This window comes from Bradyrhizobium mercantei (genome assembly GCF_001982635.1).
GTDB lineage: Bacteria > Pseudomonadota > Alphaproteobacteria > Rhizobiales > Xanthobacteraceae > Bradyrhizobium > Bradyrhizobium mercantei.
This window is the reverse complement of the sequence record NZ_MKFI01000006.1, coordinates 171207-228160: the sequence shown is the minus strand read 5'-3', so window position 1 is coordinate 228160 and position 56954 is coordinate 171207. Positions and strand designations below refer to the sequence as shown.

Annotated in this window: 53 protein-coding genes (2 of these 53 cut by a window edge); 28 read left to right on the top strand and 25 right to left on the bottom strand. The window is 65.9% G+C overall.

Annotated features, from left to right (window positions below):
* The 6 genes in view from BI327_RS27820 to BI327_RS27795 are tightly spaced (at most 26 nt apart) and all read left to right on the top strand, a layout consistent with a single transcriptional unit that may run on beyond the window.
* On the top strand, positions 1-61 hold the end of the coding sequence (locus tag BI327_RS27820) for an ABC transporter permease (RefSeq protein WP_076864484.1). 746 nt of this gene lie to the left of the window's left edge; only the last 61 of its 807 coding nucleotides appear in the window; the start codon falls outside the window, past its left edge; its stop codon occupies positions 59-61.
* An 8-nt stretch (positions 62-69) separates the two neighbouring features.
* A complete protein-coding gene (locus BI327_RS27815; RefSeq protein ID WP_076864483.1) occupies positions 70-1206 on the top strand; it encodes an NAD(P)/FAD-dependent oxidoreductase in 1137 nt (378 codons plus the stop codon).
* 26 nt (positions 1207-1232) lie between these two features.
* Positions 1233-1529, top strand: a complete 297-nt coding sequence (locus BI327_RS27810; protein WP_076864482.1) for a (2Fe-2S)-binding protein — start codon at positions 1233-1235, stop codon at positions 1527-1529.
* Complete coding sequence (locus BI327_RS27805) at positions 1526-2959, top strand: FAD-dependent oxidoreductase (protein WP_394329887.1); 1434 nt, start codon at positions 1526-1528, stop codon at positions 2957-2959. Before BI327_RS27810 ends, BI327_RS27805 begins: the two co-directional genes overlap by 4 nt.
* Complete coding sequence (locus BI327_RS27800) at positions 2956-4083, top strand: NAD(P)/FAD-dependent oxidoreductase (RefSeq protein WP_076864481.1); 1128 nt, start codon at positions 2956-2958, stop codon at positions 4081-4083. Before BI327_RS27805 ends, BI327_RS27800 begins: the two co-directional genes overlap by 4 nt.
* A 7-nt stretch (positions 4084-4090) precedes the next feature.
* Entirely contained in the window at positions 4091-4438 is a 348-nt protein-coding gene (locus BI327_RS27795) for a RidA family protein (protein ID WP_076864480.1), read from the top strand.
* Between the two features lie 20 nt (positions 4439-4458).
* Here the strand turns inward: BI327_RS27795 and BI327_RS43295 are convergent, their stop codons facing one another.
* A complete protein-coding gene (locus tag BI327_RS43295; protein WP_245334954.1) occupies positions 4459-4725 on the bottom strand; it encodes a hypothetical protein in 267 nt (88 codons plus the stop codon).
* Between the two features lie 290 nt (positions 4726-5015).
* On the opposite strand from BI327_RS43295, the gene BI327_RS27785 reads away from it, so the two are divergent.
* The 9 genes from BI327_RS27785 to BI327_RS27745 all read left to right on the top strand — a co-directional run bounded on the left by BI327_RS27785 (position 5016) and on the right by BI327_RS27745 (position 11398).
* Complete coding sequence (locus BI327_RS27785; protein ID WP_076864478.1) at positions 5016-6086, top strand: sensor histidine kinase; 1071 nt, start codon at positions 5016-5018, stop codon at positions 6084-6086.
* A gap of 108 nt (positions 6087-6194) precedes the next feature.
* Positions 6195-6851 (top strand): response regulator transcription factor, encoded by a 657-nt coding sequence (locus BI327_RS27780; protein WP_083742240.1) that lies wholly within the window; start codon positions 6195-6197, stop codon positions 6849-6851.
* A 139-nt stretch (positions 6852-6990) separates the two neighbouring features.
* Positions 6991-7365 (top strand): hypothetical protein, encoded by a 375-nt coding sequence (locus BI327_RS27775; protein ID WP_076864477.1) that lies wholly within the window; start codon positions 6991-6993, stop codon positions 7363-7365.
* A 1-nt stretch (position 7366) separates the two neighbouring features.
* The gene (locus BI327_RS27770) at positions 7367-9118 is read left to right on the top strand and encodes an OmpA family protein (RefSeq protein WP_076864476.1); all 1752 of its coding nucleotides are present in this window, start codon (positions 7367-7369) and stop codon (positions 9116-9118) included.
* Positions 9118-9618, top strand: a complete 501-nt coding sequence (locus BI327_RS27765; protein WP_076864475.1) for a Rab family GTPase — start codon at positions 9118-9120, stop codon at positions 9616-9618. The genes BI327_RS27770 and BI327_RS27765 overlap by 1 nt, the downstream gene beginning before the upstream one ends.
* Before the next feature lie 286 nt (positions 9619-9904).
* Positions 9905-10315, top strand: a complete 411-nt coding sequence (locus tag BI327_RS27760) for a DUF3597 domain-containing protein (protein WP_076864474.1) — start codon at positions 9905-9907, stop codon at positions 10313-10315.
* 83 nt (positions 10316-10398) lie between these two features.
* Positions 10399-10677, top strand: coding sequence for a hypothetical protein (locus tag BI327_RS27755; protein ID WP_076864473.1), 279 nt, complete (start codon positions 10399-10401; stop codon positions 10675-10677).
* Positions 10678-10748: 71 nt separating this feature from the next.
* Positions 10749-11168 carry a large conductance mechanosensitive channel protein MscL gene (gene mscL, locus BI327_RS27750; RefSeq protein WP_076864472.1) on the top strand — a complete coding sequence of 140 codons (420 nt, stop codon included), beginning with the start codon at positions 10749-10751 and terminating at the stop codon, positions 11166-11168.
* 47 nt (positions 11169-11215) lie between these two features.
* Positions 11216-11398 carry a hypothetical protein gene (locus BI327_RS27745; protein ID WP_076864819.1) on the top strand — a complete coding sequence of 61 codons (183 nt, stop codon included), beginning with the start codon at positions 11216-11218 and terminating at the stop codon, positions 11396-11398.
* A gap of 6 nt (positions 11399-11404) precedes the next feature.
* Here the strand turns inward: BI327_RS27745 and BI327_RS27740 are convergent, their stop codons facing one another.
* From BI327_RS27740 to BI327_RS27725, 3 genes are all read right to left on the bottom strand, one after another.
* Positions 11405-13771: an autotransporter outer membrane beta-barrel domain-containing protein gene (locus tag BI327_RS27740; protein ID WP_245334953.1), complete on the bottom strand. Its 2367-nt coding sequence runs from the start codon at positions 13769-13771 to the stop codon at positions 11405-11407.
* Between the two features lie 249 nt (positions 13772-14020).
* A complete protein-coding gene (locus BI327_RS27730; RefSeq protein WP_076864469.1) occupies positions 14021-14839 on the bottom strand; it encodes a class I SAM-dependent methyltransferase in 819 nt (272 codons plus the stop codon).
* A complete protein-coding gene (locus BI327_RS27725; protein WP_076864468.1) occupies positions 14826-15290 on the bottom strand; it encodes an Rrf2 family transcriptional regulator in 465 nt (154 codons plus the stop codon). Before BI327_RS27725 ends, BI327_RS27730 begins: the two co-directional genes overlap by 14 nt.
* A gap of 159 nt (positions 15291-15449) precedes the next feature.
* Between BI327_RS27725 and BI327_RS27720 the strand changes: the two genes are divergently transcribed.
* Positions 15450-17540, top strand: a complete 2091-nt coding sequence (locus BI327_RS27720; RefSeq protein WP_076864818.1) for a tetratricopeptide repeat protein — start codon at positions 15450-15452, stop codon at positions 17538-17540.
* A gap of 7 nt (positions 17541-17547) precedes the next feature.
* Here BI327_RS27720 and BI327_RS27715 read toward each other — a convergent pair whose 3' ends face one another.
* Positions 17548-19278, bottom strand: coding sequence for an ATP-dependent Clp protease adaptor ClpS (locus tag BI327_RS27715; RefSeq protein WP_076864467.1), 1731 nt, complete (start codon positions 19276-19278; stop codon positions 17548-17550).
* Between the two features lie 318 nt (positions 19279-19596).
* Here BI327_RS27715 and BI327_RS27710 point away from each other — a divergent pair, with 318 nt between their 5' ends.
* The 4 genes from BI327_RS27710 (at position 19597) to BI327_RS27695 (ending at position 25023) form a co-directional block, all read left to right on the top strand.
* On the top strand, positions 19597-21939 hold the full coding sequence (locus BI327_RS27710; protein WP_076864466.1) for a mechanosensitive ion channel domain-containing protein: 2343 nt from the start codon (positions 19597-19599) through the stop codon (positions 21937-21939).
* Between the two features lie 413 nt (positions 21940-22352).
* Positions 22353-23453: an LLM class flavin-dependent oxidoreductase gene (locus BI327_RS27705; RefSeq protein WP_076864465.1), complete on the top strand. Its 1101-nt coding sequence runs from the start codon at positions 22353-22355 to the stop codon at positions 23451-23453.
* Positions 23454-23531: 78 nt separating this feature from the next.
* On the top strand, positions 23532-24086 hold the full coding sequence (locus tag BI327_RS27700; protein ID WP_076864464.1) for a flavin reductase family protein: 555 nt from the start codon (positions 23532-23534) through the stop codon (positions 24084-24086).
* A gap of 181 nt (positions 24087-24267) precedes the next feature.
* Positions 24268-25023 carry an SDR family oxidoreductase gene (locus BI327_RS27695; RefSeq protein ID WP_076864463.1) on the top strand — a complete coding sequence of 252 codons (756 nt, stop codon included), beginning with the start codon at positions 24268-24270 and terminating at the stop codon, positions 25021-25023.
* Between the two features lie 22 nt (positions 25024-25045).
* On the opposite strand, the gene BI327_RS27690 is transcribed toward BI327_RS27695, so the two are convergent.
* The 4 genes from BI327_RS27690 to BI327_RS27675 all read right to left on the bottom strand — a co-directional run bounded on the left by BI327_RS27690 (position 25046) and on the right by BI327_RS27675 (position 30268).
* Complete coding sequence (locus tag BI327_RS27690; protein ID WP_076864462.1) at positions 25046-25447, bottom strand: hypothetical protein; 402 nt, start codon at positions 25445-25447, stop codon at positions 25046-25048.
* The gene (locus BI327_RS27685; protein ID WP_076864461.1) at positions 25447-27030 is read right to left on the bottom strand and encodes a hypothetical protein; all 1584 of its coding nucleotides are present in this window, start codon (positions 27028-27030) and stop codon (positions 25447-25449) included. The genes BI327_RS27690 and BI327_RS27685 overlap by 1 nt, the downstream gene beginning before the upstream one ends.
* A 131-nt stretch (positions 27031-27161) precedes the next feature.
* Entirely contained in the window at positions 27162-29027 is a 1866-nt protein-coding gene (locus tag BI327_RS27680) for a sigma-54-dependent Fis family transcriptional regulator (protein WP_076864460.1), read from the bottom strand.
* 215 nt (positions 29028-29242) lie between these two features.
* Positions 29243-30268, bottom strand: coding sequence for a DUF1254 domain-containing protein (locus BI327_RS27675; RefSeq protein ID WP_083742237.1), 1026 nt, complete (start codon positions 30266-30268; stop codon positions 29243-29245).
* A 109-nt stretch (positions 30269-30377) separates the two neighbouring features.
* On the opposite strand from BI327_RS27675, the gene BI327_RS27670 reads away from it, so the two are divergent.
* A complete protein-coding gene (locus BI327_RS27670; protein WP_076864459.1) occupies positions 30378-31265 on the top strand; it encodes a LysR family transcriptional regulator in 888 nt (295 codons plus the stop codon).
* A gap of 94 nt (positions 31266-31359) precedes the next feature.
* Here BI327_RS27670 and glgX read toward each other — a convergent pair whose 3' ends face one another.
* The 4 genes from glgX to BI327_RS27650 form a co-directional block, all read right to left on the bottom strand.
* Positions 31360-33483 (bottom strand): glycogen debranching protein GlgX, encoded by a 2124-nt coding sequence (gene glgX / locus BI327_RS27665; RefSeq protein ID WP_076864458.1) that lies wholly within the window; start codon positions 33481-33483, stop codon positions 31360-31362.
* 318 nt (positions 33484-33801) lie between these two features.
* Positions 33802-35163, bottom strand: coding sequence for a prenyltransferase (locus BI327_RS27660; protein ID WP_083742255.1), 1362 nt, complete (start codon positions 35161-35163; stop codon positions 33802-33804).
* Between the two features lie 65 nt (positions 35164-35228).
* Complete coding sequence (radC, locus tag BI327_RS27655) at positions 35229-35942, bottom strand: RadC family protein (protein ID WP_076864456.1); 714 nt, start codon at positions 35940-35942, stop codon at positions 35229-35231.
* Positions 35943-35993: 51 nt separating this feature from the next.
* Positions 35994-36827, bottom strand: coding sequence for an intradiol ring-cleavage dioxygenase (locus BI327_RS27650; protein WP_076864455.1), 834 nt, complete (start codon positions 36825-36827; stop codon positions 35994-35996).
* A gap of 233 nt (positions 36828-37060) precedes the next feature.
* Between BI327_RS27650 and BI327_RS27645 the strand changes: the two genes are divergently transcribed.
* The 3 genes from BI327_RS27645 (at position 37061) to BI327_RS27635 (ending at position 39723) form a co-directional block, all read left to right on the top strand.
* Positions 37061-37780 (top strand): DNA-3-methyladenine glycosylase I, encoded by a 720-nt coding sequence (locus tag BI327_RS27645; RefSeq protein ID WP_076864454.1) that lies wholly within the window; start codon positions 37061-37063, stop codon positions 37778-37780.
* 62 nt (positions 37781-37842) lie between these two features.
* A complete protein-coding gene (locus BI327_RS27640; protein ID WP_076864453.1) occupies positions 37843-38466 on the top strand; it encodes a TetR/AcrR family transcriptional regulator in 624 nt (207 codons plus the stop codon).
* A gap of 57 nt (positions 38467-38523) precedes the next feature.
* Positions 38524-39723 carry an MFS transporter gene (locus tag BI327_RS27635; protein WP_076864452.1) on the top strand — a complete coding sequence of 400 codons (1200 nt, stop codon included), beginning with the start codon at positions 38524-38526 and terminating at the stop codon, positions 39721-39723.
* Positions 39724-39792: 69 nt separating this feature from the next.
* On the opposite strand, the gene map is transcribed toward BI327_RS27635, so the two are convergent.
* Together map and BI327_RS27625 are read right to left on the bottom strand one after the other, a co-directional pair.
* A complete protein-coding gene (gene map / locus BI327_RS27630) occupies positions 39793-40617 on the bottom strand; it encodes a type I methionyl aminopeptidase (RefSeq protein WP_050426054.1) in 825 nt (274 codons plus the stop codon).
* A 164-nt stretch (positions 40618-40781) separates the two neighbouring features.
* Entirely contained in the window at positions 40782-42098 is a 1317-nt protein-coding gene (locus BI327_RS27625) for a mechanosensitive ion channel family protein (protein WP_076864451.1), read from the bottom strand.
* A 239-nt stretch (positions 42099-42337) separates the two neighbouring features.
* On the opposite strand from BI327_RS27625, the gene BI327_RS27620 reads away from it, so the two are divergent.
* Complete coding sequence (locus BI327_RS27620) at positions 42338-44131, top strand: potassium/proton antiporter (RefSeq protein ID WP_076864450.1); 1794 nt, start codon at positions 42338-42340, stop codon at positions 44129-44131.
* Positions 44132-44140: 9 nt separating this feature from the next.
* On the opposite strand, the gene BI327_RS27615 is transcribed toward BI327_RS27620, so the two are convergent.
* The 6 genes from BI327_RS27615 to mepA all read right to left on the bottom strand — a co-directional run bounded on the left by BI327_RS27615 (position 44141) and on the right by mepA (position 49485).
* Positions 44141-45382 (bottom strand): hypothetical protein, encoded by a 1242-nt coding sequence (locus tag BI327_RS27615; protein ID WP_143271704.1) that lies wholly within the window; start codon positions 45380-45382, stop codon positions 44141-44143.
* Positions 45383-45471: 89 nt separating this feature from the next.
* Positions 45472-46143: a molybdenum ABC transporter ATP-binding protein gene (gene modC, locus BI327_RS27610; RefSeq protein WP_076864448.1), complete on the bottom strand. Its 672-nt coding sequence runs from the start codon at positions 46141-46143 to the stop codon at positions 45472-45474.
* Between the two features lie 2 nt (positions 46144-46145).
* Complete coding sequence (modB, locus tag BI327_RS27605; protein ID WP_076864447.1) at positions 46146-46841, bottom strand: molybdate ABC transporter permease subunit; 696 nt, start codon at positions 46839-46841, stop codon at positions 46146-46148.
* Entirely contained in the window at positions 46841-47626 is a 786-nt protein-coding gene (gene modA / locus BI327_RS27600) for a molybdate ABC transporter substrate-binding protein (RefSeq protein WP_076864816.1), read from the bottom strand. Before modA ends, modB begins: the two co-directional genes overlap by 1 nt.
* 207 nt (positions 47627-47833) lie before the next feature.
* Positions 47834-48343, bottom strand: coding sequence for a hypothetical protein (locus tag BI327_RS27595; protein ID WP_076864446.1), 510 nt, complete (start codon positions 48341-48343; stop codon positions 47834-47836).
* A 194-nt stretch (positions 48344-48537) separates the two neighbouring features.
* On the bottom strand, positions 48538-49485 hold the full coding sequence (mepA, locus tag BI327_RS27590; protein ID WP_076864445.1) for a penicillin-insensitive murein endopeptidase: 948 nt from the start codon (positions 49483-49485) through the stop codon (positions 48538-48540).
* A 197-nt stretch (positions 49486-49682) separates the two neighbouring features.
* Between mepA and BI327_RS27585 the strand changes: the two genes are divergently transcribed.
* Together BI327_RS27585 and BI327_RS27580 are read left to right on the top strand one after the other, a co-directional pair.
* Positions 49683-50120 (top strand): L,D-transpeptidase, encoded by a 438-nt coding sequence (locus BI327_RS27585; RefSeq protein WP_245334952.1) that lies wholly within the window; start codon positions 49683-49685, stop codon positions 50118-50120.
* 340 nt (positions 50121-50460) lie between these two features.
* On the top strand, positions 50461-52659 hold the full coding sequence (locus BI327_RS27580) for a putative bifunctional diguanylate cyclase/phosphodiesterase (RefSeq protein WP_083742236.1): 2199 nt from the start codon (positions 50461-50463) through the stop codon (positions 52657-52659).
* Positions 52660-52805: 146 nt separating this feature from the next.
* Here the strand turns inward: BI327_RS27580 and BI327_RS27575 are convergent, their stop codons facing one another.
* The 3 genes from BI327_RS27575 to BI327_RS27565 form a co-directional block, all read right to left on the bottom strand.
* The gene (locus tag BI327_RS27575) at positions 52806-53261 is read right to left on the bottom strand and encodes a DUF1801 domain-containing protein (RefSeq protein WP_076864444.1); all 456 of its coding nucleotides are present in this window, start codon (positions 53259-53261) and stop codon (positions 52806-52808) included.
* 73 nt (positions 53262-53334) lie between these two features.
* Complete coding sequence (locus BI327_RS27570) at positions 53335-55302, bottom strand: methyl-accepting chemotaxis protein (protein ID WP_076864443.1); 1968 nt, start codon at positions 55300-55302, stop codon at positions 53335-53337.
* A gap of 225 nt (positions 55303-55527) precedes the next feature.
* Positions 55528-55785, bottom strand: a complete 258-nt coding sequence (locus BI327_RS27565) for a hypothetical protein (protein ID WP_076864442.1) — start codon at positions 55783-55785, stop codon at positions 55528-55530.
* A gap of 268 nt (positions 55786-56053) precedes the next feature.
* Between BI327_RS27565 and BI327_RS27560 the strand changes: the two genes are divergently transcribed.
* Positions 56054-56461 carry a hypothetical protein gene (locus BI327_RS27560; RefSeq protein ID WP_076864441.1) on the top strand — a complete coding sequence of 136 codons (408 nt, stop codon included), beginning with the start codon at positions 56054-56056 and terminating at the stop codon, positions 56459-56461.
* Between the two features lie 234 nt (positions 56462-56695).
* On the opposite strand, the gene lepB is transcribed toward BI327_RS27560, so the two are convergent.
* On the bottom strand, positions 56696-56954 hold the final stretch of the coding sequence (gene lepB / locus BI327_RS27555) for a signal peptidase I (RefSeq protein WP_076864440.1). Its footprint extends 320 nt past the window's final position; only the last 259 of its 579 coding nucleotides appear in the window; the start codon falls outside the window, past its right edge; the stop codon is at positions 56696-56698.

Below are 56954 nucleotides of genomic sequence, written 5' to 3'. Positions count from 1 at the left end.
GCTCGACCGCTTCTACGGGCTCGACCGTGTGCTCGCGGGCAAGAGCGATCCGGGGCGATAGGAGAACCCATGCACAAGGACTATGACGTCGCTGTCGTCGGCGGCGGCCTGCTCGGCTCCGCAATCGCCTGGGGACTTGGCCGGCTCGGCAAGACGGTCGCCGTGCTCGACGAGGGCGACATCGCCAAACGCGCGTCGCGCGCAAACTTTGCGCTGGTCTGGGTGCAGAGCAAGGGGCTCGGCATGCCGGCCTATACCGGCTGGACCGTGCGGGCGTCGGAAGGGTGGGGCCGGCTTGCGGCCGAATTGAAGGACCAGACCGGCCTCGACGTCGCGCTGCAACAGAACGGCGGGTTTCATCTGACGCTCGGCGAGGACGAGTTCGCGCAGCGCGGCCAGCTCGTCACGCGCATGCATAACCAGGTCGGCGCCGCCGACTACCGGATGGAAATGCTGTCGGCATCCGCGGTCAAGAAGATGCTGCCGCTGATCGGCCCCGAAGTCTCGGGCGGCAGCTTCTGTCCGCTCGACGGCCATGTGAATTCCCTGCGCACCTTCCGCGCCTTTCATACCGGCATGAAGCTGTTCGGCGTCGACTATCTGCCGGAGCGGCCGGTGTCCGCGATTGCCCGCGACGGCGGCGAATTCAGGCTCTCGACGCCGCAGGGCGAAATCCACGCGGCCAAGGTCGTGCTGGCGGCCGGCAACGCCAATCAGACGCTGGCACCGATGGTCGGGCTGTTCGCGCCGATGGAGCCGACGCGCGGGCAGATCGTCGTGACCGAGCGCACCGTCCCGTTCCTTCCGCACCCGCTGACCACCGTGCGGCAGACCGACGAGGGCACGGTGATGATCGGCGACAGCCGGGAAGAGCAGCTCGATGATCGCACGGTCAATCATGCGGTGAGCGCGGTGATGGCGGATCGCGCGCAGCGCATGTTCCCGCATCTCGCGCGCCTCAACGTCGTCCGCGCCTGGGCCGGCATCCGCGTGATGTCGCGGGACGGCTTTCCGATCTACGACCAGTCGGAGCGCGCGCCCGGCGCGTTCGTCGCCTGCTGCCATTCGGGCGTGACCCTCGCATCCAACCATGCCTTCGACATCGCGCGGATGGTCACCGCCGGCACGCTCGATCCGGATCTGGTGGGGGCGTTCTCGGCCCGCCGTTTCGGCGCCGCCACCGCGCCGGGCCCAGGCACGCATTGAAGAGGCACGCATTGAAGAGGCAGCACATGTTCAAACGTATCGATCAAGACAACCGGCCACGCGTGCAGATCCTCGTCGACGGTGCGGCCCTCGAGGCGCGGCAGGGGGACACGGTTTCCTCGGCGCTATTGGCGTCGGGCCGCGACGTGCGGCGCGCTACCGCGGTCAGCGGCGCGCCGCGGCTGCCTTATTGCATGATGGGGGTGTGCTTCGACTGCCTCGTCACCATCGACGGCGTCGGCAATCGCCAGGGCTGCCTCGTACCGGTGGCCGACGGCATGCAGATCGAAATCCAGAAGGGCAAGCGGGAGATCGGCCGATGACGACGAGCCTTGTGACGACGACCCCTGGTCGCGACACGTATGACGTCGTGGTGATCGGAGCGGGCCCGGCGGGCCTTGCCGCCACCGCGATGGCGGCGGGGGCCGGCCTGTCGACGCTGCTGGTCGACGAGAATGCCGGCCCCGGGGGCCAGGTATGGCGCGCCATCGCGTCGACGCCGGTGAAGGCGCCAGAGCAACTGGGGGCCGACTATTGGGCGGGCGCCGATCTTGTCGCCGAGGTGCAGGCGAGCGGCGCCGAGATCGTTCACCGCGCAACGGTCTGGAGCCTTGATCGCCAGCTCGAGATCGGCGTCTCGGTCGGCGGCATGTCGTCCTTCATCAAGGCGCGGCGCGTGATACTCGCGACCGGCGCGCTGGAGCGGCCATTTCCAATTCCCGGCTGGACGCTGCCGGGCGTGATGACTGCGGGTGCCGCCCAGACCATGTTGAAGTCGTCGGGTCTGGTGCCGGACGGTCGCACCGTGATCGCCGGCCAAGGGCCGCTGCTGTGGCTGCTGGCGGCCCAGATCCTTCGCCTCGGCGGCCGGATTGATCGCATCCTGGATACGACCGAGCGCCGCAATTATCTTGCGGCATTGCCCCACGTCCTCGACTTCGTGACATCGCCCTACTTCGCCAAGGGTCTCGCGATGATGCGGGAGGTGAAGGCGCGCGTCCCGGTGACCACCGGGGTCAGCGAGCTCGCCGCCGCCGGCGAGGGCCAGCTTGCGAGCGTGAGCTATGTCGCCGGCGGACGGCGCGAGACGATTCCGGTGGACCTGCTGCTGCTGCATCAGGGCGTCGTGCCGAACGTCAATCTCGCGATGGCGGCAGGGATCGAGCATCGCTGGGACGACCGGCAGCTGTGCTGGTCGCCGCTGCTCGATGCCGACGGCAACACGTCTGTTGCTGGCATTGCTATCGCAGGCGACGGCGCCGGCATCGGCGGCGCCACCGTTGCGGTGGCGCGTGGCCGCATCGCCGCGCGCGCCGCAATCGAGGCGCTCGCACCGGCCGCCACCGCGAAACTCGCCGCCGAGAATGTACTCAGAACGGCGCTGGCGCAGGCCGAACGCGGCCGCAGCTTTCTCGACGTGTTGTTCCGTCCGGCGCCGCAGTTTCGGATCCCGTCGGGCGATACGATCGTCTGCCGCTGCGAGGAGGTGTCGGCCAAGGACATTCTCGACGCGGTGGCCATCGGTGCGACAGGTCCGAACCAGCTCAAGGCCTATCGTCGCACCGGCATGGGGCCTTGCCAGGGGCGTCTTTGCGGTCTCACCGTGACCCAGCTGATGGCCCAGGCGCGCGGCAAGAGCCCGCAGGACATCGGCTACTACCGGCTGCGCGCGCCGGTGAAGCCGATCACGCTGGCGGAGCTTGCGGCGATGCCGCAGACGGAGGCCGACGTCAAAGCGGTGGTGCGCGGATGACGAGGCTTGCGGACGCCATCATCGTGGGTGGCGGCATCCACGGATGCTCGACCGCGCTTCACATGTGCCTGGCTGGAATGAAGCCGGTGCTGATCGAAAAGGACTATGCCGGGCGGCACGCCTCCGGCGTGAATGCCGGCGGGGTGCGGCAACTTGCAAGGCATGTCGCCGAGATCCCGCTCTCGATCCGCTCGATGGAGATATGGGCGCGGATCGAGCAACTGGTCGACGACGATTGCAGCTTCGAGAGCCACGGCCAGGTGCTGGTCGCCGAGAATGCCGCGGAGCTGGAAAATTGCCGCGCCCGGGTCGCGGAGTTGAACGCACTCGGCTTCACCCATGAGGAGCTGATCGATGCCGCCGAACTGCGGCGGCTGGTCCCCGCCGTGGCCGAAACCTGTCCCGGCGGCGTGGTCTCGCGGCGCGATGGTGCAGCCAATCCGGCGCAAACCACCACGGCGTTCCGCCGCAAGGCCGCCGCGCTCGGCGCCACGGTGCGCGAAGGTATCGCCGCAAGCAACGTCCGCCAGCACGACGGGCTCTGGCAGGTCGACGTCGGCGCCGACACTTATGCGGCGCCGGTCCTCGTGAACGCCGCCGGCGCCTGGGCCGGGCGGATCGCCGCCAGCCTTGGCGAACCGGTCCCGGTTGAAACGGTGGCGCCGATGCTGATGATCACCTCACGGGTGCAGCATTTCATCGATCCCGTCGTGATCCTGCGCGGCCGCAAACTGTCGTTCAAGCAATTCGCCAACGGAACCGTGCTGATCGGCGGCGGCCACCTGGCGGTGCCGGATCAGGACCGCAACGAGACCATGCTCGATTGGCGCAGCCTCGCGGTGAGTGCGCGCACCGTGTTCGAGCTGTTTCCGGTGATGCGCGCCGCGATGATCACGCGCGCCTGGGCCGGCATCGAGGCCCGCACCAGGGACGATTTGCCGGTGCTCGGGCCGAGTGCCCGGCACAAGGGGCTCTATCACCAGTTCGGCTTTTCGATGCACGGCTTTCAGCTCGGTCCCGCCGCAGGCGCTGTGATGACCGAGTTGATCGTGAACGGCGGCACCCAGACCCGGATCGGCGATCTCGGCATCGACCGCTTCCATAGCTCCCAACCCCAGAGATGAGGACATCATGACCATTACCCGCAGCATCCGCACGCCGATCATGCATCGCGCCGTCGAAGCCAATGGCTTCGTGTTCGTCGGCGGCACGATCGCCGACGACACCAGCGTGTCGATGGGCGAGCAGACCCGCAACATCCTCGGCAAGATCTCGGGCTATCTGAAGCAGGCCGGCACGGACGCCTCGCGCGTCGTCAGTGCCTCGATCTTCGTGACCGACCTGTCGAAGAAGAAGGAGATGGACGCGGCCTGGACCGAGTTCTTCGCCGACGACCTGCCTGCGCGCGCGACCGTCGGCGTCGCCGATCTCGGCGGTGGTGCGCTGATCGAGGTGGTGGTGACCGCGCTCAAGGGCTAGAGCATCAAGCGGCTTCGGCGCTAGACCTCCGCATCTGCAGCCGGAGCCGCATACATTTCCCGCGCGCGCCTGGTCACGGCCGCGTAGCGCGCGGTGGCGCTGAGGCTCATCAGGCCGGCGCGCACCAGTCCGAGAATCGCGCGTCGCGAGTGGAACGGTCCGGTCTTGCTCGCGGCATATCCGCGCGGGTAGAGCTGGAGGCGGCCGGTCAGCGCTTCCTGCAACGCCAGTTTCTGGGTCGCGCTCAGGCGCCGGCGTCGCGCAGGCTTCTCGGCTTCCGCCAACATGCGCAGCTCGATGCGCGACGATTTCCGTGGCGCGGACCCCATTGTCAGCTCACATTCCGGTCGACTGGCGCGGCCTTCGGCAAAGCCCGGCGCCGGGCCGGCATCGTCATGGACACCGGCATGTGGCACAACATGGCTTGCGCTGTTGCTCATCCGTACGACAGAACCGCATTTCGAGCGGCGGCGGCATCTGACGAAAGTCAGGATCAGTTGTGACGAAAGTCATATTCGTTTGCGGCGGCTGCTGGCTTACCCCAGAGTGGGCTGCTCGCTGAGTTGATGGGCAACGCATGATCGATCTGAGCGCGGACTTGCTTGCGGCCGCAGAAGCCGACGTCATCGGTCTTGCCGTCATCGGGGCCGACCGGAGCATGCAGCGGAAGATGGGGCGGCTGGTCGAATGGCTTCCCGCAATCGGCGTCGATTGCTGCGAGTGCATGCTGCTGGTCGGCATGGAGGCCGAGCTGGCGGCGCTTGCGAGGGGCCAGCGGGACATGATCGCGCTGGCCGGTGTGCGTGGCGCATCGCCTGACATCACGCAGCCGATGACCGCGGTCGTGCGGTGGAATGGCGCCCTGTCACACTACTTCGTCATCGCCATGCCGGACTTTGCCGGACGACAGGTCGAGACGCTGCTCGGCAGCGAACGCCGGGCGCGGCGGCTGATGGAGCAGCAGCTCGAGGCGGCGAGCGCGGAGGTGCGCTTTGCCTCGCTGGCGCGGACGCGGCTTCGGCTGGCGCGCGATCTGCACGATACGCTGGTGCATTCGATCGTGGCGCTGCTGACCCAGATTCGGCTGATCAGGCATTATCTGTCGGCCGATCCCGCGCGGGTGGCGGACAGCCTCGCGACGGCGGAAGATGCCGCGGCGAGCGGCCTCTCGCGGGCCCGCGAAGCGATCGACCGCCTGCGCACGCCCGACGATTTGAAGCTTGATCCTGACGTCGAGGGGCTTCTGAGCGACTTCGCCACACGCAGCGGCGTCAGGGTCTCGATCCAGATCGACGAAGCGGCGCGGGCCGGCTTGCGCGATTGCGGTTTGACCGTACAACGCATCCTCAGCGAGGCGCTGCGCAATGTTCAGGCCCATGCGCAGGCGCGCCGCGTTTCTTTTCATGCCTATGACGAGCCGGCAGCAGTCGGCCGGAAGCTCGTTGTCGAGATCCGCGATGACGGCCGCGGCTTCGACCCCGCGGTCCCTCATCCCGGACATTTCGGATTGATTGGAATGGCCGAATTTGCTGAACTTGTCGGCGGAAGCTGCGCGGTGGAGAGCGCGCCCGGGCAGGGTACGCTGGTCCGGATATCGCTCCCCGTGGCGGTGCCGCCGGCCGGATCCGCAGGCGTGCTGGCCGATTGATGGCGTTGCCGCGCAATCGGAGCGTTTTCGAGCGAAGTGGGTACCGGTTCGCGTTAAGAAAACGCGACCAACGAGACAATTGGACCTTCGAGAGGATGACGGAAGCCCGTGAGCAGGATTGAGAAAGTACGGGTGCTGATCGCCGAGGATCAGACGCTCATCAGGGAAGGTATCGCCACACTGCTTGCCCAGCAGAACGACGATTTCGAGATCCTTCCCGGTGCCTCCGACGGCGAGCAGGCGATCGAGTTTGCGCGCCGCTATCGGCCGGACGTCATCCTGATGGACCTGCAGATGCCGCGCGTCGACGGTATCGCAGCGACCCAGCGGATTCTGCGCGAGCTGCCGCAGACCCATATCGTCGTGCTGACCACATTCGAGACCAACGATCTGATCTTCGAAGCAGTCAGCGCGGGTGCGAAGGCCTATCTCCTGAAGGATGCCAGGATGGAGGAGATCGCCTCGACGATCCGCGCCGTGATCAACGGCCAGTCCGGGCTTTCGCCGAGCGTCGCCGCGCGCATCCTCGACGAGTTCAAGCGGCTGCGCGGTCCGCGCGTCTCGGCGAAGCTGCCGGTTCGCGACGGCCTGACGGCACGGGAGAATGAAATTCTCACGCTGATCGTCGAGGGCAAGAGCAATACCGAGATCGGCGAGCAGCTGCATTTGGCTGAGGGAACCGTGAAGAACTATGTCAGCACGATCCTGGAGAAATGCCAGGTCAAGAACCGTACAGAACTCGCAATAAAGGCAATAACTTACTAGAAATAATTGCCCTCAGCGGCACAACCAAGCGGTTGATCTTGCTGAGATTGCTCGCCTTTCTCTGGGCCGCGCCCGCAAAATTGGCTATAGGGTTGTTTCGGATTTGCTTTTTGACAGCGCAGATCCGGATTGCGCAGCTATGAGTAAGCAGGAAAAGACCATGAAGGGTATCGAGCGCCAGACCAAGGATACGGACGGACCGGCGGCCGGCAACGGCGCGGATCCTGCGGCGCATGGCATGGCGGCGATCGATCAGGTCCGCGACCTCCTGTTCGGTGGTGCGCAACGCTCGCTCGAGACCAATCTCTCGGGCCTGCGCGAGGAGATGCAGGCCTCGCTCAAGCAGATGCAGGCTGATTTCACCAACGAGCTCACCGCGCTTTCCGCGCGGCTCTCCGACCTCGAGCGGGATACCGAGCAGAAGCGCCTCGACTCGCTGAAGGATGTCGGCGCGGCGATCACCCAGCTCGGCACCGTCATCAGCGGATTGGGATCGGGCCGCACGGGCAAATAGCATGGCAGCTGCTGCCGGCCAAAACCGCGAGATCGAGCAGCTCAAGACCTTGCTGTTTCAGCCGGAGGCGACGCGTCTGACGTCGCTGGAGGCCGACCTCGATACGCTACAGCGCTATGTCGGCAATGCCGATCGCCTGGAGACGGCCACCGCCGGCATTCTGGTCGAGGCGTTGGAGCGTGCCGAGGTCAACCGGCCGCGCGAACTCGCCAGCGCGATTGCGCCGGTCGTGGTCTCCGCGATCCGCAGCGAGATCAAGAATTCGCGCGAGCAGATGATCGAGGCGCTCTATCCGATCGTCGGCCGGCTGGTCAGCGCCGCGGTCGCCAATGCGTTCAGGGAACTGGTTGCCTCGCTCGAGCAGCGCATCAATGCGCTGACCTCGGCGCAGTTGTGGGTCGGGCGGGTCAAGTCGCTGGTGACGGGGCGTCCGATCAGCGAATTCGTGCTTGCGGATGCCCCGCCGCAGATCAACCGGCTTCTGATCATCGAGCGCGGCAATGGCCGGCTGATCGCCGACTGGAAGCGCGAAGCGACCCCCGACGAGCGCGCCGATCTGCTCAGCGCGATGGTCGCGGCGATCCTCGAGTTCTCGGTGCAGGCGCTGGCGGGCGAAGGCAATCTGCAAACGCTTGATTTCGGCGGCCGGCAGCTTGCGCTGCGCGCCTCGCCCCGCTTCATCCTGGCGGCGGAGTGCCTGGGGCCGCTGCGTCCGGCCGACAATGCCAGGATCAACTCGCTGTTCTTCGATGCGATCGAGCGCATCGACCGCGGCGCGGATTGCGACGGGCCGATGCTGGCGTCGCTCGCGGCCGCGATCGAGACCGACGATGCGCCGCGGCGGATCGCGAGCCGGCGCGGCAAGGTGATCCTGTTCGCCGTGCTCGCCGCCCTGGCCGCGCTGTTGCTTTACCTTGCCGCGACGTCGGTGACGCGCAGCCTTTTGGAGCGGCGGACCCAAGCGGCGCTGGAGCAGCTCGCCGCGAAGCAGCCGTTGCTGGCCTCGTTCCCGTTGCGGCTTGATTTCGACCACGGCAGCCGAAGCGTGGCCGTCTCGGGCATCGAGCCGAGCCAGCTGGAGACCGCGCCGTTGATCGACGCGCTCGCTACGGCTGCGGCACCCTACAAGGTCGTCAACCGGATCGGGCAGGTCGCCACACCGGAGCAAATCGCGGCATCGCAGGCCGGCGTCGCGGGACTGCAGCAAAGCCTGACACGCTTGCAGGCAAGCCTCGACCAGACGCGCGAGGCGATCAGCGCACAGGCAAAGTCCGGCGATCAGAAATACGCCGGGCTGACCGAGCAATACAACAAGCTCGGCGAGCAATCGGCGAAGCTCGCCGAGGAAGTTGCAAAACTGCAATCCGTCGCCGACGGCCCGGCGGCGCGGCTCGAGCGCTTCATCGCCTCGACCGCGATCTTCTTCGCCAACAATTCAGACGAAGTCCTCGACAACGACCAGGCCGAGCAGCAGCTGCGCGAGCTTGCCGGGCTGCTGACGAACAACGATCTCAAGGTGCGGATCGTCGGCTATGCCGATCAGAGCGGCACGGAAGGCACCAACAAGACGCTGGGACGCAAGCGGGCGGAGCAGGTGCAGCGCAAGCTGACGGCGCTCGGGGTCGAGGCGTCGCGGCTGATCCTGGTGTCGCGCGCCGCGACGATGCCGATCACCGATCGGCTCGATGCCACCGTCGGCGGCAACCGCCGCGTGGCGTTCGAGACGGTCTATCGAGGCGAAGTGGCCCGTTGATGCTCACCGCAAAAGTCATGCTGCTCGGCGATATGGGGGTCGGCAAGACCTCGATACTCTATCGCCTGATCTACAACCGGTTCGAGGGTCAGTACAAATCCACGCTCGGCGTCGAGATCCTGAGCCACGACGTGGTGCAGGCCGACGGCAGCGATCCGATGCGCCTCGTGCTGTGGGACACCGACGGCGATTTCGGCACGCAGATCTTCGACACCGTCTATGTCACCGGCGCATCCGCCGCCATCATCGTGTCCGACGTCACGCGCCCGCAGACCGTGACCCGCATGGTCGAACTGGTCCGCGGCTTCGAGGAGCGATTTCCGGGCCGGCCGTACCGGGCGTTGTTGAACAAGATCGATCTGCCGGAAGCTGCGGGCAGCGCCGGCCAGGTCGCCGGGCTCGCCAAGTCGAGCGTCAAATCGGTCAGCGCCAAGACCGGCGTCGGCATCTCGGAAAGCTTCGTCGAGCTCGCCCAGACCATCCGCCGTCGCCAGCTCTAGATCGCGATACCCTGGCACTAAGCGCGCGTTGGTGTCAGCCGTCCCGACTTCTCGGGGCTGGCGAATCGGGCCGGGACGGCTGACTTCATCGCACGTGGGGCGTACGATGAAACGCTCGCGACGTGCGGCACACGACCGCACGATTCTCTCCCCGACTGCACCACGCCGTCCCACACTCCGATAGTGACGATGGTCATCTTCCGCTCGGCCAATGGCCTTCCTATCGTTCGCTCCGTCATTGGAAGCAGCCACGAGACGGTGTCTCGGGCGCACGGAGTGAGAGAACATGAGCATTTTTGGAAGCATCATGGGTGCAATCTTCGGCCACGGCGCCCAGGCCAAGACCGCTGAGACCACAACGACTGCCGCGCCCGGCGCCGCGCCGGCTTCAACATCGACATCATCGTCAGCACCTGCTTCCGCCGCGCCCGCAGCGCAAACGGTCGACGTCGCGGCGATCGTCGACAAGGCGGCCGCTGCCACCGGCGAGAAGCTCGACTGGCGCACCTCGATCGTCGATCTGATGAAGGCGCTCGGCCTCGACTCGAGCCTTGCCGCGCGCAAGGAGCTCGCCAAGGAGCTGCACTACACCGGCGACACCAACAACACCGCGGCCATGAATGTCTGGCTGCATCAGCAGGTGATGGCCAAGCTCGCCGCCAATGGCGGCAAGCTGCCGGCCGACATCAAGACCTGACGATTCCTTATCGAGCCGTGCGTGTCGCGCTTTAGCGGCCCGCACGGCTCCGAACCATGCGTATTGCGTGAGGAGCAGTTGCGATGACCTCATCTCATCCTGCCATCCTGAACAGGCCGCGGACTGGTGCTGTCGCCGCGTCGGTCGGCTCGGGACTCGGACTAGCAGCACTGGCGCTGGGCATCACCATCGCCATCGCCCGCGCGGATAATTCCGGTGACGAGCAGCATCCGGCGAATGCGAACGTGCAGCGCGCCGCGCAGCTCCCGCCGCCGGCGCGGGTCATCTTGCCTGCACCCTGGGAGCAGGCCGCGCCCGCTCAACCGGTCGCCGCGCCGGCGAAGTCGGAAGTTCGCAAATAATCTTCGCAGCTTTGTAGCGGCCGGCGACCCAGTCGCCGGGCCGCGCCACATCCTTTGCAACAGGAGATCACATGCTGAAGGAATTCAAGGAATTCGCCATGAAGGGCAACGTCGTCGATCTCGCCGTCGGCGTGATCATCGGCGCGGCGTTCGGCGCAATCGTCTCGTCGATGGTGGCCGATATCATCATGCCGATCATCGGCGCCATCAGCGGCGGCCTCGATTTCTCCAACTACTTCACCGCGCTGTCGAAGTCGGTGACGGCGACCAACCTGGCCGACGCCAAGAAGCAGGGTGCGGTGCTGGCCTGGGGCAACTTCCTGACCTTGACGCTCAACTTCCTGATCGTCGCCTTCGTGCTGTTCATCGTGGTCCGCCTGATGAACCAGCTCAAGCGTGAAGCACCCGCGACGCCGGCCGAGCCGCCGAAGCCGACCAAGGAGCAGGAACTGCTCACCGAGATTCGCGACCTTCTGAAATCGCGTGCGTAGCGATCGCTACCTGCATCGTGCGTACTGCCCAGCTCTGGAGCCTAGTCATGCCAGAACAGGTCAAGCTGCCCCGAAAACTTTCACAGGAGCCCGGCGGTTCGTCGAAGCTACGGCCGAGCCATCGCCGGGTGATCGAAGAACTCGACCGCTGGGCCAACAGCGCCGGCCTGCAACCGCCGAGTCGCGGACAAAGCCGCGACAGTGACCAGCAGGACGACGACAAACGCTAGCGCAGGTCAGAACGGCACGCGCGCCCTGGCCGAGAACGTCCAGAGCCGGGCGATGCCGCCGAGCCCGCCATACTCCGCCCCGAGGCCGAGCATGGTGCCGCCTGCGAGCGTGGCGTTCAGCCCACCGGTGACGCGGGCCGACCAGCCCTCCAGCACCAGCGTCGGATTGACCGGAATTCCGTTTACGGCCAGCGCCGCGGCATCGTCCCGGCTGAAATAATAGTCGCCATAGATGCCGAGATAGGGCGCGAGCACCGCAGCGTCGGTCGATGCCAGCGGATAGCTCAGCTTGACACCACCGGACGCGCGGCCGGTGACGAAGTCGCGCGCAGTCTGCAGCGTGCCGAGCGTGTCGGTATAGGCGTTCTCATGCTCCCACAGCGTGTAGAGGCGTGCGGATGGTTCGATCAGGAGGTTGCTCATCCTGTAGCTTCCGGTCAGCCCGGTCGCGAACATCCAGCGGTCGCCGTTGAAATTGCCCTGCGCCGTTCCCGCCACGCCGTTGTAGCCGATCTGGGAGAAGGTCACGGCGGCGTCGTAACGCAGCGTCGGCGTGATCATCCAGCCGAGATAGGTCCCCACGGTCCAGCCGTCGCCTGTGAGCTTTCCGCTGATGTCCTGGGCCGTGTAGTTGAAGGTCTCATAGCCGGCGACGGCACCGATCAACAGGTTCGGCATTGCCCTGTAGGTCAGTCCCATGAGCGCGTTGAGCTGGTTGCCGTAGATCGACGAGCCCGACGTGCCGACATCAGGCGAGGTCGGGGACGACCAGCGGTCGATGCCGCTGCCCCTGACGTCGATCCAGAACAGCCAGTCGCGTGCTTCGCGCGTGGTTTTGGGCTTCGCCTTGGCCGGCATCTGCTGGTCGATCGCGGCAAATGCATTGTCGATCCGCGAACTGCGTCCGGGGGCGGCGGAATTGCCATCCGAAGCGTAAGCGCTGCGATCGCCCGGATCGGCCTGCGCCACGCCGTCTGCCGGATCGGCCGCGAAGTTGAAGCGCATGCCGGCGCCGCTCGGCGTCATGAAGCTGCCGCCTTCGCTGAAGCCCTCCGAGATCGCGCCGTCGATCGCACCCGAGATCGCCTGGCCGGAGCTCTGCGCCACGACCTTGGTGAGGTCGATCTGCAACGCCCGCAGCTTCACGCTGTCGGACGGGACTCCGACGCTCTGCGCCAGCGCCGGCGAGGTGCTGGCGTCGAACGGGCCGTTGCCGGCATAGCTCGCCGTGATGGCGTGGCTGCCGATCCTGAGCGTCGCAATCGAGAATGTCGCTGCACCTGCCGCGAGGGTCGCGGTGCCGATCGGCGAACCATTGTCGCTGAAGGTCACCGTGCCCGTCGGCGTGCCGCCCGCGGTGGTCACCCTGGCGGTGAAGGTCACCGACTGGCCGAAGCTGCTCGGGTTCTGCGACGAGCTCAGCGTGGTCTGTGTCGTCGCCACCGCAAAGGTGAAACGGTCCGCCGTCGATGTCGCTGACGTCCCGGCGGCCGTCGTCACGGTGATATCGACAGTGCCGCTGCCTGCGGGCGAGATCGCGGTGATCGACGTCGCCGAGTTGACCGTGAAGCTCGCCGCATTGGTCGCGCCGAATTTCACTGCGGTCGCGCCGGTCAGGTTGGTGCCGGTGATCGCGACCGACGTGCCGCCCGCAGCTAGACCCGATGCCGGCGCGACCGCGGTCACCGTCGGCGCGCTGGTATAGGTGAACTGGTCCGCCGCCGAGGTTGCCGATGTGCCGGCTGGTGTCGTCACGGTGATGTCGACAGTGCCGGTGCCCGCCGGCGAGGTCGCGGTGATCGACGTCGCGGAGTTGACGGTGAAGCCGGTTGCGGTGACGGCACCGAATTTCACCGCGGTGGTGCCGGTGAAGCCGGTGCCGGTGATGGTGACCGAGGTGCTGCCCGCGGCGGGTCCCGTGCCGGGCGAAACCGACGTCACCGTCGGCGCGGACGCGATGTAGGTGAACTGATCCGCGGGCGACGCCGATGATGTCCCGCTTGGATTGGTCACGGTGATATCCACCGTCCCGGTCCCGGCCGGTGCGACCGCCGTGATCTGTTCATTCGAATTGATGACGAAGCTCGTCGCAGCGGTGGCGCCGAAGTGCAGCGCGGTCGCGGTGTTGAAGCTGCCGCCGGCGATGATGACGATGGTGCCGCCCGCCGCGGGACCCGATGTCGGGGAGATCGAGGCCACCGCCGGCGCCGGCGCGCTGGCGGCCGCGACCGAACTGAACAGCGCGGCGGCGATCAAAGCGAGGCCGCAGGCCACGCGTCGCGCGATTGATGGCCGTCTGTCGCGACGTTCGGATGCAAGGCGCGAGGCGACGAAGCGGAAACTGGTCCGCGCGAAGTTTGCAATCGGCAACAAGGTAAACCCCCGTCGCGCCGATCCGCGGCGGGATCGGCGCACATTCAAAAAATACGGGATTGTTGTAGTACGCGGCCCGGCGAGCACGCTGCGGAATCTCCGCGCGCGCGAGCTTTTGTAACGCGCCGTTGCTGGACCGCTACGTCATTGCACAATTTGAGAAGACGCAAGCGTGCGACGCTGTCGGCATCAGCCGATCACGCGGCGGATCGTTCTCATGCCGTGCACGCAAATTGACTTCATCACATTCTACGGCCGCCGCGCCGTCGCGATCAGCGCGGTCGAGGGAATCGCAAAGCTGTCGCCGACCCGCCTCTGTTCGATCTCGCTCCGGAGTGCGTGCGCGACCGCGGCGCTCTGGTCGGCATCGAGCCCGCTCCAATGCGGCATGAACTCGAACAATTTGTCGACGTCGGCTGGATTGGCGACATTGAGTTTGAAGTCGTGGGTGATCTCGGTGACGTCAGGATCGGAGAAGCCGGCGGCGACCACCGCAGTGCCGAGGCGGGTGGGATCGGCGAGCTCGGCGAGACCCGAGACGGGCATCGGCGTGACCGTGTCGGGATAGAGCCGCCGGATGATCTGCGACAGCAAGAGATGAACGGCGGCGCCGTCGGCGCTCTTCCAGACCGCGATCGCCGCCGATCCGCCTGGCCGCGTCACCCGCGCCATTTCGCGCAGTCCGGCGCGCCAGTCCGGAAACAGCATGACGCCGAACACCGACACCGCCGCATCGAAAGCGGCGTCGGGCAGATCGAGCGCCTGGCCGTCCATCTGCCGCGCCTCAATATTTGGCAGGCCATGGGCGCGGACTCGCGCCACCATGCCGGCCGAGAAGTCGATCGCGGTCACGTCAGCGCCGCTGCGGGCCGCAGCAAGCGCCGCGGCGCCCGTGCCGGTGGCGACGTCGATCACCTTCGATGACGGGCCGATCGGAAGCCGCGCGACCGCGGCGTCGGCGAACAGCGTGGTGAATGGCTGCGATTGCGCCTCATAGGCTGCAACCATCTTGTCCCAATGCGCGGGATCGTTGTACGGCAGCGGTTTCGCCTGCTTACTTTGCTGCATGAATCTGGTCCTCGAGGTTTTGCTTGTGCTTGGCGAGCCGGCGCTTGAAATCCTTCGCGAGCGCATCGAGCGTCACCGCGCCGAGCCGCTTCAGGAACAGCGCCTCGACCTCGCGGAAGGTGTCGCCGAGCGCGTCGTTGACGGCCTGTTCGACCAGGCAGCCGGGGTTCTCCGAGCGATGGCCGATCGCAACGATCGTCGGCGCGCCGACCGCGCGATAGATCTCCGCGAGCGTGATGTCGGCAGGATCGCGCTCTAGCGTCCAGCCGCCGCCATGGCCCTTCTCCGAATGCACCAGGCCTTGCTCGCGCAAGCCTGCCATCACACGTCGCACCACCACCGGGTTGGTGGCCATCGCCTGTGCAAGCTGCTCCGACGTGACCGGCTCGCCGGCTCCGATCATGTGGAGCAGGCCGTGCAGGACACTGGACAAACGGCTGTCGCGCATCATGTAACTTCATATGTTACATGATGGGCGAGGCGTCAAGGGGCGGGATGTCAGGCCGCGATCTGATATTCGCGTGCCGGATTTGGCGGCGCCGCCCGTTTAATTCCCATCGGGGTCTTGCAAGGCGGGGGCGGTATCGTGGGGAATGTGGCGGTCGATCGGATGTTGCTGGATGCGGTGGCGCATTATGGCGCGGGTCGCGCGACGGAGGCCGGCGCGTTGTGCGGCGACATCCTCACCGCTCATCCCGATCATGTTCCGGCGCTGCATCTATCCGCCGTCATCGCCTTCGTGACCGATCGCGCCGCCGAAGGCGCGGTGCTGCTGAACCGGGTGTTCAGCCTCGATCCGCATCATGGGCCGGCGTTCGGCACGCTCGGCGATGCGCTCGCCGTCAAGGGTGAGCACGAAGGCGCGGTGTCGGCGTTCCAGCGCGGCGTGACGCTGCGGCCGAAGGATGCCGGCCTGCACATCAAGCTCGGCGTGGCGCTGTGCGACCTGTCGCGTTTCGACGAGGCCGAGACGGCGTTTCGCCGTGCGATCACACTCGATGGCGGCCTGACGCGGGCGCGCTTCAACCTCGCCGTTGCCCTGGCCGCGCAGCAGCGGCCGGTCGAGGCGGAGCAGGCCTACCGCGAGGTGATCGCGCGCGATCCCGCCTATCGCGGCGTCTGGCTCAACCTCGGCAATGCGCTGACCGATCAGAAAAAGCACGACGCCGCCGTCACCGCCTACCGCCGCGGGCTCGGCGTGGACCCCGAAAACCCCGGGCTGCATTGCGGCCTTGGCGCGGCGCTCTACCGCCTCGGCCGGCTCGAGGACGCAATCCAGCACTATCGTCGCGCGATCGCGCTCGATCCCGACAATCTTGCCCCGCAGCGCCTGCTTGCCATGGTGTTGCACGAAACCGGTGAGCGCGAGGAGGCGGCCCGCATCTATCGGCAGGTCTCGGCCCGCGATCCGTCGGACCACGTCATCCTCAACAATCTCGGCGCCTGCCTGTTCGAGCTCGGGCAAGTCGATGACGCCATCGCCTGCGCCGAGCTCGCGCTTTCGCTCAAGCCGGACTACGCCGCCGCGCATACCAATCTCGGGATCATCTTCGAGGCACAGAATCTGGTCGAGGCGGCGGTCGCAGCGCATCGGCGCGCCATCGAGATCGACCCGCACTATGCCAAGGGCCACGCCAATCTCGCGGTCGCGCTGCGCAATGCCGGCGAGATCGACGCGGCGCTGGTGTCCTCGCGCCGTGCCATCGCGCTCGATCCCGATCAGCCGCTGGCGCATTACAACCATGCGCATTTCCTCCTGATGAACGGCGAGTTCGAGGAGGGTTTTGAGGAGTATCAGTGGCGCCGCAAGACCAAGCTGCTCAGCGACGGCGATCCCGTGTTCGACGAGCCGGAATGGCAGGGTGAGCCGCTGGCTGGACGCACGCTGCTGTTGTTTGCCGAATACGGGCTCGGCGACGCCATCAATTTCGTCCGGTACGTGCCGATGCTGGCGGGCCGAGGCGGTCGGATCATCCTGCAGGTGCAGCCGGCGCTGGTCGCGCTGCTGCGGCCGATGCTGCCCGATGTCGCGGTGTTCGCGCGCGGCGAGCCGCTGCCGCCGTTCGACCTGCAACTGCCGCTGCTCAGCCTGCCGCGGATCTTCCGCACCACCGTCGAGACGATTCCCGCGGCCAGATCCTATCTGCAACCGGACGCCGTCAAGCTCGCGCGCTGGCGCGAGGCGCTGAGTAGCGTGACCGCGCTGAAGGTCGGCGTGGTCTGGGCCGGCAATCCCAGGCACAAAGGCGACCGCCAGCGCTCGCTGCCGGCGGATGCCGTGCTGCCGCGGCTGGTCACGCCCGGCGTGCAGCTCTACAGCTTGCAGAAGGAACCGCGGCCGGACGATGCTCCGGTGCTGCGCGGCCTTGGTGCCGATATCGTCGACCTCGCGCCGATGCTCGGCGATTTCGCCGACACCGCGGCAGCCGTCTGCGCGCTCGATCTCGTCATCGCGGTCGACACCTCGGTGGCACATCTCGCCGGCGCGCTCGGCCGTCCGGTCTGGATGCTGTGTCCCTATGCGCTCGACTGGCGCTGGCTGCGCGATCGCGCCGACACGCCCTGGTATCCGACCATGCGGCTGTTCCGTCAGGACAGGCCGCAGGCCTGGGAAAATGTGCTGGCACGGATGTCCGACGAGCTTGCGCGGCTCGCCGGCGGCGAGCGGCAGTTGCTGCTGCCGGCGTCTTTGCCGCGTTGACCGGCCATCACCCCGCGCTCATTCCCTGCGCGCCGCCGAGCAGCTTCACGTTGAGGCGGCCGCCGTCGAACAGCATCTCGTTGAGCGCGCCGTCGATGTCCTCAGCGGTGACATCCTGGCCGCTGCCGCGCGCGATGCTGGCCTGCGCGATGCGGCGCATCAGCTCCTTGATGAAGGCAGCGCTGACGCCTTCGGTGCGTCGCACGGCGTCGTCGATGACGGGTTGCTCGAGCGGCAGGCCACGGCCGTAGAGCCGGATCAGCTTGCCGCGCCCGGTCTCGTCGGGCAGCGGCACCTCGATCGCCTGGTCGATGCGGCCGGGCCGGCCGGCCAGCGCGCCCTCCAGCTCTTCCGGCCGGTTGGTGGTCAGCACGAACAGGATGTCGCAATCCTCCTTCAGGCCGTCCATCTCGTTGAGCAGCTTGTTGAGCAGGGATTCCTCGCACGGTCCGACCATGTCCTCGCGATCGCGCGCGATCAGATCGACATCCTCGATCACGACCATGGTCGGCTGCAGCAGCCGCGCGAGGCTCATATAGGCGCCGAGCAGGCCGACCTGCTCGGCGGTGATGATCAGCGTGGTGTGGTTTGGCAGGTTAGTGGCGAGATAGCGGATGGTGTGGGTCTTGCCTGTGCCGGGCGGCCCGTACAGCAGGATGCCCTTGCGGGTCGATTGCCCGAGCTTGCGCAGCAGATCGCGGCTCTCGACGAAGTCGAGCACGTTGCGGTCGAGCAGCCGCAGCGTCCGTTCCGGCAGGATCACGTCATCGCGCGCGACCGTCGGCAGGCGATGTACGGTCACGCCGCGCGCCCGGCCGCGATAGTCGGTGGCATCTTCCAGCGACAGGATCTTGCCGCGATAGGAGCGTGCCGCATGCACGGCCGCTTCCAACTCGGCAAAGGTCCGCTGCACCAAGGCGTTTCCGGCGACGCCTGCGGGCACCGCGAGCTCGATCCGCAAGCCCGGCTCGGTCTGATAATCACGATGGTAGCTGAGCAGCACCGCATAGCGCAGCTCTTCAGTTTGGCATAGCCACAAGCCGTTGGTGAGGCATTTCACCGACTCGGGCTCGCCAACGTCGACGTCGTGATACTGCGGCGGCGCGATTGGCCGTGCGTTGCGGCTGTTCTCCATCAGCGAGGCAATCGCGAGGGTCTCATAGCGGTGTTGCTCATGAATGCCGAAGAAATGGATCGGCGCATCGAACAATTTGTCGATCGCGATCTGAACGTCCGCTCGCATGTGACCGGGAAATTGCCGCGACCGGGTCATGATCTGATGGCGCGGCGTTCCGGCAAAATGCCAATCGAGCGCCATGAACGCATATCTGAACTCCTCGCTCGGTAGATTTTCCGAGCTTGCCCGTGCGGCGATCAGGCAGTTGCCGCACAGGCAGACTGTCCGGCGGATCAGAAACACGTCGGTCACGGGCTCCAGCGCGCCACAGAGATCGCACGGCCGGGCCGCATCGGCGGCTGACGCGGTGATCAGCAATGGATGCCCGTTGCTGCGGATCAGCTGTTGGGCGGACTCCAGCAGTGCCTTGGCCACCGTCGCCGGATACGGGCCGCATGCGAATCCGTCCTGGGCCTCGATTCGCGCGGTGATGGCAATCGCTTCCTTCCGGGATTTGCCGAACACCGTGCGCAGCAGGTTACGCATGAATTCCAGCGGCGTTTCATCGTCGTCGTGAATGAAGAGCCGCACCGGACCGTCGTCGCTGAACACATCGTGCATGAGACCCCCGAAACGCAATCGGAACCAAAAGAACAAAATAAGAACATCATGGCCGCCGACCTGCGTCAAGCGAAAGATTCTGCCGCCTCATCCCTGACGTGTGGTGCGCCGGCCGAAGCCCGCAACGTTCTGCATGTGTAAACGCGGCTCAACGCTTGTGACGATTGTGTTGCGGCAAATGCCAAGAGATGGCCGCTGCAACGGCAAACTTCCGACACATCATCGGGGCGAAAAGGAGTAATCCGACATGGCGCGAGCGCGAGGCAGATTCCCTCCCGAGGAATCTTCCGTCGCGCGATTATTTTTTACGAGGCCTTCGTGTCGCACACACTTCGTTTTGCGCTTCTTCTCATCCTCACCCTGTTCGTCTCTCCCGCGCTTGCGCAGCCGGGCGCCAAGCCGGCGCCGCCGCAACCCGGTACCAGCGACACGCTGACGCCTGAGCAGGCCAAGCGTGCGCTGTACACGCTGCAGGACGACAAGAAACGCGGCGAGATCATCAACACGCTGCGCGCCATCGCCAATGCCTCGCCGCAGGCGGCGGCCCAGCCGGCGCCCGAGCAGCCGCAGTCCTCGATCCCGCTCAGCGCGGACAGCCTCGGTGCACAGCTGCTGCTGATGGTGTCGGAGCAGGTCGGCGAGATGTCGCGCGAGGTCGCCGACGTCGCCCGCACGCTGACGCATTTCCCGGCGTTCTATTACTGGTTCGTGCGCACCGCCAATGATCCGGCCGCCTATGGCCTCTTGATCGATATCGCCTGGAAGCTGGCGCTGGTGTTCGGCTGCGCGCTCGCCGCCGAATGGGTGGTGTTCCGCCTGATCAAGCGGCCGGTCGCGTTCCTGGAAGCGCGGCTGCCGCAGACCGCGCGCGTGCCGGTGCAGACGCTCGCGAGCGCCGATCCGCCGTCCTCGGTTGCCGATGTCACGCCGACACCCGAGTCGCAGCGGCGCCGGCTCAGCCTGGCGCGGGCCTGGCAGTCGCTGGTGCGGCTGCCTTTCGTGCTCGGTCGCCTGCTGCTCGAATTGCTGCCGGTGCTGGTGTTCGGCGGCATCGCCACCGCGCTGCTCGGCACCGAGATCGGCGACCAGTCGACCACGCGGCTCGTGATCCTCGCCGTCGTCAACGCCTATGTGTTCTCGCGCGTGCTGATCTGCGCGGTGCGCGCGCTCGCAGGGCCTTTCGGTCTGTTCCGTGTTCGCGCCGAGACCGCGGCCTATATCGAGATCTGGGCGCGGCGCATCGTCGCCGTTGGCGTGTCCGGCATTGCGTTTGCCAATGTCGCGCTGCTGCTCGGGCTGCATCGCGCCGGTTACGCCGCGCTGCTCCGGCTGGTGATGCTGGTGGTGCATCTCTTCATTGTCGTCATCATCCTGCAGTGCCGCCGCCAGGTCGCCGAATTCATCCGCGCGCCGGCCGATCGCACCGGGCTTGCGGCGCGGACGCGCAACCGCGTCGCGGCGCTCTGGCACGTGCTGGCGATCGCGCTCGACCTCGCGCTGTGGGCGGTGTGGGCGCTCAACATCCGCAACGGCTATTCGCTGCTGCTGCAATATTTCGTCGGCACCATCGCGGTGCTGCTGGTCACCCGTCTCGTCACCATGGTGGTGCTGAGCCTGATCGATCGCGGCTTCCGCATCAGCCCGGAGCTGATCCAGCGCTTCCCGGGCCTGGAGACGCGCGCCAACCGCTATCTGCCGCTGCTGCGCAAGGTGGTCACGGCGGTGATCGCGCTGATTGGTTTCGTCGCGCTGCTCGAGGTCTGGGGCGTCGATGCCATCGTCTGGTTCTATGGCGGCCAGATCGGCTCCCGCCTGATCTCGGCGCTGGTGACGATCGGCATTGCCGCGCTCGCCGCGGCCGTGATCTGGGAAGTCGCCAATGCGCTGATGGACCGGCAGATCGACACGCTGTCGCGCGAGGGGCATTACGCCCGCGCTGCGCGCCTGCGCACCTTCCAGCCGATGCTGCGCACCGCGCTGTTCTGCATGATCGTCGCGGTGGTCGGGCTCACCGCGCTGAGCGAGATCGGGGTCAATGTCGCGCCGCTGCTCGCCGGCGCCGGCATCGTCGGCATCGCGATCGGCTTCGGTTCGCAGAAGCTGGTGCAGGACTTGATCACCGGGCTGTTCCTCCTGATCGAGAACACCGTGCAGGTCGGGGACACCGTCACGGTGTCGGGCCTCTCGGGCGTGGTCGAGAACGTCTCGATCCGCACCATGCGGCTGCGCGCCGGCGACGGCTCGGTGCATGTCGTGCCGTTCAGCGCGGTGACGACGATCACCAATTCCAGCCGCGGCGCCGGCAATGCCGCGGTCAGCGTCAACGTGTCCTACAAGGAGGACACCGACCGCGCCGGCGAGGTGCTGAAGGACATCGTCGCCCAGATGCGCCAGGAGACGGCGTATCGCGCATTCATCCGCGGCGACCTCGAATTGTGGGGCGTCGACAAGGTCGACGGCTCGGTGGTGACCATCGTCGGCCAGATCCGCTGCACTGATAGCGGACGCTGGTCGGTGCAGCGCGAGTTCAACCGCCGCATGAAGCGCCGCTTCCAGGAAGAAGGCATCGAGATCGCCTCGATGGGCCAGACCATCCTGATGCAGCTCCCGCCGCCGACAGAGCTGGACACCAACGCGCTGCCGCGCCGCGCTGCGGGTTGATCTGGCGTGCTCCGCTTCACCTCGCCCCGCCTGCGGGGAGAGGTCGGATCGCATCGAAGATGCGATCCGGGTGAGGGGGAGTCTCCGCAAGCACAGCTATCGCCGTCTGCGCGGAGACAGCCCCTCACCCCGACCCTCTAAGAGCGAGCGTCGCTCGTCTCGACCCCGTAAGAACGGGGAGAGGGAGTAGGAGCGCACTTCGCAGCGTCTCACGGTTGCGACGTGTCTCGCGACGGTGAGACGATCGCCGTGCCCATGAGCCTGTTCATCGGCCGCAGCCGGCCGAAATCCGGGCGTTCCTACCCATTCCCTGCGATTTCCTCTGCTGGCACAGCGCTTGCTGATTGTCGTGCGAATGCGCGGCAAGACGCATTGCATGACTGAACCGCAAAGCCAGAAGGAAGGAAACGCACATGGAGCTTGGCTACTTCACCATGCCCTCGCACCCGCCGGAGTGCGGATTGAAGGAGGGCCACGACTGGGACCTGCAGACGCTGCGCTGGCTCGACGAGCTCGGCTATCAGGAGGCCTGGATCGGCGAGCATCACACCGCGCCGTGGGAGCCGCATCCGTCGCCCGATCTGTTGGTGGCGCAGGCGCTGCTGCAGACCAAGAACATCCGCATCGGGCCCGGCGGCTTCCTGCTGCCGTATCATCACCCGGCGGAGCTCGCGAACCGCGTCGCGATGCTCGATCATCTTTCGAACGGACGGCTCAATTTCGGCGTTGCCGCCTCGGGCCTGCCGAGCGACTGGGCGATGTTCAATGTCGACGGCATGTCCGGCCAGAACCGCGACATGACCCGCGAGGCGCTCGAGATCATCCTGAAGATGTGGTCCGAGCCCGGACCCTGGACCCACAAGGGCAAGTACTGGACAGTGAGCAAGCCGGACACGATGTTCGACTTCCTCAAACCCCACATCAAGCCGTTGCAGGGCCCGCATCCGCCGATCGGCGTCGCCGGTCTGTCGAAGAACTCGGACACGCTGAAGCTTGCCGGCGAGCGCGGCTTCATTCCGATGAGCCTCAACCTCAACCCGGCCTATGTCGGCAGCCACTGGGATTCGGTCGAGGCGGGTGCCGCCAAGACCGGTCGCAAGCCGAGCCGCAAGGACTGGCGGCTGGTGCGTGAGGTGTTCGTGGCGGACACCGATGAAGAGGCGTGGCGACTCTCGACCGGCGACATGATGGGCCGGATGATGGGCGAGTACTTCCTGCCGCTGCTCGGCCATTTCGGCTTCAAGGACTATCTGAAGCACGCGCCCGACGTGCCCGACAGCGACGTCACCGTCGAATATTGCGCGCGCCGGAATTGGATCGTCGGCTCGCCCAAGACGGTCACCGAGAAGATCGAGCAGATCTACCGGGAGGTCGGCGGCTTCGGCGTGCTCTGCGTGTTCGGCTTCGACTACAAGCACAAGCCGGAGGCCTGGCGGCACTCGCTGGAGCTGCTCAAGAACGAGGTGATGCCACGGCTCAAGCATCTCGGTGCCGAGTTCGAAAAGGCTGCATGACAGCTGCGCGGGGTGCGGGGCTTGCCTCGCACCCCGCGTCGCATATCTTAAACGGATTACGTTCACGAGGTTTGCGGCATGACGGTCGACGCACAGGGTTTCAAGCAGGCGATGCGGCATTGCGCCGGCGCGGTGGCGCTGGTGACGGTCGGCCGCGAGCCCGGCAAGCGTACCGGCCTGACGGTGACCTCGGCCTGCTCGCTCTCGGACAATCCGCCGTCGGTGCTGGTCTGCGTTAACCGTAACGCCAGCGCGCATCAGCGCATCGTCGAGGAGCGCCATTTCGTCATCAACTTCCTGAACGAGGATCACGCGCTGCTGGCGCTGACCTTCTCCGGCCAGAAGGGCGTCAACGGCGACGATCGTTTTGCGTTTGGACGCTGGACCACCGGCGCGACCGGCGCTCCGGTGCTGGAGGATGCCGTCGCGGCGTTCGACTGCGTACTGAGCCAGGAGCTCGACACCAAGACCCATTCGATCTTCATCGGCGAGGTTCAGCACGTCCGCGCCGCGACCACGGTCGATCCGCTGATCTATCTGCGCAGCAGCTTCCAGAGCGTGCGCAATATCCACGACCCGATCACGCTCGGCGACGTCGATGCGCGCCGCGTCAGTTGGAACGAGTTCTCCTGAACGCCCGGTGGGCGGCACGCCTCCGGTAGTCAATCAGCATCGCTGACCAATCCCGATCAATTTGACGCGCGCGTCATGCGCGCGAGCGGCATACTATAAGTGTCGCTGCGCTTTCCGTCGGCAGTTTGAGGCCCCAAGCGCATCTCGAGATCTCCAGTCATCGGCAAGGGAGACCCAATCCATGAAGATCGTTGTGATCGGCGGTACCGGACTGATCGGCTCCAGGACAACCGCCATTCTGCGTCAGGGCGGCCATGACGTGGTCGCCGCGTCGCCGAAGAGCGGCGTCAACACCATCACGGGCGAGGGCTTGAAGGAGGCCCTGTCCGGCGCGGCTGTCGTGATCGACCTCGCCAATTCGCCGTCGTTCGAGAACAAGGCGGTGATGGAATTCTTCGAGACCTCCGGCCGCAACTTGCTTGCGGCGGAGAAGCCGGCCGGCGTCAAGCACCATGTCGCGCTGTCGATCGTCGGCACCGACCGCACGCCCGAGAATGGCTACTTCCGCGCCAAGGTCGCCCAGGAAAAACTGATCGAGGCGGCCGGCATTCCCTACACCATCATCCGTGCGACGCAATTCATGGAATTCGTTGGCGCCATCGCCGATGCCGGTGCGGACGGAAATCGGGTCCGGATCTCGCCCGGCCTGTTCCAGCCGATCGCAGCGGAGGATGTGTCCGCGCTTGTGGCCGATGTGGCGCTGGAGCCGCCGCGCAACGGCATCGTCGAGATCGCAGGTCCGGACCGCGCGCCGTTCAACGAAATCGTGGCCCGGTACCTCAAGGCGAAAGGCGACCGGCGCGAGGTGGTGCGAGACCCTGACGCGCTCTACTGGGGCGGCCGGGTCGAGCAGCACTCGCTGGTACCGCTGGGCGAGGCGCGCCTCGGCCGCATCGACCTGAACGAATGGCTGCGCCGCTCGCGGCCGGCCGCCTGACTGGAAAGCCGGACGGCGTCGGCTATTTGAGCCACACCAGCAGCGGCACGGGCGCGCGGCCCTCGCAGGACAGCGTGCCCTCGTAGTTGTGCGTCTTGCGGGCGTTGTAGGTGCAGGGCGCGCCGTCCAGCACCAGTTCGGCCGTCACTTGCGAATCCGCAGTGAGTTGCAGCCGGATCTCACCGGCGCGTTCGTCCGGTCCGTCCTGCGTGCAGATTCCCACATGCTTCATCTTCAGCGGCCCGGAGAATTGCTTGTGCGCGTCCGGTCCGCTTTCGGTGAGATGTCCGGTCAGTTCCCATTCGCCGAGCACGCCGGCCTGACCGAGGATCTCCATCGCGGCAAGCGGCGGCGCGTGGCAAAGCCATAACGCAACGGCGCCGAGCGAGGCCGCCGCACCGTTGCGCCATGGTGTCCGTCGCATCACAGCTTGCTTCCGGTGGTCTGGCGCAACTCGATCAGCTCCGGCCGCGACAAATCCGCATCCGCGGTGAGCCGGGCGATCTGACCGGCGCATTCCTGGGTCTTGGCCTGATCGCCGGTCGCCTTGGCGCTCTTCATCATCCCGAGATAGGCCGCGAGCCGATTGGGCTCCTTCTTGAGCACGGCCTCATAGGCGGCGAGCGCCTCCTTGGCCATGCCGCGATCGAGCAGCATGGCCGCATAGAGCTCGCGCGCCGGGGCGAGCGGTCCGGGGGTGACGGGATGCTTCTCGGTCTTGTCCTCCGCCTCCGCGGCGGCATTCATCGCGCTGAGCGCCTCGTCGTATTTGGCCTCGGCGTACAGCACCCAGGCGCTCGCGATCTGCTGCTGGATGTCGACGATGTTGGACCAGTAGGCATCCTTGGCGTCCTTCAGCTTGTCGCGCAACTCGCCGAGCTTGCCGATATCGGCCTTGGCGGCCGCCGGATCACCGGAGCGCGCGGCGCCGACCGCGCGGGCAAAATAGGTGATGGCATCCGCGTAGGCGTATTTGGTCGGATGGACCTGAAGCGCGGCCGCACCCTTCCAGTCGCCGCGCTCGAACACATAGCGGGCCTGGCTTGCCGCCACCGCGAAGGGCCCTGCGAACCGGTCGAGCTTGAATTGAAGCTGGCCGAGCTCGTCAACCACGGCGCGTGCCTCCTTGTCCTGGCCGAGCTGGAGATAGGCATAGACCAGGTAGTCCATCGCGTGCGCCTGGTCCTGCTGCTCGCCGTCTTCCTTGGCGATGCGTGCGGATTCCTTGTTCGAGGCGATCGATTCCTTCCAGTAGCCGACGCGCGTGAAGATGTGCGACGGCATGTGCTGGGCATGCGGCGCGTGCTCGGCGATCTTGGCATAGCGCATCGCCGCGGGAAGGCCTTTCTCCGCGAGCGCCGGATAGTCGTAGAGATGGATCAGGTAGTGGGCGATGCCGGGGTGTTCCGGCTGGCGCTTGAAGATCGGCTCGAGCAGCGCCGCGCCTTTCAGCTGGTTGGCATAGGTCTTGTCGGCCGGGGACGCCGCGACGTTGAGCGTGATCGCATAGGCGATCTGTGCCTCGTCGTCGTCGGCATAGCGCGTCGCGACCTGCTCTTCGGCTGCAACGAATCGCTGCACGCGGGTGCGGTGGTCGACCTTGTCATAGTCGACATACATCGCCGCGATCGCATCGATGTAGTCGCGCTCGCGCTGCGTCTGTGCGCCCAGCGACTGGCCTTTCTTCACGGCTTCGAGGCCGAGCGGAAGGTTCTCCGGCGGCGGCGGCGCGTGCGGGTTGTAGAGATAGCTGAGCGCGATGCCCCAATAGGCGATGGCACATTGCGGGTCGGCCTCGAGCACCTCCTCGAAGGTGCGGCGCGACGCGCTGTACCAGAACGAATGCTGATACAGCATGGCGCGGTCGAACAGCTCCTGCGCGTCCGGCTTGCAGGACGTCGCGAAATGGACTTTGCCCAATCGTTGTTCAGTTGAATCCGAGGCGGCAGGTTGCGAAATGGTCGCGGCAATGAGGCCAACGACCACAGCGAGGGGAAGCCGTATCATGGGACCCGCTCCGTGGCGTTGAAGGCGAAAGCCGTACGATACCACTTTTCCTGCGCGGCCGGAACACGACAGCCGTTCTTACGGAGTATCCATGCCCGGGTGCGAATCGTTTCTCGAACGAAATAATTCGTCTAGCCGTCGAGCCCGATCTTCAAAGCCTTGATCTTCCGGTACAACGTCGCACGGCTGAGCTTGAGCGCCTTGGCCGCATCGCTCACTCTTCCGTCATTGACGCGCAATGCGTCGATGATCGCGGCGCGCTCGCCCGCTGTGTGATCAGTCTGCACACCGCGCGCGCTGAACGGTGGCAGATCGAGATCGGCCTGGGTGATGACGCCGCCCTCGGCGGTCGCGCCGGCGAGCCGCAGCACGTGGCGAAGCTGGCGCATGTTGCCTGGGAACGGATAGGCCATCAGTTGCGCCCAGGCATCCGCCGCAACGCGGCAGTGCGGCGCTTCCTCGTCGGCAATTTGCGTGATCACCTCACACTTGTCGGCGCGCTCGCGCAGCGCGGGCAGCCGGATCTCCATGCCGCGCAGCCGGTAGTACAGATCGGAGCGGAAGCCGCCGACTTCCGCCATCCGCGCCAGATCGCGGTGCGTGGCACTGATCAGGCGGATGTCGACCGCAACGGGCTTCAGCGCGCCGAGCGGCCAGACCTCGCGGTTTTCGAGCACGCGCAGCAGTCGCGTTTGCAGCGAAAGCGGCATGTCGCCGATCTCGTCGAGGAACAGCGTGCCGCCAGAGGCCTGCACGATCAGGCCCTTCGATCCCTCGCGCCGCGCGCCGGTGAAGGCGCCGGCCTCGTAGCCGAACAGCTCGGCGTCGATCAGGCTTTCCGGCATTGCCGCGCAGTTCAGCGCGACATAGTTGCGCGCCGCGCGGTTGCTCGCCGCATGGATGGCGCGCGCGAACACGTCCTTGCCGGCGCCGGTCTCGCCATGCAGCAGGATCGGCAAATCGAGATTGCCGACCGTCATCAGCCGCTTCACGCCCTTGATCAGCACGGGATCGCGGCCGGCCAGCCGGTGCAGGCCACTGAATTGTCCGGCCGGCTTTTCACGGGGCGGTGCGGTCAGCGGACGCGGCGATCGCGCGCGCACCGGCGGCGCCAGATGGCCGCGGCCCCATGGCGTGCCGTCGGCGCGGCGCAGCGTGACCGGCTCGTCCGCGGCCCGCGTCGCGCGATCGTCCAGTTGAATGAGATGCGACAGGTCGATGCCGTCATCGATCATCGCATCCGTCAGGCCAAATGCGGCGCGCGCGGTGCGGCAAGCGCCCACGACGCGGCGATCGTCGTCATAGGCCAGCATGCCGTGGCCTTCGCCGGGCAGCGTCGCGATCCAGGAGGCGCGGTAGCGGCGGCGGAAGAACGACTGCTCGATCCGCCTTGTCGCCTCCGTGGTGACGGCGAGCGCCAGCTCATGCGCGCTGCGGCCGAGATCGCTGCGGCACGAGGAGATGTTGACGGCGCCGGCGAGCCGGCCGGCGTGGTCGAACAGCGGCGACACCGCGCAGGTGAACATGTGCCACTGCTCGCGGAAATGCTCGTCGCCATGCACGATGATCGGCCGCTGCTCGGCGAGCGCGGTGCCGAGCCCGTTGGTGCCCTCAAACGTCTCGGCGAAGTTCGAGCCGGTGTAGATCTTCCATTCCAGGAACATCCGCGCGTAGTCGCCCTCGGGCAGCCGGCTCACCAGCATGGTGGCGTTGGGATCCGCGAGGTTGACGCAGTAGCCGCTGTCGTGGAGCACGCGGGCGAGGTCCTCGAGCTCCGGGATCGCGACCTGGATCAGATCCTCCATCGGCTCGGCGATGTGCCGGACTTCGGCCTCGGTCAGCGTCTGCGGCGGCCCGCGCCGGGCCGGATCGAGGTTGTGATTGACCACGCAGCGCCGCCAGGACGCAGCAATCCGCGCCTCGGTGTCGACGCCGGCCACCTGATTGGCCGCCGATAAAACACGGGCGACGTGATTTGAGGCCGAAAGATTGGCCATCCAGAGGTCTCCACCCCTAATTTTGGGCGAAGTCTGGCAGGGCAACGGCGAATGTCAATTGGCCGACGGCGTCGCGGGGAGGGACCTTTGGAGAGGGAGGTCGGGGGGTCGTAGGGCGGATGAGCCGAAGGCGTAATCCGCCGTCGCGCCGTGTCCCGCAAGATGGCGGATTACGCTTCGCTGATCCGCCCTACGAATGCATGTCGATTGCGGACTCAATCCGCGGGCCGCGCTTCGGGAAATCTCCAGCTGTCGTTGAGAATTTCGGCGCGCGGCTGAAACAGCCGGACCGTGTAATTCCACCCCGGTGTGATCGGCAGGCAGTTGGCGACCTTGCCGTCGCAGCCGCCGAACTGGATGGTGACTGCACCGTCGGCGGCTTTCGTGGCCGTGACGCTGTTCACCGCGTAGGCGTTGGCCGGGTTCGGCTGCAAATAGCCGTCGCTGTTGTAGACCGTGAGCGACCAGAAGCCGTCGACCGGAACGTCCTTCACCGTCAGCGTATGGACGATGCTGCCGTCGTTGCGCGCCGGCGTGATCGGCAGATAAAGCGCGTCCTTCGCGGGATTGCCGCCCCACAGCATGGCGCTGCCGATCAGGTGTTTGACCGGATCGACCTGATGCGCATCGGCGCCGAACATGCGCCGCGTATCGGATACCGTGGTTCCCAGCTGCAACAGCGCTGCCTTCACCTTGTCGAGGCTTGCTTGATCCCAGTTCGGAATCTCGAACGTGCCCGCGCGTTGCTGGTTCGATGTGATCGCGTCCTGCAGGGTGTGAACCTGGCGAATTTCATCGGCGTTCGAAAAATCGACCAGGAAACGAACCACCGCGATGGCATATCGCGTGCCGATCTTCTCTCGCGTCAAGGTGTGACTGCCCGCGCCGTAATAAGCACCCGTGGTGTATTGATCCTCATTGACGATCTGCATCGCCATGAAGCGCCTGGCGCCGCCCGGCAGTGTGATCGTCACCGGTCCGGCATCGAGATCGAAGATCGCAAACGAGTACAGCGTGTCGCGGTTGGGGCGGACGATGCCGTGCTGGATGGGAGGTGCAAGCTCGCGGCCGTGACGGAATTTTCCGAAGCCGCCGCCCTTGACGACGCCGGCGAAATAAACGTCGGTCTGGGCGCGATTGTAGTTTTCGACGGTGACCGGCTGCGGCGACGCCGGTGTTTGTGCCGACGCGGCCGAACTCGCGACCGCGAAGGTCATGGCTGCCAGGATGCTCGTTTTCATGGGCTCTCCGGAGGTGAGATCGCTGATGGCCGGAGAGGTAGGCTAGTCAAATATGAAAATGAATGCCTACACTTGGCAACAGGCCTTCCAGATATGGTAGGCTTGTTGCATGGATCTCAACGCAGTCAGGATGTTCGTCGCCGTCGTTCAGGCCGGCAGCCTCTCGGCGGCCGCGGCCCGCCTTGACATTCCGCTGCCGACATTGAGCCGCCGTATCAAAGACCTCGAACGGCAGCTCAAGGTGCAGTTGCTGGAGCGTTCGGCCCGCGGCGCCAAACTCACCGACGCCGGCGCGCGGCTCTACGAGCGCGCCGGTCAGGGCATCGAGACGCTGCTGGAGGCCGAGCAGGCCGTCGTCAATGACCAGATGCAGTTGAAGGGACGTTTGCGTCTGTCGCTGCCGCAAACCTTCGAGCCGTGGTGGGATTTGCTGGCGGCGTTCCAGCAGCGCTATCCGGACATCCAAGTCCATCTCTACTCGACCGAGCGTCGTGTCGACCTGGTCGAGGACGGCATCGACGTCGCGCTTCGGGTCGGCGCGATCGTTCACGAGGCGATGGTGGCGCGCCGCGTGCTGTCCTTCCGCAACATTCTCGTCGCCAGCCCGCGCTTGCTCAAGCGCTTCGGCATGCCGAAACACCCGGACGCGCTTCATGATCTGCCATGCGGGGTGTGGGCGTCGCGGATCGACACCCAGGTGCGATGGGAGCTGGGCACACAGATTGTCGAGCCCAGGGCCGTGCTGTCCACCAACGACTATCATCATCTGTGCACCCGCGCGCTGCGCGGCGACGTGATCACGGAGCTGCCGCCCTTCCTGGCGGCCGCGGCGATCCGCGACAAACGCCTGGTCCGGCTGCTGCCGCAGCACCCGTTGCCGGAATGGTCGCTGCATCTGCTCTATCCTCCGCACCGGCATCAATCGACCATCGTCAGGACCTATCTGGATTTCTGCCAGGGCTATCTGCCGAAGATCGTTCAGGCGTGCACGGTGTGAGCGACGAGCGCAGGCGCGTAGGGCGGATTAGCGAAGCGTAATCCGCCATTCCGCGTGCGGGTCTGCGGCGGATTACGCCTTCGGCTAATCCGCCCTACAGGACCTGCTTTGGCTCACCCGCCGTGAACAGCACAAACGAGCGCCCCGCCGCCTTGTACGTGGTCTCGAACGCGAACGGCGCACCCGCTGCTTGCTCCGGCGCACTGGTATCCAGCAACAGCGACCAATGCGGGCCGGCTGACGTCGCCGGCAGCTTGAAATCGACCTCGCCCTGATAGCTGTTGAGGATCACGAGCACGGTGTCGTCCTCGCCCTCGCGGGCGATCGCGGTCTTGCGGGCGCGGCCGTCGAGCACGACGCCGAAGCACTTGATCCATCCGGTGGTCCAGTCGGCCTGCGTCATCTCTACGCCCGAGGCGTTGATCCAGACCACGTCGCGGATCGCGAGCTGCGGATCGCGATCACCGGAGAGAAAGCGGCTGCGGCGCAGGATCGGATAGTCGCGCCTGAGCTTGATCATCCGCTTGGTGAACGCGAGCTGCTTCTCGGCGTCGGCGGAAAGGTTCCAGTCGAACCAGGAGATGTCGTTGTCCTGGCAATAGGCGTTGTTGTTGCCGCGCTGGGTGCGGCCGAACTCGTCGCCGCCGAGCAGCATCGGGGTGCCCTGCGAGGCCAGCAGCGTCGCCAGCATGTTGCGCTTCTGGCGTTCGCGCAAAGCGCGGATCTCGGGATTGTCGGTCGGCCCCTCGGCGCCGCAATTCCAGGAATGATTGTCCGACGAGCCGTCGTTGTTGTTCTCGCCGTTCGCCTCATTGTGCTTGTTGTTGTAGCTCGCCCAGTCGTTCAGCGTGAACCCGTCATGCGCGGTGATGAAGTTGACGCTGGCCCAGGTGCGGCGGCCCTCGCGGTTGAACACGTCGTGCGAGCCGAGCAGCCGCGGCGCCAGGCTGCCGGGCGTCGCCTCGCCACGCCAGAAATCGCGCACCGTGTTGCGGTACTTGTCGTTCCACTCCGCCCAGCCCGGCGGGAAGCCGCCGACCTGGTAGCCGCCGGGGCCGCAATCCCAGGGCTCGGCGATCAGCTTGACGGTCGCGAGCAGCGGGTCCTGGTTCATCGCCTTGAGGAAGCCGGACTGCTCGTCGAAACCATAGACCTCGCGCGCCAGGATGGTGCCGAGGTCGAAGCGGAAGCCGTCGACATGCATGTGGCCGGCCCAGTAGCGCAGGCTGTCCATCACCAGCTGGATCACCCGCGGATGCGACAGGTTCACGGTGTTGCCGGTACCGGTGTCGTTGATGTAGTAGCGGCGCTTGTCGGGCAACAGCCGGTAATAGCTTGCATTGTCGATGCCCTTGAACGACAGCGTCGGGCCGCGCTCATTGCCTTCGGCGGTGTGGTTGTAGACGACGTCGAGGATGACCTCGAGGCCGGCGCCGTGCAGCCGCGACACCATCTCCTTGAATTCGCGCAGGCTGTTGGCGACGTCAGCAGCGTAGCGCGGGTCCGGCGCGAAGAAGCCGATCGTGTTGTAGCCCCAGTAATTGGTGAGGTGCTTGTCCAGCAGGTTGCTGTCGTTGACGAAGGAATGCACCGGCAATAGCTCGACCGAGGTGATGCCGAGCGCCTTCAGGTAGTCGATCGCGACATTCGAGCTGAAGCCGGCATAGGTGCCGCGCAGGTGCTCGGGAATGCCCGGCTGCTGCTTGGTAAAGCCCTTGACGTGGGTTTCGTAGACGATGGTCTCGTCCCAATGGGCTTCCTGCCGTTGCGGCTCCTGCGCCCAGTCGAAATTAGGATCGCACACCACGCATTTCGGCATGAACGGCGCGCTGTCGCGCTCGTCGAAAGTAAGATCGTCACCGCTCTCCATCTTGTAGCCGAACACCGCCGGATTCCAGGTCAGGCTGCCGGCATGGGCGCGGGCATAGGGATCGAGCAGCAGCTTGTTCGGATTGAATCTGTGGCCGCCGTCCGGCTGGTAGGGGCCGTAGACGCGGTAGCCGTAGAACGTGCCGGGCTGCACGCCGTTGATGAAGCCGTGGAACACCTGGTCGGTATATTCGGGCAGCTCGAAGCGATGCGTCTCGCGCTCGCCGTCGAACAGGCAGACCTCGACCTTGGTGGCGTTGGCGGAGAACACCGCGAAGTTGGTGCCGTGGCCGCTCCAATGGGCACCCAGCGGATAGGGCAGCCCTTCCTCAATGACATAATCGGACATCGGTCCCCCAAGGCCATCAAATCAACCTGCAGCAAACGCCGCGGCGCGGAAAACGTTGCATCGGCTATTTTAGCGGCACCAGCACATGGCCGTATGACGCCGGGTCGCGTGCGACGTCGTTCCAGTGTCGCGAAAATGCACCCGCGTCCCCAAGCCCGCTGTCATCGCCCGGCTCGACCGGGCGATCCAGTACGCCGCGGCTTCTCGGCTCAAGCACTGCTGCCTCTGGAATACTGGATCACCCGCATGCGCATGCGCGGGTGATGACACCGAACAAGCTGCTTCACCGTCGTCCTGGCTGCTTTCGCCAAGACGAGACTAGTTGTTCGTCAGCAACGCAAACCGGCGTCGGTCGATCTGCTCGCGCGCCGGCTGTCCCGCGGCTGCGCAGAGATCGGGGGCGTAGAGCTGGCAGGTTCCTCGCCTTTCGATCGCCTTGTCGATCAGATCCAGAAGCCGCCTGGGTGCGATGTCGGGCGGCGCGGCGATGCGGCCGGTGACGACGTGCTTTTCCATTTGCTCGTGATCGGCGTGATCGATATCGGGGTTGCGCCAGCAATTCGCGCACATGATCTTGAAGCTCTCGGAGTGGGAATAGATCACGGCATCCTCGGCCAACTCGTCGCTGATGTCAGCCAATTGCCGTGCAGTCTCCTGCGTGCCCGCGAAATCGAACACCTGGTAGTTCCGGCGCAGCAGCGTTGCCAGATGGGGGAAGACCGGGATCTGCTGCTCACCGTAGGTGTGATGCGTGATCGGGGCGCCGTCCATCAGGATGACATCGCCATAGTCGACGCCGAGATCGCCGTACAGCACGCTGCGGATGATGCCATGGCACGGGCTCAACCGTTCGATCCAGACCGTTTCCTCTTCGCCCGGGTCATCGCAGTCTGCCGTCCGCTCGGCAAGCGGCCGCTCGGCAAGCCTCACCTTGCAGGCGGGATATCCGCCTTCCGGCAAGCCGAACCGCCCATGCCCGATTTTCTGCCCCATCCGCTTCCACACGTCCAAGGCGATCCCGGTGTCGCCGGCTCCCGTGGCGCAGATCCCGAGATTCCACTCGTAGCTGTCGATCACCTCTTGCGACAGGTGTGCGGCGGCCTGGTTTGCCGCCACGCCTTCCGCGAACCGGCCGCGCGTCTTGTAGAAGAGTCCCAGATTGTAATGAGGCGGGCTTTTTTCCGGATCGATGTCGACCAGCCTTCGAAGGCTGGCCTCGGCGATCGCATCCTTCTGGCGGGCCATCATGCGCGCCGACGTGGCGAGCCCGCGCAGGATCTTTTCCTGTTCAGGCTGCCCCGCATGGCGCCTGGCGAGGCGTTCGAGCCTCTCGAGTGTCATCTGAAAGATCGGGTGTTCCGGCGGTGCCGCGTTCAGATCGTCGATGTCGCGGACGGCTTCGAGGCATTGCCCAAGCGTCGAGAGGATCCCAATGTCGTCGTCATGGGCCTCCGCTATCTCGAGGAGAAGGTCCGCCGCCTCATCCCTGGCCAGGCTTCGCTGGTCGACAATCCATACCAGTGCCATCGCGGCCTCAGGCTGGTGGCGCTGGGCGTTTCGAAGCGGCTGGATCGTTTGCCATGCAGCCGGCTTGCGGTCCGCCTGTCCCTCCGCGACGGCATCACGTGCAATCGCGTCGATCTCGTCGGACGAGAGAACTGCGCTCGGGCCTTTCGACATCATCGTCTCCGTAGAGAAGCCTCGGTGCGGGCAGGGATCGGCGGCGGTGCGACGCGTCCGCGAGACTACATCAATCTCATGCCCTTGAAGCTGGTATGTCCGTTCTTGCCGACGATGATGTGATCATGCACGGCGATCCCGAGCGGTTTTGCGATGTCGACGATCGCTTTGGTCATCTGGATGTCGGCCTGCGAGGGCGTCGGGTCGCCGGACGGATGATTGTGCACCAGGATCAGCGCGGTGGCGGACAGTTCCAGCGCGCGCTTGATCACCTCGCGCGGGTAGACCGGGGTGTGATCGACGGTGCCCGTCTGCTGTACCTCGTCGGCGATCAGCTGGTTGCGCTTGTCGAGGAACAGCAGGCGGAACTGCTCCTTGTCGGCGAACGCCATGCCCGAGCGGCAATACGCGATGACGTCGTTCCAGGACGACAGCGCGATGCTGCGCCTGATCTCGCCCTTGGCGATCCGCTCCGCGGCCGCGGCAAGCAGCTTGATCTGGTTGATCGAGGCATCCTTGACGCCCTCGACCTCGCGCAGCCGCGCCACCGGCGCGTGCACCACCTCGGCGAACGAGCCGAACTTCTTCAGCAGCGCCTTGGCGAGTGGCTTGGTGTCGCGGCGCGGGATGGCGGCGAACAGCGCCATCTCCAACAGCTCATAGTCGGTGAGCGCGTCCGGCCCCGCCGCGTAGAAACGCTCGCGCAGCCGCTCGCGATGGCCGTGATAATGCGGCGTCTCACTGGTTTCGTCGTTGCTGGCATCGGGCTTGACGGGCATCGGCCACAACCTTGCCGTGCCGGCCGCGTTTTGCAAGGGCCTCGCGTGGCGCTACTGGGTGCGCTTCAGGCCGGGGATCAGCGCCGCCAGCCGGTCCTTGATCCGATGTCCGTGCATCGGGCCGGGGCCCATTCCGGGCGGAGGTCCCGGCGGCGGGCCGCGCCGCGGCTGCATCGCGATCTCGGCGCGTCTGTCGACGCCGAGCGTCAGCGTCGCCACGTAGCGCTCCTTCTCCTCCTTCACCGCGCAGAAGGCGCGGCGGTCCGGATCGGCGATCTCGACCACATGGTCGTTGGCATTCAGCGTCGTGCGCGGCCGCGGACGGCCGGTATAATCAGGCGCATTGGCGTAGATGAATTCGTTCAGCGCGTCCGGCAGGAAGGTCTGGCCGGTCAGCACGGTCCTGTCGTCGAGGAAGACCTTGAAATGGATATGGGTGGCGCGCCCGTCATACCAGCCGGGATAGATGGTATTGAACGCGACCCATCCCGCAGCGTCGGTCATCTGCGTGCCGCGCAGAAAGCTTTGCTGCGATTCGTCGATGTTGTGCCGGTCGCCCTGGCCGGGAAACGCCGAGTAGAGACCTTGCGCGTCGCAATGCCAGATGTCGACCCGCGCGCCTGCCATCGGCGTGCAGGCGCCGGCCTCGATCACGCGCAGCCGCAGCGTCAGAGGAATCCCGGCCTTGCCGTCTGTGATGTCGGACCGCACGAGCTTCGGATCGGCATAGAACGGCCCTTCCTCCGCCTGCGGCGTCAGGATGCATGCTTCCGCGGTGTCGATTGGCCGGCTCTCGGACGCCGCATTGGCCTGTCGTGCCGGCAGCAGGCCGGCGGCGCTTGCCGAGATCAGGCCGAGAAAGCCGCGGCGCGTGGACTTGTCCAATCATCGCTCCTGTCGTTTGCGCGTGAGGCTTCCCATTTGCCACTCAGCGTGGCGACATCAGGACGGTTTGGTTTCTCGATATGGCCCCAAGGCCCTGCGACGGTTTGCCACGATGCGGCCGGCGAATTACCGTCGGCTGCAACAATTCGGAATTGAAAAGAGCGTTTTCGAGCGAAGTGGATACCGGTTCGCGTAAAGAAAACGCGTCAAAACAAGAATCCAGGGAGGGCGCCGTGACGTCATTCAAGGTGATCCGCGCACGCGCCGAGAAGCGCAAGGGCGGGCCGAAAGCATTGGAGAAGCTGTTGCGGCCCCCGGCGGGCGCCAAGGCGCTGGCAAAGCTCGGTGATGACCGCGTGCTGGCCGAGATGACCAGGCGCGTGTTCTGCGCAGGCTTTGCCTGGAGCGTGATCGATGCCAAATGGGAGGGCTTCGAGGAGGCGTTCCTCGGCTTTGCGCCCGCCAAGCTCGCCTTCAAATCGGATGAATTCTGGGAGAAGCTGACGAGCGACGCCAGGATCGTGCGCAACGGCGCCAAGATCATGTCGGTGCGCGACAATGGCCGCTTCGTGCAGGAGATCGCGCGCGAGCATGGCAGCTTTGGAAAATTCCTGAGCGCCTGGCCATCGTCGAACGAGATCGGGCTGCTGGAGCTGCTCGCCAAGCGCGGCAGCCGGCTCGGCGGCAACACCGGGCAGATGCTGCTGCGCTTCCTCGGCTGGGACGGCTTCGTCACCTCGCACGACGTCACAGCCTGCCTGCGCGATGCCGGCCTCGATATCGCCGAGGAGGTCAAGTCGAAGCGCGATCTCGCCAAGGTGCAGGCGCAGTTCAACGCCTGGGCGGAGGAGACCGGGCTGTCCTATCTGCATCTGTCGCGGATCTGCGCGATGTCGATCGGAGAGAACCACACACCCGAGGAGATCGAGAGGCGCACGCGGAGCGACTATTGATTTTTCCGCGCCGCACAAAGACGTGAATTGATTTAGGGAACGATCTTTTCCTAAAAGAGGGAATGACGACCATGGTCCAGCGAATGCAGCAGATGGCCCGCCCGCGCGGGCGGCCGCGGGAATTCGACGTGGACCAGGCGCTCGACAAGGCCATCAAGGTGTTTCGCGAACAGGGTTACAACGCCACCTCGATCGAGGACCTGACCGGGGCGATGGGGCTTGCGTCTGGCAGCATTTACAAGGCGTTCAAGGACAAGCGCGCGGTCTTCCTGGCTGCGCTCGACCGGTACATGCGCCTGCGCAACGATCAGATTGCCTTGATCGCCGGGACCCGCGGCACGGCGCGCGAGCGGCTGCGCGCCGTGCTCGGCTTCTATGTCGACTCGGCCAAGGGCATCGAAGGCCGGCGCGGCTGCATGGTCGTCGGCAGTGCGGTCGAACTCGCAATCGTGGACCGCGAGGTCGCGACACGGGTCGGCGCGACCCTGGCGCGCAACGAGGCGTTTTTGGCCGACCTGATCCGGCAGGGGCAGGCGGACGGCTCGATCTCGGGACGGATCGATCCGGACGACACGGCGCGCGTGATGGTCTGCCTGACGCAGGGCCTGCGCGTGGTCGGAAAATCCGGGCGGGCGCCGGCGGACACCGCCGCCGCAGTCGATATCGCGATGAGGCTGCTGGCATGAATTGCCGGCCGGCTTCGTGGCTAATTGGGAAATGATTATTCCCGAAATGGAGACGCTATGACGACGATCACCTCCGACGCCGGACCGGAGCCGGATTCGGTATCCACCTGGCTGACCTTCCTGCTGGCACTGTCCTGCGGACTGGTCGTCGCCAATATCTACTATGCCCAGCCCCTGGCCGGGCCGATTGCCGCGGATCTTGGCCTGTTGCCCGAACATGCGGGCCTGCTCGTCACCATGACCCAGCTCGGCTATGGCGCGGGTCTCTTGCTGATCGTTCCGCTCGGTGACCTCATCGAGAACCGCCGGCTGGTCTCGACGGTGATCGCGCTGGCTGCGGTCGCGCTCGCTGCGGCTGCGTTGTCGCGGCATCCGCTGCCATTCCTCGCTGCCGCGCTGTCGGTCGGCTTCTCGTCGGTCGCCGTGCAGATCCTGATTCCCTATGCCGGCCACCTGGCGCCCGAGCGCATCAGGGGGCAGGTGGTCGGCAATGTCACCAGCGGATTGATGATCGGGGTGGTGCTGGCGCGTCCGGCGTCGAGCTTCATCGCCTCGGTGTCGTCCTGGCACATGGTCTACTGGATCTCGGCGGCGCTGATGGTGTCGCTTGCGATCCTGTTGCGCTGGACGCTGCCGACGCGGATGCCGCAGACGCGGCTGGGCTATGGTGCGCTGCTGCGCTCCATGGTCCACCTCGCCCGCACCACGCCGGTGCTCAAGCGTCGCGCGCTCTACCAGGCCAGCCTGTTCGCAGCATTCAGCCTGTTCTGGACCACCGTGCCGCTCGTTCTCGCCGGGCCCGCGTTCAGATTCACGCAGTCCGGAATCGCGCTGTTTGCGCTGGTCGGTGCGGCCGGCGTCGTATCGGCGCCGCTCGCGGGCCGTGTCGCCGATCGCGGCTGGACGCGCCCGGCCACCGCGGCGGCGCTGTTGCTGGCGAGCGCCGGCTTCGCGCTCACGGTGATCACCGAGCCGGGCTCGACGCTGTCGCTCGCCCTGTTCGTCGCGGCGGCGATTGCGATCGATTTCGGCGTGCAGGCCAATGTCGTGCTCGGCTTCCGCGCGCTGTTCGTGCTCGGTGCGGAGTCGCGCAGCCGGCTCAACGGGCTCTATATGGCGACGTTCTTCCTCGCCGGCGCGCTCGGCTCGGGCGTCGGCGGCTGGGCCTATGCTTCGGGCGGATGGCTGCTGGCGGCCGCAATCGGCGGCGTGTTGCCGCTCTGTGCGCTCGCCTATCTTGCGACGGAGACCAAATAAGATGCGCGGGCCGCTGTCGTCTCAGACGGCGGCCCGATTGCACTCAAACCCAATCAGACTTGGATCCAGTTATACCTGCACCCACGGCTTCTCGCCGTGGCGCTCGGACAGCGTGAAGATCTCGACGCCGTCGGCGGTGACGCCGACCGAGTGCTCGAACTGCGCCGACAGCGAGCGGTCGCGGGTCACCGCGGTCCAGCCGTCGGACAGGATCTTCACATGCGGCTTGCCGAGATTGATCATCGGCTCGATGGTGAAGAACATGCCGGGCTTCAGCGGCGCGCCTTCGCCGGGGCGGCCGATATGGATGATGTTCGGCTCGTCGTGGAACAGGCGGCCGAGGCCATGGCCGCAGAAGTCGCGCACCACGCTCATGCCCTGCGGTTCGACGAAGCTCTGGATGGCGTGGCCGATATCGCCTGTCGTGGCGCCGGGCTTGACCGCGGCAATGCCGCGCATCATCGCCTCATAGGTCACCTCGATCAGCCGCTCGGCCTTCCGCGCGATGGCGCCGATCGCATACATGCGGCTCGAATCGCCATACCAGCCGTCGACGATGAAGGTGACGTCGACATTGACGATGTCGCCTTCCTTCAGCGGGCGGTCGCCCGGCATGCCGTGGCAGACCACGTGATTGATCGAGGTGCAGGTCGAGTAGCGATAGCCGCGATACATCAGCGTCGCCGGATAGGCGCCGTGGTCGAAGGCGAACTTGCGGACGAACTCGTCGATCACGGAGGTCGGGACGCCAGGCTTGACGATGTCGGTCAGCGCGTCGAGGCATTTCGACACCAGCGCGCCCGCCTTGCGCATGCCGGCAAAGCCGCTCGGTCCGTGCAGCTTGATCTGGCCGGTCTTGCGAAGCGAGGTGTCGGTGGCGTCGATATAGCTCATGGGCGGGATGTTTCTGCGGGCAAAGGGCTGATTTCTGGCCCTAATTTAATGATCGGCGCGCCCGGTGCAAGCCAAGCTTGGGCATGGGGACAATGTTCAAACGGCTTGATTTCCCGGCGTAATCCGGAATAGCCGCCAATTGTCCGGAAAATCGTGCTCAAACGTTAGCTGGAGACCTCGACCACGCTCTCGACCGGCAGCGCGCCGCCGCGGATGCGGAGTTCCCGCACTGGATAGGGCACCTTGATGCCCTCCTGCCTGAAGGCGTCCCACAGCGACAGCATGACGTCGCTCTTCACATTGTCCATGCCGTCGGGATCGGCGATCCAGAACGTCAGCGAGAACTTCATCCCGGCCTCGGCGAACTCGGTCAGGATGCAGTTCGGCGTGCGGCCCTTGGTGGCGCGCGGATGGGCCGCGGCGGTCGCGATCGCAAGCTTGCAGACCTGCCGCGGATTGGCGTCGTAATTGGTGGAGAAGGCGATCTTCACCAGCGTGTTCTTGTCGGTGTAGGTCCAGTTGGTGACCTTCTGCGTCACCAGGTCCTCGTTCGGGATCAGGAATTCGCGGCCATCGCCGGCGGCGACCGAGATGTAACGGGTCTTCATCGCGCTGATCCGGCCCGAATTGTCGCCGATCGTGACGAGGTCGCCGGGCTTCACCGATTTGTCGACCAAGAGGATCAGGCCGCTGATGAAATTGGCGACGATCTTCTGCAAGCCGAGACCGATGCCGACGCCGGCCGCACCGGTGAACACCGCGAGCGCCGACAGGTTGATGCCGACCGCGCCGAGCGCGATCGCGATCGCCAGCACCATCAGGCCGATGCGGATGATCTTGACCAGCAGCACCTGGATCGACGGCGTCAGGTCGGTGGCGCGATTGATGCGGCTCTCGGCGAAATTGCTGGCGAGGTTGGTCAGCCACAGCGCCACGATCAGGAGCGCACCGGCCTTGAGCAGCAGCAGCGGCGTCAGGCGCAGCCCGCCGACCACGACCGCATAGGAATCCAGCGTTTCGGCCGCCCAATCGAGCTGGCCGATGATGCTCAGCGCCGCGACCACCCAGGCCGCGATCGACACCGTCTTGACGATGAAGGCGTTGTCGATCACCGAGGTGACGAGCCGGATCATCAGCCAGGCCAGCGCCAGCTTGGCGGAGACCGCGATCAGGTAGCTGCGGCTCGGCCAGGTCGCGTGCCACATCACGATGCGCGAGATGATCATCAGGACCGCGAACACGGCGGTGGAGGCGCTCGTCACCATCACGCGGGCGAAGTGCCGGAGCGGCAGCGGCCAGCGTATCGCCAGCGACGACAGCTCGACCCGCGCATGAATGGCGGTATCGGCGGCGTAGGAGAGCCCCGCGGCGGCGAGGATGATGCCGAATTGCAGATAGAACCAGGGCGAGGCGACCTCGGCGCCGACCGAGCGCAGCGCCAATTGGATCGATTCGAGGACGTCCTTCCAGCTCATGTCCATCGGCAAATTCTCAACTCGAAGCGCGGGTCAGGCAAATGTGATTCGAATGCGAGGGGAGAATCCCACAAAGCCGCGCACGCGACCATCGATACACCACAGTGTCGGGGCGACCTAGAGCCAGGGCTAAGGCTAGGGCTGATGGGGCCGGGCACATTGCCGCTCATCTCAGAAATCGGTTGGCGTCCCAGTGTGGCGACGATAAGGATGCAATTGCAAGTATTTGAGACCTCCGAAGGCGCATGGCATCCCTCGACTCCGTCAGTATAGCGATCCTGCTCGGCGCGGTGCTGGTGATGGCCGGCATCCTGTCGAGCCTGCTGGCGTTGCGGTTCGGCGCCCCCTTGCTGCTGGTGTTCTTGCTGGTCGGCATGCTGGCAGGTGATTCCGGCCCCGGCCGGCTGCAGTTCGACGACGTCCGCACCACCTATCTGGTCGGCTCGGTGGCACTGGCGCTGATCCTGTTCGACGGCGGATTGAAGACGCGCTTTGCGAGCATCCGCACCGTGCTGGCGCCTTCGATGATGCTGGCGACCGCCGGCGTGCTGCTGACCGCGCTGATCACGGCGCCGGTCGCCCGCTACGTGCTCGACCTCAACTGGACCGAGTCGCTCTTGGTCGGCGCAGTCGTGGCCTCGACCGACGCGGCGGCCGTGTTCCTCTTGGTGCATACCCAGGGCCTGCGCCTGCGCCCGCGCGTCGGCGCCACGCTGGAGGCGGAATCCGGCACCAACGATCCGTTCGCGATCTTCCTCACCCTGATGCTGGTCGAGTTCATCTCGATCGGCCAGAGCTCGGCTTCGCACATCGCGCTCGAGTTCATCCAGGAGGCCGTGCTCGGCGCCATCATCGGGGTGATCGGCGGCCGGCTGGTGGTGATCGCGCTGAACTACGTGGCCCTGCCGCAGGGCCTGCACGCGCCGTTCGTCACCACGGCGGCGCTGGTGATCTTCGGCGGCTCGCAGATCGTGCATGCCTCGGGATTCCTCGCGGTCTATCTCGCCGGTATCATCATCGGCAACCGGCCGACCCGCGCGCATAATTCGGTGGTGACGTTCCTCGACGCCGCGACCTGGCTGGCGCAGATCGTGATGTTCGTGCTGCTCGGCCTGCTGGTGTCGCCGCATCGGCTGCTCTCCAGCGCCGGCGGCGCGGTGCTGGTGGCGTTCGCGCTGATGCTGGTGGCCCGGCCGCTGGCGGTCCTGATCTGCCTCGCGCCGTTCAAGTTCAACTGGCGCGAGAAGGTCTTCATCGCCTGGACGGGCTTACGCGGCGCGGTCGCGATCTTCCTCGCCTCGATCCCGATGCTGGTCGGTCTGTCCAAGGCCTATCTCTATTTCGACGTCGCCTTCGTCGTCGTGATCATCTCGCTGCTGCTACAGGGCTGGACGCTGGCGCCGGCGGCGCGGCGGCTGCATGTCGCGCTGCCGCGCGCCGAACGCGGCCCGCGCCGCGTCGAGCTCGATCTGCCCGGCCAGCTCGAGCAGCAGCTGGTCGGCTATCCGGTGCGGCCGAAGAGCCTATATTTCCGCCGCGGGCTGATCCCGTCCTGGTCGAAGCCGACATTGGTGATCCGCGACGAGCGGATCCTGACGCCTGTCGAAGCCGATCCGGTCGCGCCCGGCGACTACATCTACCTGCTGGCCCCGCCGGAGCGCGCCGAGGCGCTCGACCGCTTCTTCGTCGACATGGCGCCGTCGAGCGCGCCCGATCCGCATCTGCTTGGTGACTTCATGGTGTCGGCCGAGCATACGCTCGGCGAGCTCGCCGAGATCTACGGCGTCAAGGTCGATGAGCACCAGGCCAAGCTGACGCTCGCGGATTATTTCGACATCAATCTCGACCGCGCGCCGAAGGAAGGTGCCGAGCTCGCGCTCGACGAGATCGTGCTGGTGGCGCGCAGCATCAGCGGCGGCCGGGTCAATGTCGTCGGCCTGCGCCTGCCCGAGGAAGAAGAGGTGGTCGTGCCGCAAACGCGGATGCAGACCGTCCGGCGCAAGCTCGCCGATATCTGGGCGTCGGTCGCGGGCGTCTGAGCGGCGCCGTTATGTCTTGCGCAGGAAGCTCGAGTCCGGGGCGAACTTCTTGATCATGTCGGACAGACCGTCCTCGGCCGGCGGGCCCTTCGCGGCGTCCGGCTTGGGTTCGTCCTTGAACTTCTGGCCGGAAATCTCGGCGAGCGCCGCGAGCAGCGACTCGTCGAGATCATCGGCCGACTTCGCGGCCGGTGTTTTGGCGGGCGCCAGCGGAGCGGGCTTCGGCGGGTCCGGGGCGACGGCGCGGCTGTCCGGCTCCGGCTTCGCCGCGATCGGCGCGCGTTCCGGCGTCGGCGCCGGCTTGGGCGTGTCCGCCCGCTTGGCGGCGGCCTCGCTGACGGCGGCGATCAGCGATGCTTCGAGGTCGGCGGGCGTCTCCGCCGGCATGGGAGGCGGTACAGCCGGCATCGGCGGCGGGGTGGCGGGCTTTGCGTCGCGGGCTGCACGACCGAACAGGGGTTCGCGCTGGCTCGCGGTCGACGGACGGTTTTCGTTGGTCTTGTCGGGCTCCCTGGGAGTTTTGAAGAGACCCGCGCGTTCAGCGGCGATCCTGGCGGACGCCTCCTCGACCGTCGCGAGCAGGGACGCTTCCAGCGCATCGGCGCGATTGCTCGGCGAAGCCGCTGGCTTGGCGGCAGGAGTGGCGACCTGCACTTGTGGCTCCGGCCGGGGTGGCAGCGGCGGTGGCCGGGGTCTCTCGGCTTGCGCGGGTGGCGGGACCGGCTGACCGTCCCGGGCGCGCGCGACGATGCCGTCGACGATGTCCGCGAGGCGGCCCTTGTCGGGGGCGGCGAGATAGCTCGCCGCCAGCTCGTCGACATATTGCGGGCCGTAATCGGCGAGCACATTGGCGAGCTGGGCGAGATCGGGGTCGCTCGCGACCAGCCGGCGCCACGCCTCCCGGTCGTAGGGTGCGTCGCCGGTCTTGTCGGGCCAATTCCGTTCAGGTGAAGTCTTGTCAGGCGAAGTCTTGTCAGGCCAGGCTACGCGGCGGGCCTGACGCTGCGGCGCCGTGTCCGGGCCGGCGGCCGGTTCGAGGGTCGGCGGCTGCAGCCCGGCACTGAGGCGCGGCGGGGTAAATCCCGCGGTACCAGCCGGCGCGGCGGCGTCTCCTGCCGGGCGCCTGCGGCGCTCTGCGACCTGCAGCGCGATCAGGCCGACGCCCATCAGCAGGAAGCCGAGTGCGGCCCACGAAATCGTGGCGCACAACAGCCCGCCGATCAGCAGCAATACCCAGCCAGTCAGTCGCACGATGCACCTTTCCCCATGCCCGGTCGGACGTCCCGACGCGGGCCTAGCAGGCAAGATGGGCTATCTTATGCCGACTTTCGGAAAAACAGCTAGCCGCCCGCCGTCAACACCTTGACACCGCCGAACGCGGTCACCTGACCGCGGCGCAGCATCACGATTTGGGTGGCCAGCTGGCGCAGCTCGGCCGCGTCATGGCTGACATAGACCATCGGGACGCCGGCCTCGTCGCGCAGCCGGACCAGATAGGGCAGGATCTCGAGCTTGCGGCTCTCGTCGAGCGCCCCCAGCGGCTCGTCCAGCAGCAACAGCCGTGGCTTGGACAATAGCGCCCGGCCGAGCGCGACGCGCTGGCGCTCGCCGCCGGAGAGCTTGCCGGGCCGGCGGTCGAGCAGGGCGCCGATGTCGAGCAGATCGACGACCCGCTTGTGTTGCGCGGGGTCCTCGGTGAGGCCGTTCATGCGGCGGCCGTAGTCGAGGTTCTGCCTGATATCGAGATGCGGAAACAGCCGCGCGTCCTGGAACACGTAGCCGATGCGGCGGCGCCAGGTCGGGACGTGGATGCCGGCCGCGGTATCGTCGACCGTCTCGCCGTCGATCACGATGGTGCCGCGATCGGGACGAACCAGGCCCGCGATGGTGTTGATCAGCGAGGTCTTCCCGGAGCCCGACGCGCCGAACAGGCCGGTGACGCGGCCCTCGCTGGTGAACGAGGCCGTGAGCGAGAATTCGCCGAGCTGCTTTTGGATGTCGACGCGCAGCATCGCTATTGCCCGTGCAGGCGCGCGGTGGCGCGGCGCGCAAACACTTCGGCGGCGACCAGTGCGCCGACCGCGAGCACCACCGAGATGATGACGAGCCGCGCCGCGGCGGTGTCGCCGTCGGGCGTCTGGATCAGCGAATAGATCGCCGACGAGATGGTCTGGGTCTCGCCCGGAATGTTGGAGACGAAGGTGATGGTGGCGCCGAACTCGCCGATCGCCTTGGCAAAGCCGAGCACCATGCCGGCCAGCACGCCGGGCAGCGCCAGCGGCAGCGTCACGGTCGCGAACACCCGCCAGGGTGCGGCGCCGAGCGTCTCCGCGGCCTGCTCGAGGCGGCGGTCGACGGCTTCAATCGAGAGACGGATCGGCCGCACCAAGAGCGGAAACGACATCACGCCGCAGGCGAGTGCCGCGCCGGTCCAGCGGAACGCGAACACGATGCCGAGATGATCGGCCAGCCAGCCGCCGACCAGGCCGCGCTTGCCGAAGGTCAGGAGCAGCAGATAGCCGGTGACGACGGGCGGCAGCACCAGCGGCAGATGCACGACGGCATCGACCAGCGACTTGCCCCAGAAATCGCGCCGCGCCAGCAGCCAGGCGAGCGCGATCCCGAACGGGGTCGCCACCAGCGTTGCGATAACGGCGACCCGCAGCGACAGCAGGATCGCCGTCCATTCGGTCGGCGAGATCTCAAACATCAAGTCGTCGGGCTGATCAGGAACTTGAAGCCGTACTTCTCAAGGATCGTCTTCGCCGCCGACGAGCGCAGGAAGGCGAGATACTCAGCGGTCTCGGGCTTCGCGGTCGTGGTCGCAGCGACCGGGTAGATGATCGCGGGATGGGTGTCGGCCGGGAAGGTGCCGACGATCTTGACGCCCGGCTCGACCTTGGCGTCGGTCGAATAGACGATGCCGAGCACGGCCTCGCCGCGCGCCACCAGCGTCAGCGCCGCGCGCACGCTCTCGGCCATCGCGAATTTCGGCTCGGCCGCCTGCCAGGCGCCGAGCTTCTCGAGCGCGGCCTTGGCGTATTTGCCGACCGGCACCGCCTTGACGTCGCCGGTGGCGATCTTGCCGTCACCGGCGAGTTTTGCCAGATCGAAGCCGGGAGCGATGGTGACGTTGTCGATCTTGGAATCCTTCGGCGCGATCAGCACGATCGAATTGCCGAGCAGGTTGACCCGCGTGGATTCATTGATGTTCTTCTGCTTGATCGCATAGTCCATCCAGTCGGTGTCGGCGGAGACGAACACGTCGGCCGGCGCGCCCTGCTCGATCTGCTTGGCCAGCGCCGAGCTCGCCGCGTAGCTGGCGCTGATCTTGACGCCGGTCTTGGCGGTATAGGCCGCGTCGATGTCGTCGAGCGCATTCTTCATCGAGGCGGCGGCGAAGACGGTGAGCGTCTTGTCCTCGGCTCTCGCCGGCGAATGGATCGCGCCGAACAGGAAGACGAAGGCGGTGAAAAGTCCGGCAAGCCTTGAAATTGAAAGTCGTGACATGAATAGCGCTCCGTGCGAATTCGCGCGCGAACATGCGCGCGCAAATCAGGCGTTGGGTGAGGTCTGGCCGCGACGGACGGAAGCGCTGTTCCGCTGGTCCCCGAAGGACTTACGGTCCCCCAAGGATATCGCACTGCAAACATAGCAGGCTGGGACTTACGGTAAAGGCGACCGTTTGTCTAACGGATCGTCCTACTCGTCCGACGGCTGGATCGCGATCGACAGCGCGTTCTCTTTCGAGCCGCTGACCTGTAGCACGAAGGGGCTGGCGGCGAGGTCGTATTTCATGGTCTTGCGGATTCCGTCGCAATCGGTCGCGCCGCTGAACGCCTTCGGCTTCAGGAAATGCCCGTCCTGCACCAGGTCGACCCAGGCCCCGGCCGACAGGCTGACGGTATAGAGCCCGGCCTTCGGCGCGGCCTTGAAGCTGGTGAAGCCGGCGAAGGTGCCCTCCTTGGGCGCGCGTTCCGGCGGAGACGGCAATTTGGCATCACCAGGGGCGACCAGCGCCAGCGTGATCGCCGTCGGCGGCAGTGCGGTCTGTTCGCTGCCCGACGCAAGCTTGGCGCGATCGGGTGCGGTCAACGCCGCGCGCGCGCGGTCGATCGACCATTTGAACTTGTCGCAGCCGCTCGGCTCCTCCGCCGCGAAAGCGGGAGCCGAGACGAGCAGGAGCGATGCGGCGAGGAGCGGTTTGCGCATGTCTGGTCCAATGCAATTGTGGCGGATGAAACAGATCAGCGGCCCCGATCCATCGCTCGACCGCGCTTACGGCGCGACGACGTGCGATCATAACGCAGTTCGAGCCGGCCGGCATAGCCGCCTGACGAAGATGTTATTGCTTCGTTTGAGCATGATCTTTTCGGAAAACCGCTTCGCACTTTTCCGGATCATGCTTACTGCTTGGCGTCCGGCGCGTTCAGCACCGTCTTGCAGGGCGCCGGCATCTGCGCCAGCGTCATCGGCGGGCGCGGTTTCGGCGGCTTCGGCGGCGGCTTCGGATGCAGCACGGAGTCCTTGAACCAGAAGGCGAGATCGGACGGCTTGCAGCCTTCGCCTTCGGTCTGCGGCTTCTGTCCCTCGCATGCGGGGCTGCCGGACGGACACCGCATGCGGATGTGGAAGTGGTAGTCATGGCCCCACCACGGCCGGATCTTCGACAGCCAGGCGCGATCACCCTTGGCCTCGCGGCACAGCGCCTTCTTGATCGCCGGGTTGACGAAGATGCGCTGCACCGCCGGCTCCCGCGCTGCGTCGCGGATGACCAGCACATGACCCGGCGTGAAGACGCGCGGATCGACATCGAGCCGGTCGTCGCGCACCATCATGACAGCCGACATCTCCTCGCGATCCTCACGCGACAATTTGCGATCGGGCATCGGCGTCAGCCAGATGTCGGCATCGAGCCCGATCTGGTGGCTGGCGTGACCCGACAGCGCGGGCCCGCCGCGCGGCTGGCCGATATCGCCGACCAGGATGCCGGGCCAGCCGGCGTCCTTGTGCGCGTTGGCCGCAAGCCGCTTCAACAGCGCGATCATGTTGGGATGGCCCCAGTAGCGGTTCCGCGACAGGCGCATCACCTGCCAGGTGTCGCCGTTGAGCGGCATCTGCGCGGCGCCGGCGAGACAGCCCTTGGTGTAGCCGCCGATCGATTGCGTCGGCATCGCGGCCGGCAGCACCTTGCGCGCGAACAGCTGCTTTGCTCCGATCGTTGGATCGTTAGGGTTAGCGAGCGGCGGCAATGGCTGCGGATTGAGCGAGCCCTTGTCCTGCGCCCGCGCGGAAATGGTGCAGGCGACGAGGACGGAGATCAGGAGCGGGATCAGACGCAGGCGGGGTGTCATTCGGATCACTCTGTCTGCGCAAGGCTAGCATGGATTCGCAGCAGCCGGACCGCGCTTTCATCCCGTTTGCTTGATCGCCCACAGGGCGGATTAAGATTACCCGCAGCTTCCCGCCCTGCGTGTGAGCCACGCCACTTTACAAGCGCGTTGCAGGCGACATGATGCGCGCAATAATTTCAGGGTAGGCGTTCTTTATTATGACAAGCGTATTTTGCGTACGGCTGCGGTTTGCTGCCGCGATCACCGCGTCGGTGTTGGCGTTCTCTCCGGCGCGGGCCGATGTCGTCGTTCACATCGATAAATCATCGCAGCGCATGGCGGTCAGCGTCGACGGCATGACGCGCTACAACTGGCCGGTATCGACCGGACGTCGCGGCTACGGCACGCCGAGCGGCGTGTTCCGTCCGCAGATGCTGGCGCGGCGCTGGTATTCGAAGAAATACTACAACTCGCCGATGCCGTACTCGATCTTCTTCCATGGCGGCTTTGCCATCCACGGCACCTACGAGCTCACGCGTCTCGGCGGGCCGGCCTCGCATGGCTGCGTGCGCCTGCATCCCTCGCACGCGGCACAGCTCTATGGGCTGGTCGAGCGCAATGGCCGCGGCGGCACGCGGATCGAGATCACCAACTAGCCGGCCGCAATACCTGAACCCGCCGCGCCTTTACCCTGCGATAACCCTGTCGCACGCTGGCAAACATTGAGGCGCGCGAAGCGCTTTCGGCGCATTCATTGTGCAGTTGCGCGCCGGTTTACCTTTCCTTCACCACGCTGTTGCGCGTCCACGCTGCAAATCTGCCCCGTCGGCCGCTTGCGCGCGGCCAGTCGTTCGCGTCCCGAGTGAACGCGCCTGCAAAGCAGGCAATGCCCGGACTTCTCATCCAGCGCAGATCTTCGCCAAGAGACACCAATTTTTCAGAGACTTATCGCAGAAATGTCACTGAGCTGGAATGCGCGTGGGGCGTGCGAGTGCGATGAAGCGGCCAAAGAAAATCAAGAAACCAAACCAGGCCAGAGCGAGCCGTCCTCGGGGGCGCCGGCTCAAGGCCGTGCCGAAAGTGCCGGGGAGCTCGCGCCGTCCTGCCGTCGAGATCAGCGAGCTGGTGCGCCAGCGCGCGCAGGCCGAAGCCGCAATCGCCGAAGCGCGCAGGTCGAACGCGCGGCTGCGCGAGGCGATCGACATCCTGCCGCAAGGCATCGTGTTCCTGGACCCCGAAGGCCGTTACACGCTCTGGAACAAGAAATACTCGGAAATCTACAAGCGCAGCTCCGACCTGTTCGAGCACGGTGCGCGTCTCGAAGATACGATCCGCATCGGCGTCGCGCGCGGTGATTATCCGGAAGCCGCCGGCCGCGAGGAGGAGTGGATCGCCGAGCGGCTCCAGAAGATGTACCAGCCCGGCGAACGGCACGAGCAGGTGCTGGCCGACGGCCGCGTGGTGCTGATCGAGGAGCGGCTGACCTCGGACGGCGGCATCGTCGGGCTGCGCGTCGACATCACCGAGCTGAAGCAGCGCGAGGCCTCGTTCCGCCTGCTGTTCGACGGCAATCCGGTGCCGATGATTTTATGCGCGCTGGACGGCGAACGGATTCTTGCCGTCAACGACGCCGCGATCGCGCATTACGGCTATGTCCGTGCCGAATTCGAGAAGATGACGATCAGGAGCCTGCAGGCGTTCGATGCGGAGCTGCCCTGGGCCGCTGGCCGCAGCAGCGACGAGCAGGCGGCGCGGACCTGGAAGCATGTGCGCGCCGACGGCACGCTGATCGACCTTGCGATCTATTCGCGCCAGCTGATGCATGGCGACCAGCCGGCGATGCTGCTCGCGCTGATGGACATCACCGAGCGCAAGCGCGCCGAGGCGCGGCTCGCCTTCATGGCCCAGCACGACAGCCTGACCGGCCTGCCGAACCGCAATCTGCTGCGCCAGCAGATGGAAGAGATGCTGCAGCACACCCGCCGCTCGACCGACAAGGTTGCGGTGCTGATGCTCGGCCTCGACAATTTCAAGGCGGTCAACGAGACGCTCGGCCACGGCATCGGCGACAAGCTGCTGCGCGCCGTCGCCAAGCGGCTGCGCTCGACGCTGCGCGAGGAAGACGCGCTGGCCCGCCTCAACTCCGATGAGTTCACCATCGTTCAGGGCGGCGTGATGCGGCCCGAGGACGCGGTGCTGCTGGCGCGGCGGATTCTCGACGCGATCGGCGAACCCTATCTGCTGGAGGGGCATTCGGTGGTGATCGGCGCCAGCATCGGGATCGCGATGTCGCCCGGCGACGGCGAGGATTCCGAAAAGCTCTTGAAGAGCGCCGACATGGCCTTGTCGCGCGCCAAGAGCGAATTCCGCGGCACCTTCTCGTTCTTCGAAGCGGAGATGGATGCGCGCGCCCAGAGCCGCCGCAAGATCGAGATCGATCTGCGCGATGCGATCCAGAACGAGGAGTTGCGGCCCTATTACCAGCCGCTGGTCGATCTTGCGACCGGACGCATCACCGGCTTCGAGGCCTTGGTGCGCTGGCCGCACCCGGAGCGCGGCATGATCTCGCCGGGCGAGTTCATTCCGGTGGCCGAGGAGACCGGCCTGATCAATCCGCTGGGCAGCTTGATGCTGCATCGCGCCTGCATGGACGCGGCGCAATGGCCCGACGACGTGCGCGTCGCGGTCAACCTGTCGCCGTTGCAATTCCGCACCGGCAATCTGCTGGCGCTGGTCACCGATGCGTTGCGGCAATCCGGCCTGCCGGCGCGACGGCTCGAGCTCGAGATCACCGAGACGCTGCTGCTCGAGAAGAGCAGCCAGGTGCTGGCGACGCTGCATGCGCTGCGCGCGCTCGGGGTGCGGATGTCGATGGACGATTTCGGCACCGGCTATTCGAGCCTCAGCTATCTGCGCAGCTTCCCGTTCGACAAGATCAAGATCGACCAGTCCTTCGTGCGCGACTTCGGCGCCAATCCGGACGCGCAGGCGATCGTGCGCTCGATCGTCAGCCTCGGCGTCGGGCTCGGCGTCACCATCACCGCCGAGGGTGTGGAAACCGAGGCGGAGTTGAGCTGCCTGCGCGCCGAGGGCTGCCACGAGGGCCAGGGCTTTCTGTTCAGCCGGGCGCGGCCGAACCCCGAGGTCATCAGCCTGCTGAAAGCGCAGCGCGTCGCGACGGCGCTGGTGGCGTAGCGAGTTCTGTACTCTCCGCGTCATTGCGAGCCACCCGGTCGGCGCGTAGCGCCGCCGGATGACAGGCTCCGCGAAGCAATCCATCTATCCTCGTACGCGGAGGGATGGATTGCTTCGTCGCTTCGCTCCTCGCAATGACGGTGGAGTTACGCTTTGCTGCCTGTCGGCCGCTTGTTCAAATGATAGGTCAGCGCCAGCGCAACACAATGCCGCAGCGCTGCCTCCGGAAGCTTGCCGCTGACATCGAGCAGGATCGCGCGGTTGCCGCTGTAGCTGAGCTCCGGATAGCGCTCGCGGAAGGTCTCGACCAGATTGGTCTGGCAGTGGAAGTAGACCGCGACCTGATCGGCGGCCGGCTTCACCTGATCGATCCGGACCGTGCTGCCGCTGCCGGTCTCCGCCGTCAGGTAGCTCGGCTGACCCCATTTCAGCGTCTCTTCCAGCGCGCCGACGCCCTTGGTCGCCTTCGCGGTCTCGAAGATCAGCCGCCGCAGCGCCAGCAGCCTGGCCTTGACCGGGGCAGGGTAGGCGTCGAACAGCCCATCTGCCGCTTTCGCTGACGGCCGTCGCGCCTTGCTGGTCGATGCTGCCGGTTTGCGCATGATGGGCTCCGCGAGGACGTATCGCGCCTATCTACCACAGCGACCCGAACGTCACATAGCTCAGCCCCGCGGCTCACGCCGCGTTGCGCAGTCCCGCAAGGAACGTGTCGACGCTGTGCGACAGCGCGGAGGCGTGATCGCCGAGCTGGCCGGAGGTGTCCAGCACATTGCCCGTGAGGGCACGGGATTGGCCGGCGGCCTCGCTCGCGCCGGCGATATTGGCGGAGACCTCGCCGGTCCCGGACGACGCCTGCTGCACGCTGCGGGCGATCTCCCGCGTCGCCGAATCCTGTTGCTCGACGGCCGCCGCGATCGCGGTGGCGATGCCCGAGATCTCGCGGATGGTGCCGCTGATGTCGCCGATCGCGCTGACGCAATTGCCGGTGGCAGACTGGATCGCGCCGACCTGACCGGCGATCTCGTCGGTCGCCTTCGCGGTCTGGCTCGCCAATTCCTTCACTTCGGCGGCGACCACGGCAAAGCCGCGACCGGCCTCGCCGGCGCGCGCGGCCTCGATGGTGGCGTTGAGCGCCAGCAGATTGGTCTGGCTCGCGATCGCGCTGATCAGGCGCAGCACGTCGCCGATCTTCTCGGCGGATGCGGCGAGGCTCGTCACCATCTCGGTGGTCTCCGCAGCCTTGGCCACGGCGTTCTCGGCGACGCGGCTGGAATGGGTGACCTGGCGGCCGATCTCGGTGATCGATGACGCCAGCTCCTCGGTCGCGGCTGCGACCGCATTGACGCTGGCCGCCGCCTCGTCGGACGCGGCGGCTGCCGCCGAGGTCCGTTCGGAGGTGCCGTTGACGCTGGTCGTGATCTCGCCTGCGACGCGCTGCATGTCGCTCGACGACCGCGCCACGGCGGCGACCATACCCTTGACGTCGGCTTCGAAACGCTCGGCCATCTGCCGTTGCAGCGCCTGCCGGTCGGCTTCCGCCTTCACCTTGTCGGCTTCCTGCGCCTCGCGCAGCGAAGAGGTTTCGATCATGCTGCGGCGGAACACGTCGACCGCCTTCGCCATCGTGCCGAGTTCGTCGCGGCGCTCGCTGCCGGGGATCGTGACGCTGGTGTCGCCGCTCGACAGCCGGTTCATCACCGCGGTGATTGCGATGAGCGGCCGCGACAGGCCGCGGCCGAGCAGGAATGCGAGCAACACGGCGGCGGCGAGGATCGCGACCACGCCGAGGATCAAATTGCGCTGGGCGCTCGCCGCGGCGGCTTCATAGTCGCTGGTGTCCTTGATGATCTCGAGCACGGCGACCGGTTCGCCGGCATAGTTCTTGATCTGGCCGAGATAGAGCTCGACGGCATGACGGCCGAGCGTCGCGTCCCGCAACACCGCTGCGCCGCTCATCACGTTCTTGAGCTCGTCCTGGGTCGCGACCACGGTGTCGCCGAAGGTCGAGGACAGCCGCTTGAAGCTCTGGCCGTCGAACGAATGCACGGCGAGGTCGATGCCGAAGCGCTTCTTGGCGCGGTCGACGAACTCCTTGCCGAAGGCGACGCCGATGTCGACATTGCCGAGCGTCTTGCCGTCGCGCATCACCGGGGTCATGCCGAAGATCGAAAGCGCCTCGCGGCCGGGCTCGACGCCGACGATCGGCTTGCCGGCCTTGATCGATTCCACCACCGTGGTGCGCCGCGTCGAGGCGTCGTCGCCGAAGGTTTTCGGCGCGTGGACCCGGTAGAAGCTCGTCGCCGGGGCCTGCCAGAACGAGATCAACGGGATGCCCTGCGCCTTGATCGATGCCCAGGGGGCGCCGAGCAGCTTGCCGAGGCCGTCGCGGTCGCCCTTGGCGATGGCGTCCTCGACCGGCGGCAGGGCGGCGATCACGGCGGAGACCGCGAGCGCGGTGCGGCCTTCATAGTCGATCGCTGCAATCACACTGTCATATTGCAGCTTGAGCTGCTGATCGAGCGCGAGCCGCGTCAGCGCCCGCTGCTGGCTGATCGAGAAGCCGCCGAGGATGGCGCAGGCGACGGCAACGGTCAGGGAAATCGCCAGGATCAGGCGGGCGGCAATCGATCGAAGCGTGAACATGGTACCGGCGGAACTCCAGGCATTAGCGCCGTCCGCAAGCTCTCAGAAAAAGCTTAACAACCGGATGTTGCGCCGCCGAAATTCGTGCGGGGATCACGGCCGCAGGTGCCTACTTTCGTACCATGCAGCAGGTCGAGATGACGTTCGGCCGCACGGGTCGGACGGCAGACTCGCGTCGCCTCAACCGACCGTGACGCACACGACCGGCAGGAAAGCGACGAACACCTAGAGGCCGAATTTTTTGGATCGACGAATGCGAGCGTCCATCATTTGGCGTTCCGCTGGCGTGAGCGTCCGGGTCCACGTCCCGATCGTCAGGCGGTTGCGCAAGGCCGCGATTGCGAGAGCTATGGCGAAGAGTCCGAGCCCTGCCGGAACGGCGTAGCGGGGGGCAATGCCAGGCAGGTAGTTTAGAAGGACGAACAGGATGAGCGATCCGACGAGCGGTGTACCGATAACGATGTTCCAGACAAGCGCCTGCATAACGTCCTCCCTGGCCGCTCTTCTACGGCGTTCAACTGAAACGCGAGCAAACCCCACAGCTAAAATTTTCCGAGACGCAGCGCCCGTCGTTGGTCCGTGGCCGACGATCCCTCTGACCACCTCGGAGGTTGGTTCGCTGGGGTAGAGCGGACTTCGCTCAGTTCAATCGTCATCGACCGCTGGCGACCCGAAGCAGGCTTCACATTGTATGGTCCAAGGTGCAACAATTGGGCTGCCACTTCCATGCCGCTGGTCGATAGCTGATCGCATGATTGAGCAATTTTATCTGATTGACGATGAATTAACTTGGCCACTTGGTGGCCCGATGTGGGAAGTGGTGGAAGTGACCTTTGGCCACTCCACAGGCTGGGACTTACGCCTGCGCCTGGAGCGTGAAGGCCAAATTGCCCAGATCGTTTTCCCTCGCCCGACCAGCTTTCGCGTCCATGATGAGCGGCAACTTGTAAGTTATTGGACCACTCGCGCCGATCAAGGTGTGCAGATCGGGACGCTCTATTTGTTAAAGGGCAGCGATGTCGTCCAAGACTTTATTCAAGTTGAGGGGAATTTGCCTCTCCAGCACTTCCTAGTCGCGGGAATAGACACCTGCGTGGAGGTGATAGGCACTTACTCGCCACAAATCACCCTGCAGAAACCACCGCAAGCCGCTACATAGCGTATTCGATGGCACTTTCGGCGCATCGTGTTCGTTACCGCGATGCGGCTGCATCATAAAAGCACGGCCGCCGATGTCGCTTTCTGGCCCATACCGACGAAGCCGGAGGCTCATTCGCATGTCGGCTGTCGGGGGTTAGACCGGACATAGTCAGTAGCGCCACACGATCCCCAAATCAACCGCCGCGCGGCAACGAGTAGCTGTTGGTGTTGATCTCGGCCTCGCGCAACGAGACTACTTCCGACTCGCCGGACCAGGGATCACACGCTCGACCCGGCCGATGATGTTGCCGAAAGGCACGTCACCCATCTGCATTGGCATCCGGCTGTCGACCGAATTGTCCCGGTTGTCGCCGATGACGAAAAGTGCGCCTGCCGCCACGGTGTGAACATTGTCGTTGTCGAGAGCCGACTGCGCCTGACAATCCAGCGTCTGGTAGCTGACACCGTTCGGCAACGTCTCGTGCCATTGCTTGACCGGAGCGACGCCCGGC

What these genes read in the sequence shown, in the direction of transcription:
- BI327_RS27770 (WP_076864476.1), top strand. Translation starts at nt 7,367, where the DNA reads ATGGCAGCTGCTGCCGGCCAAAACCGCGAGATCGAGCAGCTCAAGACC.
- modC (WP_076864448.1), bottom strand. Translation starts at nt 46,143, where the DNA reads ATGCTGCGCGTCGACATCCAAAAGCAGCTCGGCGAATTCTCGCTCACG.
- BI327_RS27700 (WP_076864464.1), top strand. Translation starts at nt 23,532, where the DNA reads ATGACGGTCGACGCACAGGGTTTCAAGCAGGCGATGCGGCATTGCGCC.
- BI327_RS27765 (WP_076864475.1), top strand. Translation starts at nt 9,118, where the DNA reads ATGCTCACCGCAAAAGTCATGCTGCTCGGCGATATGGGGGTCGGCAAG.
- BI327_RS43295 (WP_245334954.1), bottom strand. Translation starts at nt 4,725, where the DNA reads ATGTTGGCGGAAGCCGAGAAGCCTGCGCGACGCCGGCGCCTGAGCGCG.
- BI327_RS27685 (WP_076864461.1), bottom strand. Translation starts at nt 27,030, where the DNA reads ATGATACGGCTTCCCCTCGCTGTGGTCGTTGGCCTCATTGCCGCGACC.
- BI327_RS27680 (WP_076864460.1), bottom strand. Translation starts at nt 29,027, where the DNA reads ATGGCCAATCTTTCGGCCTCAAATCACGTCGCCCGTGTTTTATCGGCG.
- BI327_RS27635 (WP_076864452.1), top strand. Translation starts at nt 38,524, where the DNA reads ATGACGACGATCACCTCCGACGCCGGACCGGAGCCGGATTCGGTATCC.
- BI327_RS27660 (WP_083742255.1), bottom strand. Translation starts at nt 35,163, where the DNA reads ATGTCGAAAGGCCCGAGCGCAGTTCTCTCGTCCGACGAGATCGACGCG.
- map (WP_050426054.1), bottom strand. Translation starts at nt 40,617, where the DNA reads ATGAGCTATATCGACGCCACCGACACCTCGCTTCGCAAGACCGGCCAG.
- BI327_RS27730 (WP_076864469.1), bottom strand. Translation starts at nt 14,839, where the DNA reads ATGCAGCAAAGTAAGCAGGCGAAACCGCTGCCGTACAACGATCCCGCG.
- BI327_RS27565 (WP_076864442.1), bottom strand. Translation starts at nt 55,785, where the DNA reads ATGCAGGCGCTTGTCTGGAACATCGTTATCGGTACACCGCTCGTCGGA.
- BI327_RS27695 (WP_076864463.1), top strand. Translation starts at nt 24,268, where the DNA reads ATGAAGATCGTTGTGATCGGCGGTACCGGACTGATCGGCTCCAGGACA.
- modB (WP_076864447.1), bottom strand. Translation starts at nt 46,841, where the DNA reads ATGTTTGAGATCTCGCCGACCGAATGGACGGCGATCCTGCTGTCGCTG.
- BI327_RS27690 (WP_076864462.1), bottom strand. Translation starts at nt 25,447, where the DNA reads ATGCGACGGACACCATGGCGCAACGGTGCGGCGGCCTCGCTCGGCGCC.
- BI327_RS27745 (WP_076864819.1), top strand. Translation starts at nt 11,216, where the DNA reads ATGCCAGAACAGGTCAAGCTGCCCCGAAAACTTTCACAGGAGCCCGGC.
- BI327_RS27560 (WP_076864441.1), top strand. Translation starts at nt 56,054, where the DNA reads ATGATTGAGCAATTTTATCTGATTGACGATGAATTAACTTGGCCACTT.
- BI327_RS27575 (WP_076864444.1), bottom strand. Translation starts at nt 53,261, where the DNA reads ATGCGCAAACCGGCAGCATCGACCAGCAAGGCGCGACGGCCGTCAGCG.
- BI327_RS27625 (WP_076864451.1), bottom strand. Translation starts at nt 42,098, where the DNA reads ATGGACATGAGCTGGAAGGACGTCCTCGAATCGATCCAATTGGCGCTG.
- BI327_RS27705 (WP_076864465.1), top strand. Translation starts at nt 22,353, where the DNA reads ATGGAGCTTGGCTACTTCACCATGCCCTCGCACCCGCCGGAGTGCGGA.
- BI327_RS27620 (WP_076864450.1), top strand. Translation starts at nt 42,338, where the DNA reads ATGGCATCCCTCGACTCCGTCAGTATAGCGATCCTGCTCGGCGCGGTG.
- BI327_RS27805 (WP_394329887.1), top strand. Translation starts at nt 1,526, where the DNA reads ATGACGACGAGCCTTGTGACGACGACCCCTGGTCGCGACACGTATGAC.
- BI327_RS27775 (WP_076864477.1), top strand. Translation starts at nt 6,991, where the DNA reads ATGAGTAAGCAGGAAAAGACCATGAAGGGTATCGAGCGCCAGACCAAG.
- BI327_RS27675 (WP_083742237.1), bottom strand. Translation starts at nt 30,268, where the DNA reads ATGAAAACGAGCATCCTGGCAGCCATGACCTTCGCGGTCGCGAGTTCG.
- BI327_RS27570 (WP_076864443.1), bottom strand. Translation starts at nt 55,302, where the DNA reads ATGTTCACGCTTCGATCGATTGCCGCCCGCCTGATCCTGGCGATTTCC.
- BI327_RS27815 (WP_076864483.1), top strand. Translation starts at nt 70, where the DNA reads ATGCACAAGGACTATGACGTCGCTGTCGTCGGCGGCGGCCTGCTCGGC.
- BI327_RS27785 (WP_076864478.1), top strand. Translation starts at nt 5,016, where the DNA reads ATGATCGATCTGAGCGCGGACTTGCTTGCGGCCGCAGAAGCCGACGTC.
- BI327_RS27670 (WP_076864459.1), top strand. Translation starts at nt 30,378, where the DNA reads ATGGATCTCAACGCAGTCAGGATGTTCGTCGCCGTCGTTCAGGCCGGC.
- BI327_RS27585 (WP_245334952.1), top strand. Translation starts at nt 49,683, where the DNA reads ATGACAAGCGTATTTTGCGTACGGCTGCGGTTTGCTGCCGCGATCACC.
- BI327_RS27795 (WP_076864480.1), top strand. Translation starts at nt 4,091, where the DNA reads ATGACCATTACCCGCAGCATCCGCACGCCGATCATGCATCGCGCCGTC.
- mepA (WP_076864445.1), bottom strand. Translation starts at nt 49,485, where the DNA reads ATGACACCCCGCCTGCGTCTGATCCCGCTCCTGATCTCCGTCCTCGTC.
- BI327_RS27720 (WP_076864818.1), top strand. Translation starts at nt 15,450, where the DNA reads ATGTTGCTGGATGCGGTGGCGCATTATGGCGCGGGTCGCGCGACGGAG.
- BI327_RS27715 (WP_076864467.1), bottom strand. Translation starts at nt 19,278, where the DNA reads ATGCACGATGTGTTCAGCGACGACGGTCCGGTGCGGCTCTTCATTCAC.
- BI327_RS27800 (WP_076864481.1), top strand. Translation starts at nt 2,956, where the DNA reads ATGACGAGGCTTGCGGACGCCATCATCGTGGGTGGCGGCATCCACGGA.
- BI327_RS27580 (WP_083742236.1), top strand. Translation starts at nt 50,461, where the DNA reads ATGAAGCGGCCAAAGAAAATCAAGAAACCAAACCAGGCCAGAGCGAGC.
- BI327_RS27760 (WP_076864474.1), top strand. Translation starts at nt 9,905, where the DNA reads ATGAGCATTTTTGGAAGCATCATGGGTGCAATCTTCGGCCACGGCGCC.
- BI327_RS27755 (WP_076864473.1), top strand. Translation starts at nt 10,399, where the DNA reads ATGACCTCATCTCATCCTGCCATCCTGAACAGGCCGCGGACTGGTGCT.
- mscL (WP_076864472.1), top strand. Translation starts at nt 10,749, where the DNA reads ATGCTGAAGGAATTCAAGGAATTCGCCATGAAGGGCAACGTCGTCGAT.
- radC (WP_076864456.1), bottom strand. Translation starts at nt 35,942, where the DNA reads ATGCCCGTCAAGCCCGATGCCAGCAACGACGAAACCAGTGAGACGCCG.
- glgX (WP_076864458.1), bottom strand. Translation starts at nt 33,483, where the DNA reads ATGTCCGATTATGTCATTGAGGAAGGGCTGCCCTATCCGCTGGGTGCC.
- BI327_RS27810 (WP_076864482.1), top strand. Translation starts at nt 1,233, where the DNA reads ATGTTCAAACGTATCGATCAAGACAACCGGCCACGCGTGCAGATCCTC.
- BI327_RS27595 (WP_076864446.1), bottom strand. Translation starts at nt 48,343, where the DNA reads ATGCGCAAACCGCTCCTCGCCGCATCGCTCCTGCTCGTCTCGGCTCCC.
- BI327_RS27640 (WP_076864453.1), top strand. Translation starts at nt 37,843, where the DNA reads ATGACGACCATGGTCCAGCGAATGCAGCAGATGGCCCGCCCGCGCGGG.
- BI327_RS27725 (WP_076864468.1), bottom strand. Translation starts at nt 15,290, where the DNA reads ATGATGCGCGACAGCCGTTTGTCCAGTGTCCTGCACGGCCTGCTCCAC.